The organism is Agathobacter sp. LCP21S3_B2, from assembly GCF_052118705.1.
Lineage (GTDB): Bacteria > Bacillota > Clostridia > Lachnospirales > Lachnospiraceae > Roseburia.
Map to the genome: position 1 here is coordinate 1 of NZ_JBQKGQ010000022.1, position 49,943 is coordinate 49,943.

Sequence of the window (49,943 nt, forward strand, 5' to 3'; positions counted from 1 at the left end):
CGTCGGTGATTAACCCACAGCATTTATTTTTTGACCTGTCAAGGATGGCGGCAGGATGGCGATAACCTAAAACATTTGGGGCTAAACCCATAAGAAAAATGATTGACCCATATTTTCCAGAAGAATAGCTCTTTGGTGTATAACTGCTGCTTCCTGAGCTGACGCTTGAATTATACGATGAACTGCTATGTGACGAGTATGAACTTGATGGTGAATAGTCATAATCATAATACTCTTCATCATCAGAACCAGACCACCATCCTGCGAATCCACCTATGATAGCAAATACTCCAATAGCTGCCAGAAACAAAATTATGTTTTCTCCAATAGAATTCTTGTTATTTCTCATAATCACATGCTCCCTTATTAGTTGTAAATGATATCAAATAATTATCACAATTGAGAGTTATCCCTCTGTTATAGAGTGTTCCAATAAGTTTGGAAAAATGGTACCCCTTTTATATACTTCTTCAATTTGTACATTTGAATCAGACATTTAATTTTCCCTCTACACAAAACAATACGCACAGTTCGAACTCTAACGTTCCTATTTTTTTCTTACACTTCTATTAAATTTACACGTAGGATAATTCTCGCATCCCATAAATTTACCAAAAGGACCTTGTATTAATCGCAAACGTCCACCACATTCAGGACATATATTAGGATCATATCTTTGCTTTTGTCTTGCTTTTTCCTCTGAGACATTTACTTCTGTATTTATATTCGGATTTCTTGAGCATTCATAGCACTTTCCTTTATTTAATTTTCCGAAACCACCATATGAAGCAAATGCACTTGCCGGAGCAAATTTTCCACAGAACTCGCACTGTACCCATCTGCGTCCTTCTTCATCAGTTAAAACCCTATCTTCCGGACAATCACCACTATTTATGACTTTTAGGAATTCCTGCCTCTTCTGTCTTTTTTCAACCTCAACTCTTTCTTGTTCCATTCGGGCTTGTTCTTTTTTCTCAGCAGCAATTTTTTCCTGCTCTATTCTTTCTTTTTCTCTACGCTCAAGTTCTGCCTTTCATTCTAGCCTGTTTTCTTCGTTCCTCGTCAGCTCTCCAGGCTTCTTCAGCATGTATCTTATCCAACTCACGCTGATAAATAATTGCCTGCTGATGCTTATTAAACTCAAGTTGTTTTTCCTTTAACATATCACACAGCGAATACTTATGATACATTACCTGTGATGAATCAGATATGTCAAATTCACTTAATTTATCTCTTGCTATATTGACTTTTTCCCATACTCCATCAGCATTCTTTGCATAATATACAACTATCAACTCAGCCTTTAAATAATCAGCTCCATCTACATTTAAAAGCAGGCAATAGCCCTGTCTCTTCTGAATTTTCATTAACCCTTCCGGGTACTGTCCATTTGTTTCAGATTTATCCCCTGACGCAACATAAATAATTGAATTACCATTACTATGCTGTTCAAGAATAGTAAATTTATCATCAGATAAATTACGGTATTCATTACAAAAAGATAACGCTACCTTCTTTTTCGCTGACAGAAATGTAAATTCATATTTTCTTTCAGACTCAGATACAGTTCTTATAGGTACCCTGCTTTCAATATCATCTGTATGCAGTTTATCCTCCAGCCAACATTTTAGAGCAATCTTCGAATCAATTGAATTAATTCCTTCAACAGGCATCTGACATATACCATCAAAGTCCTCTTTTATTCTAAAATGCTGTTCTCTTAAATTTCGCTCACCTGCCACCAATACAAGATTGGCTCCACAGCCACAAGGACAGAACAACTCATTATTACGGCTTTTTGCTCGAAGCTGTTCAAGTTTGTCCGGAATATTAATTTGTTTACCATCTATGACGGTATAAATTGATTCAATTCCTATAAATTTTCCATCACATAATGCCACTGTTCTTTGAGCCATATGATTTCATCCCCCTAACTGCTTCATAAGTTTACATTATAATTCTGTATAGGATATCTGATATTCAAACAAATAATTCCATGGATTACAGCACTTGTCTCAACTTCCTATCCTGAACCGAATGGTTATACTTCTCAATCTTCCTGTGACTGCCTATATCTCCTCTGATAATAGTCCATAGCCCTATAATCAATCACATCCTTCATCTGACAAACCATCACCGGATTATCAATTAGCGGTCTCAGCTCTTCTCTAAGCCCGATTGCCGCACCATCTTTCTTCACAAAAAATCCCTTTCCCGACTCCAAAAGGAAATGCACCGGCATCGATAGAATCTTCTTTAAATGTTCCTTATCCGATATGGAATTGTATTTTTGAATAGTCATATTTTTATCGAGATCTTTCCAGTTGGTTCCTGTTGAAAAGAACTCCTTCCAGCTTGAAAGCAGCTGCTCTTCCGACACCTCCATCAGGATATTTCCATGATTATAAAAAGCCATAAGCACCGGCATTTTATACACCTTCGACATGCTTGTATTTTCAAGCAGACTGATAAATTCTCTTCCTATTCCTTTGTAAAAAACCTCTTCATCCTGATTAAGCTCATCCAGTTCTTTAAGAAATTCGAGATATTTCTTAAATGGATTATCCTTTGAATTAGCAATGGCTATTTCATAAATTCCATCGTCCATATATGTGAACAAATCCATTCTGTCCGGGCGCCTTCCGAGAAGTTCCTTCACCCTGAAATATTCATTAATTATCTGGTCTTTAAACTTTAAATGTTTTCTGTCCATTTCTGCAAAAAGATCAATCAGCTTCATATCAAAATCTACCAGACAATCATCTGGAAAAGCTGTTGTATCTGACGGATTATACGCACCTGCATGCTGATAACTCCTGTCTGACAGAAGGAAACGCACTCTGCCCGCCTTCTCATAATTGCCGATAAAATCAAGCACAGTCAGAAACTCTTTTCCTCTGCATTTACGGAGCCCTCTTCCAAGCTGCTGAAGAAAAACTATCGGAGATTCCGTAGGCCTGAGGAACATTACCATATCAACTGATGTGATATCCACACCTTCATTAAACATATCCACTGAAAAAATCACTCTGATTTTTCCCTGCTTAAGCTGCCTGATAGCTACATTTCTATCCTCTGTGTATTCGCCGCTTGCATCGCTGAATACTGCTACAGATGGTATTCCTCTTTTTGAAAATTCTTTTGCCATCTCCCTTGCATGCTCCCTTGAACAGCAGAAGCCAAGTGCCTGCCTTGAGCCGTATTTACAATAATATTTGTAAATCAGCTCATATCTGCGAACGTTGCCTATATAGGTTTCATTTAATTCCTTTTCGTCATATCTGCCTCTTACTATATGCAGCTTTGAATAATCTGTTTCATCAAAGATTCCATAATAATGAAACGGCACAAGCATTCCTTTGTTGATTGCTTCCTTTAGTGAAATCTCATATGGCACATTGTAATCGCAGATTTCATAGATATTTTTTCCGTCCATTCTCTCCGGAGTCGCGGTGAGTCCCAGTAGAAATTTTGGCTTAAAATAATCAACAATTCTCTGATACTGTTCATTAACAGCATGGTGAAATTCATCAATCACAATATATGTAAAATAATCCGGTGCAAAGTAATTTTCATTCAGATATTCCACTCTGCCAAGAGTCGCAACTGACGCAAAAATCACCGACTTTTCAGTGCATTTACTATCTCCGTTAAAGAATCCGTAATCATCTGAATCACGTACATTTTTAAATGATTCTGCCGCCTGCTTTAATATTTCCTCGCGGTGTGCAACAAACAAAACTCTCTCATAATTTTTTGAATCAAACGCTGCAAGATATGTTTTTCCGACACCGGTTGCAGCCTGAACCAGGGCTCTCCTTGCGCCCTCTGCTCTCGTGTTTTCCAGCGCACACAAAGCCTCTATCTGCGCGCCTCTCGGCTCAAATAGCGGTATCTGATTTGATGTCTCTTTATCATCCTGCAAATCGTATCTGTCCAAGTCCTTTGATACTGCCGGACGGTGCCAGTTCTTTGAATATTTTTTCAGTTCTTCATCGTCTATTACTATGGAATGATTTTCGAATAAGTCTACAAAAGTATTGTAAAACTTCTCATAATTAATCGGATCTGTTTTATTGCTGAATCTGTAATTCCACTCGATACCGGATGTCAGTGCACTTCTTGAAATATTGGAGGAACCAATGTATAGCTCACTGTAATCCTTGTAATGAAACATATATGATTTCGGATGAAATGAACGGTTTTTCTCATTATAAAAACGCAAATCGACCTGTTCACCAAGCGTATGCTTTATGAGATACAGTGCTGATGGCTGCGTAATGCCAAGATAGTTTCCTGTCAGAATCCTGATTTTTGCACCACGTTTTAGTGCATTATCAAGCTCACCGAGCAGCATTTTCACGCCTGATTCCATCAGGAACGAAACAATAATATCCACACTGTCAGCCTTTTTTATACTGTTTGCAAGCTGATAGTACAGATACATTCTCTTATCCGCGCCACCGGTCATTGCATCTGTCGAATATTTTATTTCATATACATCATCTAATTCTTCTGCAGTATTACGTTCAGCCATTTTTCTTCTCCCCGCCCCGGTCTTACATCGCCTGTAATCCACTCTTCCTTCAGTTGCAGATTATCTATTTCACCAACAAACTCTTCAAATGTCTTTTCCGTGAAATCTGTGAAATAGCGGCCATTTCTCTCGCCTTCAAAATCACCATACTTAAAGGATGTGTAGATTATGCCGTCATCCTTTAATGCTTTAAACATTTTCATAAACACGGCTTTAAGTTCATTCTTAGGAAGATGAAGTATTGATGAGCAGGCCCATATGCCATCATATTTTTTGTTCTCATCAAGCTCTTCAAATAGCAGCCTTCTGACTTGTATTCCTGTGTAATTGCTTGCGATATGACACATTTCCTCTGAACCATCTGTGGCCTCTACATAAAAGCCCTGTTCCAAAAAATATTTTGTATCTCTTCCTGAACCACAACCAAAATCCAATATATATCCGTGCTCCGGCAACAGTTCTTGAAAATGCTTCTGTGTCTCGTAAAAATCCACATTTATTGTTGTTTTTGCAAAATTATCTGCATTTTTGTTGTAATATTCCAAGGTTTTGTTTTTGTTTATCATGAGTTATTTTACTTTCTGCTTCAAAATTCATATGAAGCATATAAATATCTACTGTTTAATATTCAATATGAATCTACATTTAGGGAAGTTTGAGCATCCATAAAACTGTTTTCCTGCATTTTCCCCTTTATTTGCAGTTCTAAGCACCAGTTTTGAACCACATTTAGGACAAATCAATTTATCATCACTTACACTCTGCTTACTATCAGAAATTTCATTTTTAGTATCTGCTGAATCAGAAAGCTCATTTTCCTTGACAAGTTCTTCATACTTAGCTGCATAATCTTTACGACTTTCAATATTCATGTCAAGAATTCCCTGTGCAATTGACATCATTTCTTTTTTAGTAGATGCAAAATCATTTGACGCAGCTATAATATTCTTCATATTTGAAACAAGCTGATCTGCTCTAATAACCTGACTTTTGATTTCTTTTGGAGCATATCGGTCATTTACGATTGTTTTAGGATTAGCTAATACTACTAATGATTTATAAGAGCTATCAAAATTTCGTTTAATTGCAAGACTTGTGACAAGCCCTGCATTATCCAGTTTGGCCTCTTTTAAAACAGATAGATGCCTTTCACCCTGAGTAATTGGCGAATATATTCCTTCTTTCTGTTTCTTTGTTCCGTATGTAACAGTTCTGATAAATGCTCCTTTTGAATCAATATCTATATTTCCTACCAGATTCTTACACTCAATCAAAAATATAACCTTTGATGTAACTACAATAAAATCTATCTGCGCTTTTAATCCACTTTTAGTTTCTAAATTAATATCATGTAAGACTACCATATCCATATTGCTATGTTTAAGTTCAAACATTATATTATCTTCACCAGCTATACCAGCCTTAGTGACTGCAATTTCTTTTTGTATTGCATCTTTGACATCCTTATTAGCTTTTGGAAGTAATGACTCAAGTTTATCTAAATGATCTTTTGCAGCATTTGATTCCTTTAAAATAATAACTTCCGGTTTTGAAAAAATTCCCATATCAACATTCCTCTCTTGTTATTCCTATTAGATTTTCTGTGTGTATCTGCATCTGGGAAAATTTGAGCATCCAATAAATTCTCCATATTTTCCATTACGCCTCACAAGCTCTCCGCCACATCTAGGAATATTATACCATTAAACATTGAAAAAAACTATGTTTACAATACTATCAATTCACTCAATCCGACATAACAAGTCACGATTCCGGCAGCAACACTCCCCACAATTGTGCCATTATATGTTTAAAGTTTTATATGTATGCCATCGCTTAGTAATCTAAACCATAGTAATTCCAAGGCTTTCCACCAAATTCTGCCCCGTGTTGCCCCAGTCTGTGAAGGTCTGCATTATCATAAAACTGGAGTGCCGTGGCATACAAATAATACTTTTATCATAGTAATTGTTTGCTCCTTTTTGCTCGGAAATGCCGTATTTTGCGGGGTATTCCGGGATATTGTTATAATTCTTGTTCAAATGTCAACCGGGCAAATTATAGCATAATTTAGCAAGTTGTGACTACCTGTTAGTAGTAGAAATAGTAGTAAAAGTGGAATTCCTACTACTAAGAGTTTTCATCAGCATTTTCTACAGCTATCATTTGATTGAGTAACTGGTCTACCAATTCAACTTTATTAACCTTTGAGAACGAATAATCATATATCGACGCAATAATTATCTGATTCTCCTGAAAATCCCGTTTTAAAATATTCATCATTAACTCAATATTTTCTTGGTCTACTTCCTTCCCACTCGGAGAATCAAGGATTATCGGCAGTTTAATCTTAAGGTGCTTCTCCAGTTCCAAAATGTATGCCATTTTAAATGCAAATACAGTTTTGTGAAGCACTGCTCCTGTCAATTCCTTTAGATTAGAAGTGAATAAGTACTTTTGGGTAATACTTTCCGAATCCCCAATTCCTAACTCAGTAGCATACTTAACTATCGTATTATACAAAGAAAGAACCACGTCGTTATCACTTCTGGATATCTTGGCAATTTGCTCACGCACTTGCTTTTGCTCTTTCTCCAATTTGTCTATCTCATTTTTTATAGCAACTTGATTCATGGGTATTGCTACTATTTTTTTATCAAAAGCTTCTACTATTGACTCCGACTCAAAGAAAGAAATTTGTCCATTTTCTTTCTCTTGCTCCCTCATAATTTTATCAATTTTTGAGACTATTTCAGCTAATTCACATGATAATATTTTCTTTTTGGCTACCAATAATTCAATAGAATCATTCAGACCAACAATATTATCCTTAGTCACGGTAATACATTGACCATCTTCTGTTTTAATCAATAATTTCATATCAGCAACAAACTCTTGGAATTTTTTGTTACCTGTAATACTCTGATTAATTCTACGGATTTCACGCTCTACCGAAGATTGCCTCATTCTTAATTGTTCAAGTTCAACATTCTTTTTTTCTTGATAAGTATCGGCGGTCAGACTATCTCCGCTAACACTGTCTCTATACTGTGCAATACTAAACATTTGTCTATATTTCGATAAATCTGAACTTATTCGTTTCTCCCTTGCAATCAGTTCTGAGCAATCTTTACCAGAAATACCTCTTACCAATTCATCAATATTAAAATGTATACTGCCAATAACCACTCCTCTGTTCAACAACGTCCAACCTTTTTCTTGGTCGAAATAAAATGCACCAAGCACATTGTTAAGAATATCGATATTATCTGTGTTAAATAATTTCGAATGCAACGTACATATCTGCTCTGGCAAAACATATATTTCTTCTACGCCATCGCACAATAAAGAAATAGAATAACTATTTTCTCTTGTTAGAAACACCGTGTTTCCTGTATCAAGTACAATTTCTATCTTGGTAAAACACTTTTCAAATTTAATCTTTTTGGTACTTGGTACAGAATAACCCAAGGCGTATAACATCAATCTAACCAATGTTGTCTTTCCACGGCTATTCTTTTTGCTGAATATTAAATTAACTCCGTCTTCCATTGTAATATTTCTTTCAAATAGACCATCTCTTATATATATTGATTTGATTAACACAGATTCACCTCCTTCTTAATCCTGTCTATAGTAAAACGTCTTTTTATGATATTATGAATAATAATTTTAGCAATAGCTTCTTGAATTTCCTCATCAATGCCATCAACATTAAATTCAGAAACATAATCTTTCCATCTTAATTCTATAAAATCATTAAGTTTCTCACTTGCTTTTTTAGTGGTCTTAAATCCATTATAATCGCTTAAAATCTTGATGAAAAATTCACATTGTTCACAATGCGAATTAATAATTTCTGCATACCTGTTTATAACCTCTTCATATACACCTGAATCAAACTGTTCTAAAAAAGAATCTTCACATTGTTCTATCTCTGTTATTTTCACAAGTATCGGCCATATGATGTCTTTCTTACTCAATTTTATAGCAGCATCTTTTTTGCCACCATTATCAAAAACTTGCCAATGCCATGTTTCCAGTAATTTTTGACCTATTCCAGAAATATTTGTATTCAAGTTTCCTACGAAATCATTAATACTTTCCATAATTACTTTATATCTTTCTGATTCATCATCAGTTTCAAATGGCAAAACCTGTATTTTCAATTTATCCGTGTCAAGTTCCTTATCCATTTTTGACAAATACTCATCAACAATTTTTTTCGCAGAAGGAGGCAAAGTATCATACTTCCTATGCGCATGCCCATAAAACGCACTTCTTGAATTATCGTCATTGAACGGATTAGGTGAATTAGTAATCATAATTAATTCTCTTGCATTAACCTTTTCTCCACCTTCTGCTAATGACATCAAAGCCTTTTTCATATTTTTTCGCACATTAGTAAAATCAGCACTTGCTTTCTCCACTGCTTTTGCCTGTGCCAATATCATTTCTCCAGAAGAGAGTTCTAATTCTATATCTTCATAATTTCCCTCAAGACGCAGTTTTTCCACTTCTTTTATATTTTCCAAAAAAAGTACTATTGCCGAATTAACTTGAAAGTCAAACCCAAATACTACTGCATCCGCTCTACGACTCCTCGCCATTTTATCTCTCCTTCCGTTTGCCTTTTACCCTTATATTATATCGTCACCCTCATCATTTTTCCATAGAAAAAATGCCCCAGTATATATAACCGGAGCGTCTCTGCCGTGTAGCATTGCTACACTACCTTAAACATTTTCTGCGATACCGCTTTTGCATAGTTTTTCTTCTCTATCTCAGCCTGTGCCTTCCTGAACTCCTCCATTCGTTTCAATTCCTCCCCTGCGTCATCAAAACTGATATGCGTATACACATTCATCGTAACGCTGATATCCGAGTGCCCCATGAGATATTGTAAGGTCTTTGGATTCATTCCCGCTTTTGCCATATTAGTGCAATACGTGTGACGGCATACATGAGGCGTGATATTCGGCATCTGAACTCTGTAAATGTCATTGTATCTGCCAACCATACGATTGAATCTATGCTGCCAATGCATCGCCACCAAAGGATTGCCATCATCATCGTAGAAAAGGAATCCGGTATGACCGTCAATGACTTTCTCCATCTTCGGCGGCTCCCTGTCCTCGATTATGGCTTGGAACATCTGTGCAACATCCTCTGTTATCGGAATCTTCCTCTTTCCCGCCTCGGTCTTTGTTTCTTCTATGATGTACCGCATATCGCAGGTTCTTTGTAACTGATGGTCGATATTAACTATTCTCTTTTCCAAATCAATGTCTTTCAGTGTCAGACCGCAGAATTCAGATATTCGCATTCCTGTATGAAATAGGATGTAGACCACTTCATAATATTTGCAGTATACCACATCGTCATGCACAAACTTTAAGAACTTTCTCATCTGGTCTTTGCTTATTGCCTCTCTTGTTACCGAGTCATTTACCACAACTCCGGCAAGCTGAAATCCAAATGGAGTCTTTACAATAATATCGTCATCCACCGCCATCTGAAAGGCAGGTCTAAGCACTCCCCGGATGGTGTGGATGGAACTGTAGCTTTTCTTATCTTCTTGTTGTAGCTTGATAAGAAACAGTTTTGCATCCGGTGTTTTCACACTTCGAATTGTCTTCTTGCCAAAAGGCTCCTTTGCAAGCACCCTCTGCACTGTAACATATCCCTGTTTTGTGCTTTGCCTTACTCCCATCTTGGTTTTGAGGTATCGGTCTACAAGTTCACAAACTGTCATTTGACCATCTGCCATATTCGGAAGTGCTTCAATTTCTGACTTGACCTGTTTCTCAATCTGCATCACCTTCAAAACATTTCTCTATTAAACCTCTCAACTCACCTTTTGTTGCAACATTGTCCTTTTTCCAAACGGAAAAGTTTGGGTCACCTTTTCCATGATTACTTAATAAATCTTTTATTGCCTCTGAATCATTACAGCAACCTCTAAGCGGACAGGTCGGATAATCATTAATTCCTACAACTAATGCTTTTCTTTCACCCATATCATCATCCTTTCTACTAATGAATACATATCTCATCTGATAAGACAATATCAAAATTATGTCTTACATTAGCAGATTCCCAACTGATTCTATCTTCAATGTATGTAAGCAATTCCGTTCCATCCAAATATATATACATCTGTGGTGCAACAAATCCCGGAACATCACGCCTTAAGTCATCAAGCGAAATAGCTGTAGTATCCTGAAATTCATCAATCTCCATAGCATATCGATATGATTCTTGATATTTTTCAATACGAGCAATAGCATCCTTATTCTCCTTAAATTCTTCTTTCCAATCGGATAAAAGATGTCTCTTGCCTAAGTACACAATTCCTGTAATTGCCTTAACAGGTGCACTCACATACATATAAGCCATAATAGGCTCGTCCGGAAAGTTTCTTCTATGCTCAAATTTTTTCTTCCCGGATTTAATCTTCTCATACACTTCCGGCTTAAAGCTTAAAAGCATCTTTCTCATTAATGCCACCGCCTTAATTCCATTTACATTCGATGTTAAGAACTTCCATTGGCATACTGATAAACTGAACATCAAACTTAAGACTTGGCTCAACCTTTGTACTTGCATTGTGAATTCTAAAACTAAGCTGCCATCCGTTATCAAGATACATTTCTACAGTATTATCACTATCTGGTTTGAATTCAAGAGCAACAAGTCTTGTAGGTAACTTAACAATAGGTACAGTAATTGCTGATAACTTATTCTTTGCTGGCTTATTCAAAGTATCATGCATATTAAATGTATGAATCATCGTAAGTCGCTTACTATCCTTGCTCACAACTTTATAATAATCTTCAATACCAATCAGATATTCAATCATTTTTCTTGGCATCGTGTTATCTTTCTCATTTGCTCGATTTATTTCATCAATGAATGCCTGCAATAAAGGAATATACACTTTCTGCCCCTTATCCTCTATTTCATACCATTTTGTACCATTCTCTTTTTCCTGTTTCAATATATTAAAGATTGGTTCTACAGCATCCCAATACTCATCAGAACATGGCATTTCAAACCACTCATTTCCAAAATCCAACTTATGGCTTAATCTGCTGTGCTTTACAGCATCGTGGTTATGTTTAATACTCAAGCCAACCTCCCATTCGATATCCTTTCTCTTGATAACGATGTCTCTAACATCACCTTTTACCCCCTGACCATCTTTTTGAAACTCAAGGGTAAGTTCATCATCATCAATTTCAGACATTCTTGGTTCAAGTTCTAACACTGTATCAATGGCAGCACCTGCTGATATCATAAATGTCTCCTGCATTTCTTCATCCATAAGAGACCATGCTTTTTCATTTGCCATCAAACTAGAATTCTCAACAATTCTTGTTTTTCTTAACTCTGCTAATGCTTTATATAAAGTTTGAATCCAAGCATACTCGTATGCTCTTCCCTGATCATTACTCTTTGTACTCACTTTCTTCTCATTGACCTCCTTAGCATCAATAACCTCTCTGTCGATTTCAACAGAAGAGCCTTTTCCTTCAAGATACATCTTTATTGCTACAGCTATCTCATATGCCAAATTCACAGGGACTGCATTACCAATCATCTTATATGCAGTATTTGTATCATTGTAAATGAATTTAAAATCATCCGGGAAACCCTGTACTCTAGCAACTTCACGAATAGTCATTCTTCTATAAAGGTGTTCTTTTCCTTCTACAAATCTACAATCATTAGTTCCAACCTTTACCATCTTAGGTGCCTGTGGGTGTAACTGACATTGACGTCCAGATGCTTGAACTGTAAACGCCTGCTCATCCCATCCCTTTACACGATTACGGCTCATAAAAATAGGTGAATAAGCACCTGTGAAATATTCATTATTATTTATTGCATCCGGATTATGGCGATTCTTTTCTCCAGAAGGTACGGCAGTTTCTTGCAAATCCCAAATAACATCACGCAATGTAATCTTCTTTGAATCATCTTTAGTAGAACCTTTAGGAAAACCGAAGTCTATCTTTAAATCTTTTCTAAATCCTATGTAAAATACTCTCTTTCGCTCTTCTGCAACACCATAATCCTTGGCATTAACCAATGTGAACGAAACATCATATCCTGCCTCATCAAATAATTCTAAAATATTTTGAACGGCAATAGAATGTCTATCCGCAAGCATTCCACTAACATTTTCCGCTAAAAAGAACTTTGGTTGAAATTCCTTTAATATTCTGATATAGTCAAAAAACAACTGACCTCTCGCATCCTTAATACCCTTAAGGGAGCCAGCTTCTGACCATGACTGACATGGCGGTCCGCCAATAATTCCATCTACTTCTCCATCTATGTATTGAGCAATATCATCTTTTGTGACTTGCCTAATATCACCTTCAATTAAATGTGTATTAGGATGGTTAACTTTGAAAGTTTCCCATATGGTTTTATCAAATTCATTCGCCACAGGAATATTAAATCCTGCTCTTTCAAAGCCTAAATCAAGTCCTCCACATCCACTAAACAAGCTAATTACATTCATCGGCTTTCGCTCCTTCATTCTCATTCTTTTTGATTATTTTCGCCGCCTCTATAAGTGCTGTCCTACGTACAAATTCACTATAAGAAGCATATGCCTCTAATCTTGCAGCCTGCTTGAATTTATCTAATTCTTCTTCGCTAACACGTATGCTTATTGATATTGATTTTTTCATTTTAGGACACCTCCCTCTACCTATCATTTTACTCCGGCAAGTATGTCAATGTCAATACTTTGTTGCACGTACAAGTGTTCTTTTTATAAATTCAATGCTTCTGCATTTTCAATATTATCACCAATATAGTCCTAAAAAACGGACACATAAAAAATACCCCGGCTAATCTGCAATTTTCTCACAAATCAGCCGGAGTTATGTTCAAATTTTTGTATGTGTTCCAGCGCTAAGTAGTCTTTTACTACTAAGGATTTCTCCCAATTTCTTTGACTATTCTGGCTCAACCCCTATGTGCCTTAGTAGTCTAAACCGTAGTAATCCCAAGGCTTTCCGCCATATTATGCCGTACTCTGCCCCACTTTGCAAAGCCCTGCATTATCATAAAACTGGAGTGCCGTGGCAGATGAAAAGTATTTTTATCATAGTTTTGTTTCTCCTTGTTTTGCCCTAGAATGCCCTTGTTTGCAAGAGATTTTGGGGATTATGGTGATCCGCTCTGAAATTACAGGTTGTGGCAAATCAGAGCAGAATTGAGCAAGTTGTTACTACCTGTTAGTAGTAAAATTAGTAGTAAAACGGAAAAGGTTACTACTAAGGATTTTCGCTAAGAAATTTCTTTCAAGCTAAAATATGGTGTTGAACTATTATTCTCACAAAACGCATACACATGATACTTATGTTCCTCTCCATATTTGTCATTACATTTAAAGTCAAATTGAATAGTATATTTATCTTCGTGAATTTCTTCAGTTTTCAACTCTACATTAAGTTCATCGTTTGCTTTTATCACATCATATTTTCTAGCAGTTGAACATTCCCAAATTTTATCTTTATTTTTAACAATGCAGATTCTATACACAAGAATATCATTTGCCACATTATCAGATATATTTTCAATTTTTATTTTCATATTGCTGTGCCCTCCACTGCAATATAAAAATTTTACTCGAAAGCGAGGCATATTACTATCGTGTTCTCTTTTTTCCTGCATTGCAATTCTTTTATCCGATTCTTGCTTAATAATCTCATTTTGATGCAACGACAATGCTCCTAATATCACAGTACCAGCAAAAGCAAGAACACCACCATAATATTGCAACAATTCCCCTGCACTCCACTCTGCAACAAAAAAAGAAAACTTTTCTGTTGGATGTAATTTAAATAAACAGTGAATAATAAACGGAACTCCAATAACAATAAATACAAAACATATGCACATAAACACTTTATGTTTTTTTATCCATTCTAACATAGTTCTTTCCCCTTCAATGTATATCAAAAGACGCCCTGCCGTAACAGAGCGTCAGTAGCATATATTATTTTTGCTATTGCAAAACTATTTATGCTGAGAGTTTGCTGTCCAACCAGCTAATAAAATGATTAACAAAATAATCGATTGCACGATTTGCGAAATCTTTTGCAGGTTTTCTCACGCAATTCAGTGAATCAACTGTTGCGATGCGAAACTGCTTCTTAGCCTCATCCTTTAAATCAATTTTCTGCTGTGATACAACAACTTTTGTGTTTTCATTTGTCATAATAATGACCACCTTTCTATAAACCTTGGTGCCAAACACGTCGCTTGGCTCTTATAACCAAAATCCAGTAGTCAGGATCAATTACTCACAACTCTCATTCTAAAATATAGCATATACTCTAGACTTTAACAATAAGCTATTTACTTATTCTTGCATTTTTAATAAAATCCTTTATTCCACAATTTCCATTATAGAACAACGAATATCCTTCTCTTTCAAGTAGATTTAACAGTTCCTTACATATAATAGAGTCATCTCCTAACGTCTTAATCATTCTTCTAACAAAGTCTTCCAATGCATAATTTGGTTCACGAACCGATTCTGGCAAATTCGCTTTATCCACTATAAATGCATACTGGAAGATTCCATCTATCTTTGGAATCAGTTCAAGCAACCACACTAATGAAGGTTTTATACTTTTCTCATATGCGAACATTAAAACCTCATCCTTTATTTGGCTCATTTCTTTCATGACCAACGAAGTTACATTTTTCATACTCAAAAAATGATTATCTTTTATTTCTAACGAATCTTCTTTAAATGTCTCTATCCATTCTGTAAATTCTTTTGCATTTTGTCTCTGCCAGTCCTTAGTATACTCATACTCGCTTAGTAGTCTTGCAACCTCTTCAATGTTTATGAAAACATCTCCATCAAAAGGTCTGTAATCTTTAATTATAATTGATTGATGAATGATATAGTTTCTAAAATCACATATAAATCTATACCATTTTCTCATATTATAATACTTTTCAGTAATTGACTTCAATGATGGCTCATAGCTATTTACATACTCTTTATAACCATATACCGCATTAACAAAATTTAGAAGTCGTTTGTTTATCTTCCAAAACTCATCAGAGTCTCCAATATTAATCGATAACAAATCATCGCCGCAGGAATCTATGATGGTATGCATGTCTACTAAGAACAGGAATTTATCTAAATCTTTCAGTTTCGCATCAAACTCCACGTCAAATGCATAATTATACTTTATACCAGTTGAATGAATATCTCCCAACTCTGGATTATTGCAATATTCAACCTCAAACATAAAAAATATCACCGCCTCACAATACTATACTTTAATTATATCGTCAAATTTCATCTTTTTCCATAGAAAAAACGCCCAGCCTAAGCCAGAGCATCATTCCTTTTCCATATTAAATTACCTTAAACATTTTCTGCGACATCGGTTTCTCATTCTTCTGCTCAACCTCTGCCTGTGCCTTTCGAAATTCTTCCATTCGTTTCAATTCTTCCTCGGCATCATCAAATCCAATATGCGTGTATACGTTCATTGTTACGCTTATATCCGAATGCCCCATGAGGTACTGCAGCGTCTTAGGGTTCATTCCTGATTTTACCATATTGGAGCAGTAAGTGTGTCGGCATACATGAGGTGCGATGTTTGGCATCTGAACTCGGTAAATATCATTATATCTACCGACCATATGATTGAATCTGTGTTGCCAGTGCATTGCCACAAGTGACATTCCCGTATGAAAGAATATGTACACCACTTCATAGTATTTGCTTATTACCCAAACTTCAACTGCAATCCCTCAAACAAATCCCCAATAGTACAGCTCAGATGCTCGTCCGACTCCGGAAGTGCATACTTGGCAATCTCATACTCCGGATTCAGCTCTAGCTTCTTTATCAGTGCTCCGGTATTTACTGCATCGTCCAGTCCGTCATGAAATCTGCCTTCCGGCTCTATCTCTGCACTTTCAAGTGCATCCTCCAGGCTGTAGCACCTGTCTAAATCAAATCGCTTCTTAAACACATCCTGGTAATCAATCCAGCGGTCTGCTTTCATAAAGTCATCTATCTTTGTGCTCTCTATATTCTTTGATTTTATCTCATGCAGTATCTGCGTTCTGTCAGAGTCACTCCAGGCATAGACCTTGTACTCCCTGTCTCCAAGCCAGTCTGTCAGATGCTCAAGTGCCTCTGTCAGCTTCGGAGCCTGTTTGATATCGCGGTTTTTTATGCCTGTCATGCTCTCTATGAAATTGTCCAGCACGCCGTATTCAGGATTCACATACTCGCACATTGTGGCTATTCTGTTGAATCCTTCATCTAAGAGAACTGCGCCAATCTGTATTATTTCACTGGCGTATTTATATGTTTTTCTATAGAGCTTCTTTACCCTGCACATTTCCAAATCGATTACCAGATAATTCATATGTACCTCCTCAGTGTCCTGCTTATTATTTTACCACATAGTACTTGAGTCATACAGTCTTTTTGAGATTTTCATCTTTTACTTTATCTTCCTCTATCATCACAGGCTTGTCATTACCACCACTGATTACTTTGCAAATCACTCCGCCGTCTGTCACAAACACAATCTTTCCTTTTGCCTTACCACCGATTTTGTCATACAGTCTGCCTGCACTCATTGACTCACCCTTCACGGTGTATGGGCTGTTTGCCACGTAGCCCACCTTGCCAAGTCCTTTAATCTTTACCTGTATTGCTTCGCTGTCATACTCATTGTCCGGCTCCTTGACCAGCTTGACCTTCATGCCTTTTTCCATGAAGTCACTTCCGTAATAATGGTTGCATCCTGCTATTGTAAAATACATTTCTTTCATTGTCATGTCCTCCTGATATTATACCGGTCCATCGATTTTACATTCATCATAATATTTGCACAGCATACATAAGCTGTTGCATTGTTTTGAATGATGCAGTGTCCTTTTTATCCAGTAAATAAATTTTTCCATTTTGTCCTGTCCTCCTGTTTTTCGTAAATTAAATGCTTGTTTCTTATGATGGCTATAGCTTAGCATGTTACGAGTCCCAAAGTATGCCCTCGCACATCGAATCTTTGTTCTTTATTGCAATAAAACTACAAAAAAGGACGCAGAATCTCTCCCACATCCTCAAAACTATCTGGCTTATACCACCATTTACCCCTCTTCAACAAACACAATGCCATAGATTTTCTCAGACTTAAGATATTTCCCAGACTACTGCAATTTTTCCTTTTCCCGTAACTTTAATTGTTCTCATCATCTTTGTTCTTCCTTTCATTCTAATAATACTTATCGATTGCTGCCTCTATCATCTTATTTGCCTGTGTCTCATCCACTTCATCTGAATAAGTATTCACGCTCCTGCTGCCAAGTACATGATCAAATTCATCAAGAACATCCGTCATCAGTCCCTTATCAATCCGACTTTTACACTCTGCAATCAGCACAGCAGGGATTCCATAAAATGCTTCTGCACCCTTTATACCTTCCGGATGATTATGTGTCACATTTGCTGTTGCTCTTGCTACCTCTCTTGTTCTTTCAATTGAATCATAAAGCCAGCCTGCAGCTGACACTCTCATGGCTGAACCATTTCCATAGCTTCCGTATGGCTTCGGATTATTTTCTTTAAGCCAATGTCTGAAGCTTCCACCATAACCTGCATGTGGATATCTTTTTCCCCAATCACCGGATTACTCCGGCAGCTCTCTTTCTTTGTTACAATATAAGTGTAATTGAAGGACATCTTTATATGGTCGCTGTTTGGGCGACACTTTTAAGATAAAAAACGCCGATATTTGAAAGCTGGTCTTCCAAAGAAATGTCTGCTGACAGCATACAAGGCTCTGCTAACCCTGTGTCTTCCTCAAGTGGATAGTTATCTTCTGCCTCTCTTGGAAGCATCTCCTCATAGAACGCTTCCTCTGGCAATTCTCTCATGCGGGTGTTGCTTCTGCTTCGCACCGGATATTCTTTTCTATGACTTTCCCTGACATAATTAGCATCTATGTAGGAATCAATATCACCTACAATCTGAACGGAAAGCTGAAAAGACCTTTTATCAAACACTACCAGTATAATTTCAATTTCATTTTCGGTAAGTAACTGGCTGAATACTGACACAGCAATCTGTAATGCCTTATCCGTTGCCTCCGGATACATCTCATGCATATAATCTACAATCTGCTTCCATGAATCAATCTCCGGATTATCACTCCACCAGTACTCTGGAACAGTTCTTTCTTCATATTTATTATGAAAATCCACTGTTTAATAAAACTCTTCCCATGTTTTTCCATCCAGTATTGATGCTATTTCATCTGTTTTAGGCAACGTTTTACTTTTGAACATTTCAGCCAGATTAAAATATTTACTTTTTTGAATCGGATTTTTACTTGCTTTTTTAAAATCTGTTGGATAAAAATGCTCAACTATAAAATATCTAGTCTTAACTGTTTTCAAATTGTATCCATATTCTGACTCTGCATGAACAATGGCCTCTTTAATCTTTTCTATCTCCTCTTTTGTAGCAGCTTCTCCGCTTTCATTAATATATGACACTTCTCCATTTACTAACTCTGCAACAACTGTTTTTTTCAATTTTCCAATTGCTCTAATACTCTTTCCTTTATATAAGCCAATGTATCCATGACCTGAATAGCCTCTTGAAGCTTGATCATAATAAAAATCATATTTCAAATTATCTTCAAGTGTTGTTCCCGCAACAATTGCTCTCATCCAATTTTCATCATCAGGTATCAGTTTTTCATCAAAGCAATACTTCTTATAATCATCCAGCACCGCCATTATCTCTGAATCCCGCTCATCTACAATATCTTCCATTGCAGCAACTAATTGTTCAAATGTAATATTTACATGCCTTATTGGTGTTTTTATTTCATTAATCCTATCTGCATTATACTTTTTCAATACAGTGCCAAAACTATCCATCAATGATTCTTTCATAGGTTTTGGATCTAACGTTAAAAGCACCTTTATCTCCTCTGTTCCAAACTGAGTCAGATGTTTTTCAAGCTGATTCTGCTGAAATTGATTATGTAGTTTTGTCTCAACTACTATTTTAAAACTTTTCTGGCTTATAATCGCATCTGGAACGCTTTCATCTCCCACTACCTGAAGATCAAATGTTATTTCAGGTGTCTCATCTTGTCCCAGTATTAAAGCATTCAACATTGCAAAGAATTTATCTGCATTATAATTATATAAGCGAGATAACATCAGCATAGTATTAGATGTATCTACATTCTCCTTTGAATGATATCTTTGAAAATAGTGTATCTGCACTTTTATCCCTCCAATTAATCTAAATTTTGACTTTTATATGTACTCCAGATAAAATCAACAAAAGTAATACTACTCCCAACAGCAAGATTATAAGCAGTGAGCCCTTTCATTGGTGTCTGCTTGCCATCATTTGCTATATATGCCGGAGCTTCTCTCTTTGCAATAAAATCCTTTGCATGTTGTCTGATTGTGTCCAACCCTTTTTCATTTATGTAATCAATATCTTTCTGCTTCAGATGGAAATTGCTTCGGAAGCTGGAATTACCCAGCCGCTCAAATAACTGCCTGTACCATTCATCCTTAGTCATTAAAACTTCACCACTCGTTTCATGAAAATCACCTATTATTACTATCTATCAATAATAGGATTATACCACCATTTACCCCTATTCAACAAACACAATACCATAGATTTTCTCAGAATTAAGATATTTCCCAGACTACAGTAACTGTATCAGTAACATCTATATCGCCTGCTTCAATATCTATATCATATGCCGATATTCTTCATCAATAAACGTGAAATCTTTTCCTAATTCCAAAATAAAATCCTTCATGTTTCTAATTAAAGCTTTTCGCAAATCATTCTCATGAAACTCATTTGGCAAATCCAAAAATTCCATAACATATGAATCTAAAAATGGGTTTTCTCCCAACTTTTTAACTGATTCTGGTAACAAAGTTTCCTTTGATAACATATATCTTTCATAATATCCACTGTCTAACTGTCTCTCCAACTGTCTTTTAGAATAATTTTCCTTGATGCATAGACGGATATAGAACTCTCTTTCCTCATCTGTCTTGCATCCCGACATTATCAGCAAGTGATTCGTCCAGCTAATTTGTGTCACCAGTGGTGTCACAATTTCATTATCCTTGTAAGTCTCATAAAATTTTTTCATTCTATAAAGACCTCTTCGGTTAAATCCCTTAATACCAGGAAATGTCTCCTGTATTTCTCTTGAAATCTCATCTATATATGCATCGCCATACGAAGCGTGTTCCGTTTCCTTACTTAAGAACTCACCTACTTTCCAATACATTTTGATAAGTTCCTCATTTACTTTTTTTAATGCATTTTGTCTAGATTCCTCAATTATATGGATTAATCCAGCTGCCGACTATCAATGTTGATTTTCTACATATTTTTTCAATATTATCCCATACATTTTCTCTATACTTATCAAACCCATTTTGATTGTAATTTTTCATCTCATTCATGAATTCATTTTTTTCTTCAAAAGACAAGAAATGCAATCCACGAAATCAATTTCAAATGTAATTTCCGTATACATTTTTGTTTCTATTTCCTGAGACATGATTAAATTAAACACTTGATAAATCTGTAATATATCATTAGAATTTGTCATACTTGTAATTATATTTTTCACCTCTTGTTCTATTTCATGACATCCATTTATATAGATTGGATAAATACATAATTCTAATAATGCATCCATGTCTGAAATATTTTCATAATAAGAATCTTTAGTATATATTCTATATCTTTTGTCTATTCCAATGTAACATAATATTTCTTTATAGAACTGACACACTACAGAACACGTGGAGGTGAGTGGCGGGGCTGTATAGCGGCGACCTCGTATAAGTATATGTTGTCGGTCATCCGTTAAGGCATCAATGAGTGGCGCATAACAGTAGCCCGTAAACTTATCTCTTCCGAAGTCGACTCGATCTCGCCGGATGACCAGTCACTGTCAGTTTTATAACTATAAAAAGTCAGGAGGTCGTTATTTGTCATTTAAAATTTTGAAATTTAATTGTTGCGGACTTGATGTCCACAAAACATGGATCTATGCCTGTATCGGTATTACTGATTCCAACAATCGTACAGAATATAAGCAAGCTCGCTTTTCTTCCTTTACCAAAGGGTTGAATGAGCTGTATGATTGGCTTGCGAAATACAACTGCAAAGATGTTTGTATGGAGTCTACCGGTAAGTATTGGATCCCTGTATTCAATATCTTGGAGAAACGCCAAATCTGGGTCACTCTTTCACATCCCAAATACACGAAACCGATGAAGGGAAACAAGACTGACCGCAAAGATGCCAAATGGATTTGTGATCTATACATGTGCGGTATGGTCAATCCTTCCTTTATTCCACCTGCCGACATCAGAGAACTTAGAGATCTTATAAGATACCGATACAAACTCACCTGTATGATTACCGGTGAGAAGAATCGTGCTCAAAATTGTCTTACCGTATCTAATTTAAAGCTTGATGATGTCTTTTCTGATGTATTTGGTAAATCCGCTCGTTCCATTACAGAACAGATTTTACAACACCCCGGGGAAACATTTGATGTAGCACCTTTTATTCACGGTCGCTGTAAAACTCCCATTGAAGAAATACAGGCGGCTATTGATGGTGCCGTCTCGAAAGAGCAGGCTGTAAAACTCAGACAGTGCCTTGATCACATCGATGAACTGAATAAGCACATTTCAGAAGTAGAACAGGAAATCCTTCGTCTCAGTGACAAATATGAGGCTGCTTTAAATCTAATAAGGACTGTTCCCGGATTCGACAAGAATCCCATGACTGCTATTCAAGTGCTTTCAGAGATTGGTGGTGATATGTCTGTCTTCCCCACAGCGAAACACCTCGTCTCTTGGGCAGGATGTTGTCCCCGAAATGATAAGAGCGACCGCAAAATCAAATCCACTCGGATTTCCCGTGCTGGTTTCTATTTTAAACCAGTTTTGGTGCAAGTTGCAAATGCTTTAATCAAATCTAAGAAACATCCTGAATTGACAACTCGCTATAAGCGCATAAAAGCACGCCGTGGTCACAAGAAAGCCATCATTGCAATCTGTCGTATGATCCTGACCGCTATCTGGCACATACTTTCAGACTTGAAGCCATATACTCCCGAAGGTTTTCTTGAATCCCGTCCTGTAAGTAATGAAAAAACACTTACTACTTCACAGGCACTTAATCTACTTAGACAACGAGGGTATCTCATCAAAGATGATCCTTTATCTGCTTCTTGATTAGGTGTTGCGTTTATATTCAATTTCCAGCCATCTTAAGATGGTTTATTTGTGATGCTCAAATTTATACGCTATCCGCTCCCTCTTAGTTTCAAACTTGCATCAATTCGTGAATTCTCATTACCACTTATGGTTGGTATGATTTGTGGTTCATACTCATCAATCTTTATCGCAACAGAGCTTTGGTATGTTATGAAGTTACATCTTGGAAAGAATAAGGTGGTAAAATAAAGATAAAATTAATCCGTTCTTTATATCTAAAAAGGATATAGAGAGCGGATTTTTCATTTATTTTTCGAAGAGTTTACAATTTTTTACAGATGCGTGATATTGGATTTTACATTGCATAAATATAATAATCTTTGTTACTAAATATAATTTGAAGGAGAAAAGTATGAAAAAGAGATTATTACCTTTATTTTTAGCAGGAGTATTATCGGTATCGGGCTTTGCAGGCTGTGGCACAGCTTCAAAAGAGGATGAATCTAACAAGACAACAGAGAGTACTAAGCAGGAAAACAAAGAGGAGCAGGATGCTTCAAACACACCTAAGTATGTGTTTCTGTTTATTGGAGATGGAATGAGTTATCCACAGGTTCAGCTTACTAATTATTTTGTAAGTGCATCAAAGGGGCAGAGCGGAAAGACAGTTGATGTAGAAGGCGAGACAAATAGTATTCTTGAAAATAAAAATAATTTGACAATGATGGATTTTGATGTTGCGGGCTCTGCACAAACATATGATAGTACCTCATTTGCACCAGATTCTGCATCTACAGCTACATCAATTGCTACAGGACACAAGACCTGGAGTGGAAGTATTAATGTAAGTGAAGATTTTTCAACAAAGTACGAGACGATTGCAGAGCAGCTTAAAGCACAGAAAGATTACAAAATTGGAGTGATTTCAAGTGTTAACTTAAACCATGCAACACCAGCTGCATTTTATGCACATCAGGAATCTAGAAACAATTACTATGATATCGGATTAGAACTTATCGATAGCGAATTTGACTACTTTGCTGGTGGGGGATTAAAGAAGACAACTGGAGATAATAAAGATCAGACTGATTTATATCAGCTTGCAGAAGAGGCAGGATATTTGGTTGTAAAGACGCAGGAAGAAGCTGACACTCTTACCGCTGATGATGGAAAGATGATTATTATTGATGAGCATCTTGCAGACTCGGATGCAATGTCTTACGAAATTGACAGACAGGAAGATGAATGGGCATTAGCTGATTATGTGGAAAAAGGAATTGAAGTATTAGATAATGATAATGGTTTCTTTATGATGGTAGAAGGTGGAAAGATTGACTGGGCTTGTCATGCAAACGATGCTGCGTCAACAATTTCTGATACTATTGCATTAGACAATGCTGTTGCAAAAGCTGTTGATTTTTATAACGAGCATCCAGATGAGACATTAATCATTGTAACTGGAGACCATGAGACAGGTGGACTTACAATTGGATTTGCAGGAACAGACTATGATACATTTTTGACAAATTTTGAAAATCAAAAGATATCTTATGCAAAATTTGATTCTGATTATGTAACTGCATACAAAGAAAATAAAACAGATTTCGACACAGTAATGGCGGATGTTACAACTTTATTTGGGTTAACTGCACCAACAGCAGGCGCTGATGAGCAGACACAGCAGAAAGACAATGCTGATTCCCATCCGGAATCTGAAAACAAGGGAGCACTTGAGATGACAGACTATGAATATGGTTTGTTAAAAGAAGCATATGAGACAACAATGGCGCGTACAGGGGAAGAAAGTGAATATGGTCAGGAAGAATATATTCAGTACGGAAGTTATGAGCCACTTACAGTAACCATCACACATATCTTAAATAATAAGAGTGGTGTTAATTTCGGATCATATGCTCATACAGGACTTCCTGTTGAAGTGCTTGTTAAGGGTGCAGGTCAGGACCAATTTGATGGTTATTATGATAATACAGATATTTACAACAAGTTAGCAGAGTTATTAGAAATCAAATAAGTGGAGTACAAAAATGGTTAAAAACTTTTTCTTAAAGCAGAAAAATGTATTTATAACCACTTTGATAGGCTTGATTTTGATAGGTATCCTCATAGCGATCCCGACTGGCTATGAGGATGCTTTGATATATAAAGGCACAGAAAGAGCGGTAGGAAAAGTGGTTGAAGTTGATAATTCTGCTATTGTTACTTCAGGTCTTATTCAATCTGGCGAACAAACATGCAAATTATCAATCGAGAATGGTATTTTCAAAGGAAAAACATTAGAGGGTGTTAATTTTCTGAGCGGCTCATTAGAGAAAGATAAAATATACAAAGAAGGCGACAAAGCACTTTTGACGATTAGCTATAAAGACAAAGAGATAAAATCGGTAGTAATGTCAGATCATTATCGATTGGATAAAGAAGTGATTCTCTTGGGGATTTTTGCAATATTATTGATTGTTTTCGCGGGTAAAAATGGTTTTCAGGCTATTCTGTCATTTGCAATTACTGTTTTGACAATTTGGAAGGTTCTGATTCCGTGTTATTTAAAAGGCTTTTCACCAGTGTGGACAGGAGTGATAATCACATTTGTGTTAACAGTGGTTATTATTTTCTTTGTATATGGTTTTGATAAAAGGACTTTATCGGCTTCACTTGGTTCATTACTTGGGGTTGTGACAACATGTATTCTTGGAATCTGGTTTACAGATTTGTTTAAGATTCATGGAGCGGTAATGCAAAATGCTGAGTCTTTATTATATAGTGGATATCAAAGTCTTGATTTGACTGCTATTTTTATGAGTGGAATATTTATTGGAGCATCTGGGGCTATGATGGATTTGTCGGTAGATATTACATCTGCTGTATGGGAAGTTGTTCAGAAGAAACCAGCTATCAGAGCATATGAAGCAATACTATCAGGTTTGAGAGTTGGTCGTGCGGCGATGGGGACCATGACAACAACTTTGCTACTGGCATATTCAGGTGGATATATTGCACTTTTAATGGTTTTTATGGCGCAAGGGACACCTATAGATCATATATTAAATTACAAATATGTAGCTGCCGAAATTCTTGATACAGTGGTGGGAAGCTTTGGACTGGTAACTGTTGCTCCTTTTACTGCTCTTGTGGCAGGTGCATTACTAACTAAAAGAAAAAGTAAGTAATACACCTTTTTAAGAAAAAACATGAAACGGATTACCGCTTTTTCGACTAATTTTTATGTCTGAAATACTACTTTTTAAGACTGATTTTTATAGAAAACTCTTACAGTTTATAATAAGACTCTCACAGAATAACGCACCCTTTCGCAACATTCTGTTACTAAGAGTGCGTTACATTAGCATATTTGATTTTTCATTGCTCGTCCGTATACCCTAATATATTATGCAAATTCCAAATCAACTCTTAATACACTAATTGAGACAAATCTACCATCAAGATAACCATAATCCATCAATATTTGTTCATCAATATCAAAATCAATCACTGATTTCAGTCGATGATTATCAACATCTAGGATTCCTTTTAATTCATAACCATATGAATTACCTTTTCTAATTACAGAGTATTCCTCATTAGCTAGCACATCAATTTCTAAATCATCATATAATGAAATGTCAATGCTACATACATCCCCTATTTTGTTATTACAGCCGCAATTAACAAATCCTATAATTTGAATGTCGCCTATCTGAACAGTTACTTCTTCATCATCTACAATATTTCTTATTATGCATTCATACTGCATCTTGCCACCTCCTACTTTGGATTTATTATAGGTATATTTTCCCCATTTAACATTTTCCAAAAAGTCTTTCCACTTTCAGTATGGAATGTAGTGATATAACCATCGTTATTAGTACCAACAAAAGCAAACTTTGCATTACCTTTGCTATTATTTCCCATAAACTGAACATATCCTATTCTTGTCTCACCTTTGTAAATATACTCAACTTTATATCCATTTTTCATTACGTCTTGTGCACCTTGTAAATATTCATCTGCTGAATTAAATATTCCCTTAAATTCACCACCATGTTTTTCAAAATGAGATATCATTTTATCCTCTGTTGCAAATGTTGGATTAGAATTACTACCACTCTCAACAACTTTCCCAGCATCTTCCGCTGCACTCTCGGCTCCATTGGCTGCTCCCTCAAGCCCTTTTCCGGCTTTCCCCACATCTTCCGCTAAATTTCCTGCTTCCTCGGTTACTCCATCAATCCCTTTTGGGGCTTTCGCCAGCTTGTTCGCCTCTGCTTCAATTCCATTCAGCCCCTTTGCAGTTACTCCACTTGCAACCATACCGGCAACCATTCCTGCTGTATCATTTCCTGTCACATCTGTGGTTATCTTCTGCGCACCGGCTCCGGCTCCCATTGAGATGCCTTCTTTGGCGACTATTGTTGCTGTGCTTTTGAATGTCAGATTTCCCGATGTAGATGCCTGACCGATTGGAATCATTGCGGATGCCGCAAATGCAAAGGCATTTTCTGTCAGATAATACGCATCTTTTTTATGCCACCGCTTACTACTACAATGCTCCCAAGTGGCAGAAAATCAAATTTTTCATTCATATCTTTTCACTTCATACTTCAATAAACTTTTCATACATACAAAAAGGCTGCAGCAACCGGTATTCACCGGTTGTTGCAGCCGAACTGTCATTACTACATGTAACTGTTTTAGACTCTGGCTTTGCGACCCTATGTTTCCATAAGTGTGCCCTTATGGTTAATAATTTTATTGAATTTGCATATTTTTGTCAATATTTTTTTCTGGATCTTCTGTTCAGCGTCAACCTCTAAAACGCTTCGCACTTCTTCAATCGCAAAGCACTGACAGAATATGGCGGTGCCTCGTATACGAACTCTGAGGAAGCGCCATGCATATTCACGGTAATATTCTTCACCTTCTCCGGCTTTTCAAAGCTGTTTTCATCCCCCTTTTCACCGCTAAGAAGTGTTACGGTATAGTCGCTCTGTACCTGACAGTCCAGTGTAATGGAAACCGGATCCACATCTCCTGCAAAATTAACCGCCTTAATAATGATTTCGTCCTTGGTGTCAGTTACTACCGAAACAAAAGCAGGTCCGTAGGGAATCGAAATTTCCTTCTGAAGCTCACCATCAACATACAGGCGAATCTGTTTTCCGTCCGTTTCATATCCAAAGCGGTGATATTCTCCCGGTTTTACTGAAATAGCAAAGTCCTCAGTCAGCTTGTTGTCATGCATAAAGCCAAACTCTTCCAGTGAACATTGTCCTCCATTAACCTTCCAAAGGAACGGACGCACCAGAGCTGCATCCCATTCTTTTTCCACTCCGGCCGTAATCACGAGCTGATCCTCATAATAGGAACGAACCACCCTGGCACTGAATATACCCAACTCGAAGTAAGCATTTTCCTCAACAAAAATATCGGTCTCAAATCTTCCATAAGTCTGGTCTTCTTCTCCAAATACCACAAAGCTCTTGGTCTCATCAGCCCATTCCAGAATACTGTGAAATTCCTTTTTCTGCTCCTCATCCGGAAGCTGAATCAGGAGGCCATCCTCTGTATCCTGCACATGTCCCATTAATTCATGAGTAATCTTTGCTTCTTCTCCATTCCAAATGGGATTTCTGAAGCGAAGTTCCTTATTGGATTTTAAAGATGCCATTCCGGTTCTCGGACGATAAACACGTCCTCCCTCGTCTTCGGATTGCACCACATATTCTCCGCGATTTTGACCGAACATTTTCCAGACATAATAAGTAGGAATTCCAAAGCTCTGATGATTATTGAAACGAATCAGATTAGGATACCACGCTCTGTAATTTACATTTTCAAATAATGGAGCATAAGAGGCCAATGTTACGATATCCTGATTTTTCTCAATACCCATAAGGAAAGCCGCTTCTCCCAAAGCCGCATACAACTGTCCCATATAGTTGCCTTCGTTTACAGCCACCTCTCCTACAAAGATTTTTGGTCCCTTACGATCGTAGTCATCATAATAATTTACACGTTCTGCAAAGAACTCTGTTGTATTGTAAAAATGTTCATCCACGCACTCGGCAGGACAACCATTTTTCTCTACATGCTCATTGGCTATGGTTTTAATCTGGGGATACAGTTCCTTTACCCTCTTATAAATCATGTTGTATCGCTTTTCATAATCCGGACCCCAGTTTTCATTACCAATTTCCAGATAGGTCATTTTAAAGGGTTCCGGATGCCCCATAGAAGCACGAAGCCTTCCCCATTTGCTTTCCTTAGAGCCGATAGCATATTCAATGGCATCCAGTGTATCCTGTACCATTTCATCAAGAGTCTCTCCTTCCAGAAGGACACTCTTTCTTCCCTGACAGGTCATTCCGCAGTTACATACATACAGAGGCTCCATCCCCAGATCCTCGCAAAGCTGCAGATATTCATGAAAGCCAAGTCCTAATGTACTTCTGTAATGCCATACAAACAGCTTACTGGGTCTTTCCCATACCGGACCTACCGTATCCCGAAATCTCATCGCTGTGGACGGTGTCGTTCCTTCCACAATACAGCCTCCGGGAAAACGCATAAACTTTGGACTCATTCCCTTAAGCTTTTCTACAAGATCTGTTCTGAGTCCATGCCCCATGTAGGTATTGTCAGGCATTAGTGAAATAAATCCCAGCAGAATCTCTCCGCCTTCCTTGCAGGAAATAGTAAGCTGTGCCTCGTGACAATCCTCAGCTGCTGTCAGCTTCATGTCATATCTTGTATACTCCTGACCGGAAACCACCAGACTGTTTCCAGTCAGTACTTTTCCCTGGTATTCAATCGCTACGTCCAGTCCTATTTCTTCCTTTGCTTTTGCAAATAAATACAAAGAGTAACTTTCTCCAGCCTTTACGGATATACCGCAGTAACCGGTATTAGTCAGAGATCCGTCCTTTTCAAACTGCACACGCAGAGCTGCGTCCCGATGTTCATTCAGGGTATCCGTCCGTTCCAGTTCCATCTTTGCATTGTGTGTATACCATGCCGGTATTTCTGTCTCCGGAATATTGTTGCCCTTTACCCAGCGGCATAATCCTTCTCCGTTGCAAAACTCATCCAGCCATCCGGATACGGTTTTTACATGGATGCCATCCTCCTGCTGTATATAACCCTCCGGTAAAACGGAATCTTCGAAGCTTCTGTTTCGAAGCATTTCCGGATAAAGTCCTCCGTCTCCGGCACGGTTAATGTCTTCAAAAAAGATTCCGTATAAATCCCTGGCTGTCTCAAATCGTCTTTCCTTTGTTTTAATCTTTAACTTGCTCATTGTAGGCTCCTTTTTTACATTCCAAGAGTTTTGATCACTACCTGTGCCCAGGCAGGCTGTCCCGGCTTCTGTCAAATCTTTCCTATCGAAAGGGTTTTCCTGATCTGTTCTTGTAAAAATTCCTTAAAGGGTGTCACCCCTCCGCAGTTCACTACCGGTCTATCTGACATGAAGATCATCTCACAGGGCTTTTCTTTTTCATATGGATACCAGTATGGCATTGGCTTTCCGTCCGCATCATTGCCGTTTGGATCACCTGTTTTTATGAAATTCACCCAGTAATTGCACATCATTCTGGAAAGATCGTAATGCTTCCCCACAAAGGGTCTCCAGCATTTCGCCAGTGTTTCAAAGAAAAACCATAAATCTACAGAATGGAAAGTTCCGGCATTATCCCATCCTGGAATATCTGCATCAAACCTGTAATAATAGTAGGGCTTTTTTTCACCTGCACTTTTTTTATCTGAAAAAAGACACTTGATCGTACATTCAATTCCGTTTACCTTTGCATACTTTCCATCAGAATCCTCCCGCATTGCCTCGGGAAAGCGCAAAAAGGTCTCAGCATTCTTTCCGAAAATCTCTTCTGCTTTCTTTTTCAAATCTTCTTTTGAGGAAGCTTCTATATAACTTGGAAATTCATCTGAAGTATTTCCAGACATAACGGGAACATTTACATGCTTGCCTTCCATGAAAAGAACCATTGGGTCACCTACACAGAACTTGTGATCCAATACGGTAAACATAGCCGGAAATATTTTGGTATATTCATCATACTTGTCACGAATCGTAGCCGCATCCAGCTTACGAGCCTGCTCAATAGTTGAGCAACCCAGGAAAGAAAGAAAATGCTGTCCATTTTCCTCAGCATGCCACAATTCCTCCGGCACTCCGATTCCTCCAACCTGATAAGGAGAGCGAATCATTGCACTCATCACCACTGCACGATGAAATAAGCCTTCATTATCCATACATGCCATCTGGCTCATAACACTTCCGCCTCCGGCTGACTGTCCTGCAATGGTCACATTACCCGGATCTCCACCAAAGAAAGCAATATTTCTCTGTACCCATCGAAGTGCTGCCTGCTGATCCAGACTTCCAAAATTAGTCGGTGCGTCAGGCTGCTCCTCTGTCAGCTGAGGATGTGCCAAAAATCCAAAAACATTAACCCGGTAGTTTACCGTTACAACAACCACACCGCGACGTGCAATTCTCTCTCCGTCAAATTCCATTTCGGCAGGATATCCACACTGGAGTCCTCCTCCGAAAAACCATACCAAAACCGGCTGTTTTTCTGTTACTTCTTTAGCACCTGTCCATACGTTCAAATACAGACAGTCCTCATCCATGGCAATTTCCGGATCCACATGCCACTCACGGATATACACGTTATCACCGATTCCCGGAACGCTCTGCATGGAAATCGGAGCAAAGCGATAGCATTCACGAACTCCATCCCAGTCTTCACAGGGCTGGGGTGCTCTCCATCTGTTCTCTCCTACCGGAGGAGCCGCAAAAGGGATTCCCTTAAATGCAGTTATCCTAGGGTCTGCGGCTTCAATACCTTTCACCCATCCATTTTCTGTCCGTACTGTTCTCAGCATAATTCCTACCTCCGCTAATTTTACTATTAGCCATAATCCTAAATCTTTTCTATCCACCAAAAATCCAACTTTTAAATCAATTCGTTTTGCTCATCTCTCAATGACTTATAAGTTACTACAGCACATGCAATAACATAGATTATGATAACTCAAATGATCTTAATGCAGCATTTCCGTTACCACGATAGGTCAGGTAAAGCGCCTGTATTCCATCCGGAATCGTAACCGGTGCGGTATACTTTTCCCAGACATTGGTATATTGAACCTCTAATGTCGCCAGTACCTCTCCATCCCATGCTGTCTTTACTTCAAAAGTGCCATCTGCATAGCCCCGGGTCCAAATACTGATTTCACGAATATCATGGCAGTCAAAATATTTGAAGCCGATGGTAGTTGAATCTGTAATATTGGCAATATATCCAACTTCTTCGTCTCCATCCCTGCCGTCCTGCATTACTCGTGGAAAATTCCCTTCGCCCACATAAACTGATGGGGTATCGGTAAACAGATTACATGCAAGATAAGCGGGGTATTCGCCTTTACCCTCAAGCGGACCTCCATTTAAACCGCAGGAGGTAATTTCTACCTGTGGAATACTGCCGTCCGGCATAATCTGCAGCTTTTCAGCACATCCCTGTCTGCTGTAGTAGGTATTATTGGTATGCCTGTGATAAAAAATGTACCAGTCCTCTCCGATCTGCACAATACTTCCGTGATTATTGGCACCGTAAGCTGTTGGCATATCTGCCGGCTTGTAGGTATCGATGTGCAGATCACAATTGCTGACAATAACTCCGCCATAGACAAAGTCCCTGGTAGGATTCTTGCTGGTGGCATAACATAATTCGTGCATTAATATGGATGAATAGACAAAATAATAGGTGTCACCTACTTTACGGATGGAAGGTGCCTCAAAAAACTCATGTCCCTCAAATCCGGTACCGGCACCATATTCACAGCCGGGGGCCACAAACACCGGAGCTTCCCTGATTGTCAGCATATCTGCTCCCAACACCGTAGCCATAGCTCCGGTACGGGATTTATCACCTTTTCCGCAAAATCCGGTATAAAGATATGTCACATCTCCTTCCGTCAGAACCCCCGGGTCAAACTGGGGCTCATCACCTTCCTTTTCGCCCAGACGTGTGCCATCTTCATAATGAACATAGCCATAAAATTCATACTTTCCTGCCGGAGTATCACATACAGCAACTGAAACTACTGAAACCTTGTCCAACACGTAATAAAGATAGTACCTTCCGTCCGGTCCCACCGTAACATCCGGGGCATACAGACACATTTTGCCTTCCGGGTTCAGCGGATCGGCTGTCTTCGGATAAATCACACCCTCATATCTCCAGTTGCCCAGGTCATCGACCGGAGCTGACCAGCACACATAGTCTCCCATGCAGAAAACATATCCGTTAAAGTAATCATGGGATCCGTAAACATATACGCGATCGCCAAAAACATAAGGTTCTCCGTCCGGAATATACTCCCAGGACGGTAAATATGGGTTAAACGCTTGTTTTTTCACTTTGATATCCTCCTTTGCAAGTCTAATCCATGTACATTGTTTCATAAATCAAATTACCGGGGTTAAGCCTTCAAGCTGACCACACGATCATAGTCATATCCTCGATCCGGATTCACCTTTCCGGCATTCAGTTCGAAATAAACCACACCGTTTTCGTTTACAGGAAGCTCTACGCAGATATTTCCGTCCTCCTGCTTTTTACGCTCTGTTTTTACAAAAGGTCTGGATGATTCCCGAATCAGCTTCGTCTGTTCCTCACTCAGATTGGCAGGTTCTCCCATATCATGCCATACCTTCAAGGGATTACATGTTTCCTCATCTACCGTCTTAGTCAGGAAGCAGTACTCCTCCTGTTCAGCCGGAAATGTAAACTCCAACAGCATTTTTTCTTTACCCTGTTCTGTACTATTACGGGCAATATTCCAGGCTACACCTAGATAATCACCGTTTGCACGTTTCAAAACGACAATATTGTCATCCTTATATACACAATTGGCTTCACTTTCCTCAAGCTTTTTGTAAAAAGCAAATGTCCAGAAGGTCGGCTTGGTAATACAGCCATTGGCAACCAGTCCAAAGCCGCCGTGGAATGGTGTAAAAGGAACTCCCAGCTCTTCAAACACATCACCAAATGTCCAGTAGGAATAGGATTCATTCACATCTCCCAATCTGGAAAGCTGCTGTGCTATAAGAGCCGCATTCAGGTTTGTATCATGAATGACGCCCTGAGGAGTATAGGAGCTGTTGAACTCCGTGATATGAATCTGCAGACCTTTATATTCCGGGAAACTGTCAATAATATCTCTGGTTGTTTTTAAATTGGCAAAGCCGTCCTCTGCCTTCATAAGTTCAGAATATGCATAATGTCCAATACATTCCGGCGGATCAATGGTGTAATGATGTCTGGTTACGAAATCCACAGGTATGTGATTCTCATGGCAATATTCCATAAATGCCTGAATCCATTTCTCATCCGTTCCTCCACAAACAGCAGGGCCTCCTACACGGAATCCCGGATTCACTTCCTTTATGGCATCAAAGGTTCTATGGAACAGCTTAAAATATTCCTGCATATCCGCATTTTCCCAGAAACCGCAAAGATTGGGCTCGTTCCATACTTCAATGGGCCATTGAATAACTTCCTCTTCTCCATAGCGTTCCATCAGATGCCGCAGCAATGAATGCACCATATTACACCACATATCATAATCTTTTGGAGGAGTAGTATTTCCCTGCCAGTAAAAGATAGTCTGGCTTCCACTTGCCAACTTTTTAGGCATAAAACCCAGTTCAAGAAAAGGTCTCAGCCCCACCTTCATATAGGCATCCATTACTCTATCCAGATAAGTATAGTTGTACTCGACCCTTACCTTACCATCCTCCTCATAGGTCTGAAAGATCGCCATATCATCACAGAATAATCCATGCCCCCGGATATGCTTAAATCCGATTTCCTTTTGAACCAGGCGCAGCTCCTCCTGATATTCTTCTGTCAATGCAAGCCCCATTCTTCCGGTTCCCACACAATAATCTACATTATTGTGAAAAAAGGCCTTTGAATCCTTTGTAATCACGATCTTTTTTCTGTCATTCTCTGTTGCTCCACCAAAATTTACCATGCATGTATCTCCTTCTTCTAAATCATGTTCCTATGCAGTCACGCATAAGATGTCTGACCGCTGCACGATCCGCAGCTCTCTGATGACGATTGCCATATTAATATGATACTATCGCATTGATTTAAAGTTTCCAATGATTTATACTATAAGAAAATTGATATATCCTCTGATGTATCAGAACGGAGATTCCAGATGACTGAAATTGAATTTGTCGGCTACAGTGCCGTTCACCCCTCAGATTTTATATATGATGTTCCAAATGGCTTTACAGGCTATCTTCTGCTTCTTTTCGAGTCTCCCTCGGAGCTGCTCATAGACGGAAGACTAATGCGGACAGCCGCCAATTCTGCTATTCTGTATACACCAGGAAGCAGGATTTATTACCGTGCTGCCGGTGAAGAATACCGGAATGACTGGATTCGTTTTCGTTCCGATCACTCCTTCGTGAAGCTGTTTCCGTTAACAAACACCCCATTTCCCGTAACAGATCCGGAATACTGTCATCAGCTTTTTAAATTACTAACCTGGGAGTCCGCCTTTTTCTCCTCTGAAAGCGAAGCAAACATTACTCACCTGCTGCGGGTTCTGTTCTCCAAATTAAGAGAAGGAATCCAGAATGAGTCCCCGGGTATTCACGATCATGAGCTGGTTGCATTGCATAAGATGATCTACAATAATCCTCAGCTTCCATGGAATATAAACATGATGGCTGCGAAGCTTCACTTAAGTCCCAGTCATCTTCAGACTCTCTATCACCGCAAATTTGGCTCCTCCTGCATGGACAATGTCATCGAAGGACGTCTGCGCCGTGCACAGGATTTATTAGAGTACAGCGAATACTCCATCCGCGACATTTCCGAGCAATGTGGTTATAATAATGTAGAGCATTTCTGCAGACAGTTCCGTCAGCGTAACGGCTGTACCCCTGGACAATACCGGAAAAATGCATCAGCGGGAAGCAACAAAAGACTTCTCACCCACAATACCCTGGGAGGAAGGGAGTTTGAGAAGATTAATCGGAATCATCCGGTTGCGGAATCTTTTCCGGTTCTGTGACGTCTTGATACCAGACATATCGGGATGAATAAATTCTTCTTTTTCTTCTTTTTCCCTTTGCACATCCCCCCATTTTCCTGTATGATAGAGATATATTAACAGTAAGGAGGCATACAGTTATGTTGCAGATTAAAAATCCGGTTTTGCCGGGATTTAATGCAGATCCATCCATTATCCGTGTGGATGATACATATTACATTGCGAACTCTACGTTTGAGTGGTTTCCGGGAGTTCGTCTGCACGAGTCAAAAGATTTAGTACATTGGAATCTTCTTCCATCCGCATTGTCCACTACGACATTGCTTGATATGAAAGGAAATCCGTCATCGGGAGGTATCTGGGCGCCGGATCTTTCCTATGCAGATGGAAAATTCTGGCTGATTTATACGGATGTAAAAGTAACCGAAGGACCGTTCAAAGATATGATCAATTATCTGACTACGGCAGAAGATATCCGCGGACCATGGTCGGATCCGATCCGTGTCAATGGTGTGGGATTTGACGCATCGTTGTTCCATGATGATGACGGACGCAAATACCTTGTTCAGCAGACATGGGATCATCGCGAATACCACCATGCTTTTGACGGTATTACAGTGACAGAATTTGACACAGAGACAATGAAATTAAAACCGGAGACAGCACGTACGATCTACGCCGGAACGGACGTTAAACTGGTTGAGGGACCACATTTGTATAAGATCAACGGATATTATTATCTGTTTGCTGCACAGGGCGGAACCGTTTGGACACATCAGGAAGTAGTAGCTCGTTCAAAGACGTTAGATGCGTTGAGTTTTGAGACAGAGCCTGGCGATCCGTTTATTACAAACTTTGATACGCCGGAACTTGAGATCCAGAAGCAGGGACATGGTGCTCTCGTAGAGACTCCCGGCGGTGAGTGGTATTATGCAAGTTTGTGTGGAAGACCGTGGCACCACGAAAATGAAAGTTCGATCGACCCACGCGGCTGGTGTCCGCTTGGCCGTGAGACGGCAATTCAGAAAGTATACTGGGATGAAGAAGGCTGGCCTCGTATCGAGGGCGGACATGGCGGAAAAGTGCTTGTGGATGCGCCGAAAGATGCAATCTTGACAGAAGCACCGGCAGATCATTCGATGCATGATGAATTTGACACACCAAAACTTCATGATGAGTGGAATACCCTCCGCGTACCATTTACCGAGGAAATGGGTACGACAGGGGATGGCAGGCTGACATTGGTCGGAAAAGGATCCCTCAGCAATAAGCATGAGCTTTCGTTGGTGGCAAAACGCTGGCAGGCATTTAACTTTGATGCCGAAGTGAAAGTGAAATTTGATCCGTTCAACTATCAGCAGATGGCTGGATTGACAAATTTTTACAATGATAAGCACTGGTCATTCGCTTTCGTTACGTGGAATGAGAAAAATGGCCGCGTGATCGAAGTGGCAGAGTGCAATCGTGGCGGATATCGTTCGTTCCTTCGCGACGATGCGATTCCGGTACCGGATGATGTTGAATTTGTATGGCTTCGCACAAAAGTAAGAAAGCAGTCTTACAGCTACGAGTATTCCTTTGACGGAAAGAACTATACAGAGATTCCGGGCACACTGGATGCCGCTGTATTGTCCGATGATTACGTACTCCAGTCATACGGTGGATTCTTCACCGGAGCATTTGTCGGCATGGCATGCGTGGACTACTCCGGATACGATCAGACAGCAGAATTCCGCAGTTTTGACTATAAAGAACTGGATTAATCAATAGCAAGAGCCTTTTTTAAACCAGGCTCAATCAGATGGCTGGCGATGCCGCAGAGGATTTCGGGAAAAAGGACGAAAAGTCCGGGAACCAGGAAGACTATGAGGCAGGCGCCGGCCATTGTAAATAATAAGATGAACGTTTCTTTGATGTAACCTGCCATCAGGCGCACGGAGAGCAGAAGAACTGCCGGAAATGAAGCGCGCAGATGTGAGCGGAAGTTTGTGTGTGACCGCGCGAGATACAATGATAAAGCGCCGTCAAAGAAGCCCCCTGAAGTGATAAGAGGGATACTCGTAAATAAAAATAAAAAGCCAAGCACGATTAGCTGACATTCATAGTCAGCCAGTCATACAATTTGTTTTTAAGTAATGATTTCATAGAAACTGAATGGGCGACACTTTCAGACAAAGAAAAAATGCCAGCACGAAAATGTACCGACATCCTTTAATCAATATTTGCTTGTAAACCAATCATAAAACTCAATTTCTTCTTCATCAGAAGTATCTTTATCAATGAATTCCTGTAAATCCTTTTTCATATTATTATAAGTTTCCTGATATTGTGTGCTGTTGCAGAAGGCAGTGTGCATCATTCCTCCATAAACTCCACATGTAATAGCATAATATCTTTCACATTTTTCCAAGGTTATCCGACAGGAATCCCTGTATTCTTCATCCGCTATTATCAATCCGCCTTCACTTCCAGTCTGATCCGGCTGATAAATATTATCCCACATATATTATACACTCCCAGTATTTCATTCGTATATTTGAACAATGTCACATTCAGCTGCATGATATCATACTGCTTATCAATAATTGCTTTCTGCACGATCAGGTCAAACTTACTGCTCGGACTGAACGCCCAGTCTGCCCTTGCCATCAGATCCTTTGACTGCTCCAGATCAAGATGAAGTGCAATACACAAAGCCATTGCCGTCTTTTTCTTTGGATGATAATGCTCATCACACTGAATCTTTGAAAAGTGTTTCCTATCCATGTTTGCATTTTTCCAGAGATTCTGATGATTTCCTTACGACCAGGTTTGCTTTGGAGCCTATTGATTTTGCCATTCCTTTTACAGACTCACCCATATTCTTTTTCTCTTTTGTTTCAGCTTCTTTTACATCATTGTTTTCCATTGAATCTGTCATATCAAATTCCTCCTCAAATAGTATTCATTACACAAAATGTAATTTTCGCGAATCCCCCAAACACATATCATCAACAGATTCTTGTCATTTCGTATAGTCTATTTATGGTACTCAAATTAACATTTTATACATGATTCATATATTTATACCAGTCTTCCACACAAATTCCTTCTATCTCTGTTATTACCACGTTGTCCCATCTTTCTTTCAGACTCATTCCGTTATATATTGGAGCAGTAACTAATTCCTCTGCTGTACTAAATTCACAACCATTAGGTATATCACAGTACCCAGCCCAATATGGACACTCGTATTTGGCAATAAATCCAATATAATGTACTTCCTCTTCTGCATCATCTGAAAAGTAAAAGCACGTTTCATCAATATGATACCCTGCTTCGAGTTGCCTGGAAAAGAAATCCCAATCTATATATACCACTTCTTTCCCTCTTTCCTAATCCCAGTATAGCTTCAGCTATAAGAACGCTGAGCATATGACTTTTCTTTGCAACGGTGCAGAGTCAATGGAGACAAAACCTGTTAATCAGTTTGGATAATCATCTTCCATATAATCAAAATAATCATCGCCTACATGAACAAGCATATTATTCTTTATTGCAAATCCAATTAAATTGCCCCAATCCCCCTCACCTTCAACAATATATGCAATATCATTGTCATTAGTTGTTGCACATATATATAATGTTGTGAACCAACAGTGATTTAATATATCAAGCGGGTTATCAAGAGAAGATAATTCAATCCCTTCATAAGTCTCTTCCTCTTTTACATGATGTATTATTTCTTTACATATCTCATATATTATCGTTTCAGTAAGGTTATTAAATGCCTCTACACACTTCTCTGCATATTCGTTTGAATCAGGATTACTCGACATTACTGTAAAGATATCCTTTTTTCATCATCACGAAAAAATGTACTTTTAAAATGTCCTTCACAATAACCTTCTTCTTGATGTACCCAATCTATCATAACATAGACCTCCACTTCAATTACATATTCAAATAATCACATGCTTTCAACTCTTAGAAAAGCTGAAAGTTGTCGGGTTCTTTACATAGATAAAATATCCATTTTCAAAAAATGATTCATAAATACTCCTCAAAATTATATATATGTAAAATCATTTTTCTTTCATTTTAGTTTATCCTTCACTGATTTAACTGTAGTAATCCTGTTTCCGGAACTTCTATCATTTTTTCGATTTTTGTATTTATCAAACCCCCTATCATGACTAACAAACGTTACCTCCTGATTCCCCTTTTTTAGCAATTGACCAGCCTCAGCTTTAATTTGATTGTCAACCGCTTGGTCTCCTGGAGAAACTAGTTTTGATGATACATTAGGTCTATTTTGATATTTCCTGTCAAATTTGCATTTTGCTCCCACTTGCGAAAAAATAGCTCTGACCGTTGTATTTTTTGTTGTATGTTCGATGCCTTTTTGCGCTTCTTTAATATGATTATCACCATCAATAAATATTGTTTGTTTTCTTTGCGGTTGAAATTTCTTTCTGTTTTTTTTCGTCTTATTAACTTTGTTTGAACCTTTTCTTTTTTCTTCTTTGAGTATGTTTGGTAATTTTACAGATACACTAGAAGAATTGTATGTATGTCCATATAGACGTCCATAATCTATATTTGACGATGAATTCAGCTGAAAAGTTATTTCCTGTGTACTTCTATTAACAGAAGGTGAATAAGGATTTATAGATGATTTAGTCACTGTTTTTTTTACCGTAATATCATGTACATACGCTGAATCCTTTAACATATCATCATATTTCCCATTTATTATTTCTTCTAAGTCCTTTACTACATCTTCTTCAACAATTCCCCAGCTTTTTCCTAAATTATATTCTTCAATAAATTCTTCAATCTGCTTCCGCGAAGGCATTTCATCGAGACTACCAAATGATTCTTTTAATTTTACTAGATATTGTTTATATGAAGAGATAGATTTACTTTTACCTGTTATATTTTTAAGCATCAAAGAACTAATATCTTTCTTAACATCATGAATAATTATCTGCCAGTCAATAAACAAATTATAATTATCAATAAAAGACTGAACTTCTTCGCTAGAAGGCATTTCCTTAATACCACTAAAAAATTCTTTCAGCCTTTTTTGGTATTCTATATAATTATTTATTTTTTTCCCCAATATACTCTCCTGCCTTTCCCCTCAAAATCGGAATTTCATACTATAACTTATAATGCATAAAGTTGCCATTATGCTTAAACCCAAAATCAGTATATAATTTAACACCCATATCTGATGCTGTAATCTGAACAGTACCACAGCCATATTCCTTAGCTTCACTTACTACTCTTGAAAGTAACTCCTTCGCTATACCTTTTCTCCTGTAATTTGGATTAGTGAACATACTGGAAAGCAAACCTATTCTTCCAGAAGGGCATCCAAAATATGGTGGTTTCTCAACAAATGACATTCCACTTGTTCCTATAATCTTATCCCCATCCATTGCAATCCATGAGACAAATGTTCCATCTGCCATATGCCTATTATAGTAATCCTCCAAATTAGGAACCAAGTCAATTTCTTCTGTAGCAACTTCTTCATGAAGCTGATTAATTCTCATTTGGATAAATGTATATAATTCATTTTCTGTAAGTCGCTTATATATAATATCCACGCTTTCAAAACCTCCTTAGCTCTAAAAATAAGAATTTATAACTCTGTTCTATTCTGGTTCAATCTTGATATCGATATAGTCACCTTCATCAACATTATAAACATGTTTCCCTAATATCGAGAGAACAGCTCTTATGTCTTCAATATCTTCGCTGGCAAACTCTACATATGAATTTATTGTATCAGATGTGTTTTCGTCTACATAATCATCGTGCAGATATACATAAAACTTATCTAAAATATCTTCAAGCGGGTACTGGGATATCACTGGCTCCGAAGGAGAATTTTCACCCAAATCCGGCTCTGCTTCAAAAACTATTGAGGTTACAAAGATTTCCTTTGGAGAATTTGAGGGATCATCCATATTAACCATGACGATATCGTTATCCGTGCCTACATCCTCAATATCTCTATAATACTTTTTTCCCTCATAGTTCAGTATTAAATAATCTTCGAGCATTTCTCCTGCTCCATATTCCCAGCCCTCGACCTGTTTTAGCTTTTCAGCTAAAGCATTATCATCCAACTGCTCTAATCCGAAATAATCATCACTCTCTGACCCATTTTCATATGTTTTATATATTTTCTCATCTACTATTTCGTAATCTGCCGTTTTATATTTCTCCGCCTCATAAAACCTTATATTTTTCATCTTAATCCCTCACACAACTTCCGATTGAACTTTCCATCAATTTAATTGATTCATCAACAGATACACATGTAGCAAATCTCTTTGGCCACATCATATCATTGTAATATTTATATGTTTCTTCTCCAGTCATATAGTCGTTATCAAATGTTGAATTTGCCCCTTGTGGAACAATTACTTTATATCCTCTCTCAAAAACAGATTTCACAGTTGCATCTATACAGAAGTTTGTCTGTAGTCCCAGCAATCTGACTTCGGCAGGAATTATGGACACAAATAAATGCCACTTTTACATTACTCATGAAATGGACACCTCTCCTTTATACACTGCTCATTAAAATCTGTGAATCCACATTGCATTTGTTCGTATTGCAATGTTACTCCATAATGAGCATTCACATAATCAATACCATTCTTAAATGCTATCATTGCATCTCTCTTGCAGCACCTTGGTCCGTTTATGGCTCCTAATTCTCCGATTGCTTTCGAGGTAAACTGCATATGATTTCCCCATATTCCATCTGTTGAAAGCGGACCTGTTCCGTCGATGATTGCAAGTGCAGCGCCAATGGATGTGATTGCTCCGCATATTCCCCATAAACCGCACATTGCTCCCGGCATCCGAAGTCCTTCTGACATCAGCCTGTCCAATGCCTGTTCTAAGTCTATCTCTCCACCTGCGTTTTTGTAGGCTACAAGCAAACTTGCACCATCTAATATATGGTGTTCCGGTCCATGAATGCTGATATATTCCTTCTCTGCAATCTGCTTAAAAATAACAACCGGATTTGTTCCCTGTTCTTTCTTTATATCTTTTACAATCAGTTCTGCTTTTTCTCTTACTGTCATAGAAACCTTCCTTTCGGATTTTTGCTGATATACTTGACACTTTTGAAGTCCACCTTAATCATCATTGGATAAATCATAATCCAGATTAATACAGCCATAGGAATAGATATCCCTGCATATTCAAACTTATTTAATATATTGGGTATCATCGGGAAAAAATGTCCTATGGATACACCGATGATCATGCATAGAATGACCCACACATATAAATACTTTTGAAAAAACTTCATCTTAGCATTTCCCCTCTAACAACAGCTATCTTTTTTGTCACAGCATGACTCACATGTCAAACTTCCAATAAAATTCTTGAATTCTAATAAAGTATCACAATTCAAAGAGTAATGATGCCATTTACCTTCTTTGCGATCATTCACCAATCCACATTCCACCAGTATCTTCATATGATGAGACAGGGTTGGCTGTGTAATTTCAAATTTTTCCAAGAGCCTGCATCCACATTTTTCGCCATCTGACAACATTTGCACTATTTCTAATCTGTTTAAATCTCCAAGTGCCTTGCAGATTAATGCTACATTTGTTAGTTCCATTTCATTTGCCTCGCATTGATATTTATCTATGTGTGTAGATTAGCATATACATAGATAATTGTCAATGTGTTTTTATAAAATAAAGCCATTTATCTGATTTGCATTGTCCCCTTCATGTACATATATTTCTGCAAGTGGCATTATCTCTTTTACTTTATCAAAGTTGCTAATCATTTCCTCCTTTTCCCTGAACACAAAAAATCGCCCAGACTAGTTATTACGAAAAAGGAAAAAAGCTCACCCACGAGGTGTGTGTCAATCAGACAAAGACACTCCTTTACATAGTTTCCACTTTCAAAAAATAAAAAAATTTGTGTTTTTGAAAGTGACATCTTGCATATACTATTAGCAAACAGTATACTAAGTACAACGAAGCAGTTTCGAGAAATGAAAAAAATCCAATTTTTGAAAGTGGGTGACTATATGAAAACAATCACGAGAACTAAATATCTCGATAGAATCATTGAACTGAATGGCACTCCTGACATCAAGATCATCACAGGTATTCGTCGTTCTGGTAAGTCCAAGCTGATGCAGGCGTATATTGAGTATCTGAAAAGCAACTTTGAAAACATCAATATTATCTTCATTGACTTCATGGATTTAGCATATGAAGAAATCATGGAATACCATGCCTTACACGCATATGTGGAAGAACATTATCAGGAAGGTAAAACGAACTACCTGTTTGTAGATGAGGTTCAAATGTGTCCTAATTTTGAGCTGGCAATTAATAGCCTGTACTCTAAGGGAATTTACGACATCTATGTAACAGGCTCCAATGCTTTCCTGTTGAGTGCAGATCTGGCAACCCTGTTTACCGGACGCTATATTGAAATTCATGTGTTTCCTTTCAGTTTCCAGGAATATTGCCAATATTATGATGATGTTAGTGATAAAGATAAACTCTTTGATGATTACGCTATCAAAGGCGGTTTAGCAGGTTCTTACGCTTACAGAACTGAAAAAGACAGAACAAACTATATCAAAGAGGTCTACGAAACTATTGTTACAAGGGATTTGGTGCAGAAATATGCTCTCCCGGACACTTTGGTTTTACAACGTCTGAGCGAATTCCTTATGGATAATATCAGCAACCTGACTTCTCCGAATAAGGTCAGTCAGCTACTGACAGCAAATGAGACTCCAACCAATCATGTAACCGTTGGCAAGTACATTAAGTATTTGTGCAATGCTTTTGTATTTTATGATATTAAGAGATACGACATCCGAGGTAAGAAATACCTTGAAAGCTCTGAAAAGTTCTATTTATGTGACAGCGGTATTCGATATGCAATACTTGGAAGCAGAAATATGGATTATGGCAGAGTATATGAAAACATCGTTAGCATCGAGCTTCTTCGCCGTGGATACGATGTCTATGTCGGCAAGCTCTATCAAAAGGAAATCGACTTTGTTGCTCAGCGAGGCAGCGAGAAGTTTTATATTCAGGTCAGCGACAACATTTCCGGGCAGGAAACATTTGAGAGAGAATGCTCTCCTCTCCTTCAGATTCGAGATGCTTATCCGAAAATGATTATTGCCAGAACCAAACATCCACAATATAGCTATGAAGGAATTGAAATTCACGATATAGCCGATTGGTTACTACAAGAATAAGCAGGACGAAATATCTCCGTCATTCTCTTTTTCTTTTTGCCAAATACTGTAAGTATAACTCCTGCAAACATAACCACTACAAATGGCCATGCTGTGTTGTCGTCCCCGGTGGAAGTACTTTTATATGATGTAATAAAATGGATAGCTTGCAAAGTCAAGTAAACTATCCATTTTCTTTATCTTAACGCAATAATCTCGGCTTGTCTTTGGGTGAATTATCCCTTGCGGTTGGGGTTATTTTAATATCCATTTCTGCTCTATGCTTTCTGACATCTGCAAAGAGTCTTCTGAAATCATAGCTTCGTTCTGAATTACTCCTTCTAACCAGCCTTTTTCTTTCAAAGCCTTATATTGTTTGCTATTAGTATTGACACCACTATAGGCATTACCTAATCCACTAATATTCATCGACATACAAAAACCTCCTTGTAAATAAACTAAAACTCCGTTTAAAACCAAATCATTACTATATATAGTATATCGTCATATCTCCTACAAAAACAAATAAGGCAGTTTCACAAATTCCGATTGGGATTTTACCTGTTTTAAGGGATTTAATAATTGTTATATTTTATTATCAAATTCCTCATAAGCCCTTGAAAACACTAAGTTTGTCACAGATGAACTTTCCCTTATTGTTTCCCTTGCGTTATATTGTTCCATAAAGGTTCACAAATCTAGATAAGGGCAAAAACAAGGGAAAGAAAATCTTATTACACAGTATAACACAAAATAATTACGACATGGTGCACTGATTGAAATGCTTCAAAATATTGTAACTAAACCTTAATTATTTACCGATATATGGTGAATAACTAAGGTTTATCTATTATATCTTTACTTATATTCTTTTTGCCAATTTTTATAATAAGCAAACGCTATTGCTAACTGTAATACTCCGCATTGCGCTTTACCAATCTTCTCCTCTTTAGCGCATATATGTTGAAAAATAGCATTTTCTGAAATTTCTTTTTCAATACCATCTCTCAAATTATCATTCCGAGAAACCCAATCTTCAAATTCAAGGCGCTCATGACTATTATCAAAAATCAGGACTGGCATTTGCTGCCCCGAACGATTATTACACTGATGCTTTCCATATGCAAAAAATGGAAGTAATTTACCACTCAATGAGTCTCGTTCTATATAATAATAAAATAGCCCATCCTCTATTTTATATCTTCTCTCTGGTTTCGGAATCAGACATCTTCCCATATCCATATACCATAATTCAGTTTCATACAAAGTTGTAGTTAAGTATTTTAATTGTAGTTGGGCATATAACATTTTTTCATCATCGTAAAAATAACCTAAAGTTTCATATCCTTCATCTGAACCAAGAACTATTATTTGATATTCTGGTGATTTTAGGTTATAGCTATGTCTATCGTAATCCCATGTAGTTTTTGACCAATCCTCTGTATGCTCTAATAAATGAAGTAATTTTTGAGAAGGTGACAAATCAATACCAAATCTCTTTCTCCATAAAAATTCTGTGTGTTCAAAACTTGCAGTCTGTTTTCTAGGAGTATTAACATCATTTACCCTAGTATAAATTGCACCTGCATACAGTTTTTTCTTCACATCATGGCTTTGCGAATACTCCTCAGTCAAATAATACGGCGTATTATTTGTGCTCTCAATTATTACTATGTCCAGTTCATGATCTTCAATCTTAATTGACTGAACTGCTACTTTTGGAACATATCCTCCAGCAAATGGTTTTGACCTTAAAAATTCTGTTACTGACTTAGTTGTATATCTACGGTATGTTGTATTTTCAATTCCCTTTACATTTCCATTGTCATCAGCACCATAAATCAAATATGCTTGATGCCCGTCAATATTATTTGCCATGCAAATGATGTCAATCAATTTATCTTCTCTACAATCCGTGTAATCTTCTTTGAAATCCCAGTAAGTTCCCTCATATCCAAGTCTTAATAAGCCTAAGATTATCTCTTTCAAATTCTCATCTGACATATTATGCTCCATTCATTTTTAACCCTTAACGATCCGCAATATTCCTACTCATAACTCTTTTCATATTTTACGACAGAGGGTTTCTTCTATTTGCTAAAAATCTCTGTAATCGAATTGCTTCTTCTAGTTTATTTGATGCATTTGCTCCAAACAAAATTTCTGCCCATATCTCATCCATATGTGTAATTGTTGGATTGTTAAGATCCTTAAATGTTATATTAGGAATCTCGGATAATATTTGCCTTATTTCATTCTGAGAAATCTTGTTATAATCAGGAACATGTGTCATTTTTGCATCCCTTAATTCACTTTTTCTCATCCCCGAATGATCCTTAGATACAACTTCACATTCTAACTGATAAAAAACCGTTGTCATATATGAACCAATCACCTGTGCTTCCGTCAATGTTTGATATGAATATACTGTAAAATTTGTTGAAACATACATAGGCACTGCAGATACATATACCCTTCCATTTCTACGAAGTTTTGTTGGTAATAATATTGAGTTGGCAGGAAATCTTATTGTACCATCCTTTTTTGTGATTTTCTCCCATTCTGTAACAGTTTTTGCCTTCCTTTGCTGTTGTTTAGCTGGTCTAGTCATAGACATATAATCACAAATTATTGCTGTACTTAATGAAGATGGAATAGAATTAAAATTTAAAAATTTTGAATCTCCAGTATTCAGAATAAAATTATCTCCATCTGCATTTCTCATCCCCTCATCAAGTGTGACTTGTGATATATATTTAGAATATAATTCATCGAACGAATCAAAGAATAATAAATCACTTCCTCCATTAACCCCTACCTGACCTTTACGAAATTTTTGAGTGGTATTTGGCAAATGTGTCATTATAGCATTTCTTACAATATTATTATCAATAAAAATAATAGCTTCAGACATTTCACTACATACAACTCTCCAACCATCATTTAGGTTTGCCTGTAATTGTGCATATGAAATTTCTCTTGCTTCTATATCCGGTGTAATATAATCGAAAGCTAATGAATTATATCCCCCAGAATATGTTTCTAAAGCATGCAGATCTATATCAGCCACTGCAACATCACTAGAAAATATTTTTACTGTACTTGCAGGTTGACCTTTCTTTCCAACCAAAATACATGTTTCTTCTGAAACAGATTCAAAAAGACCTTTTCCCGGATAATTGAAAATACATTGTAATCCAAAAATATTGAGCAACATTTCCCGAAAAGCAATCGCTTCATTTCCCCTCTCTACCAACTGTGCTTTTGGAAATATACATACAATAGTCGTTCCTGTTGCCAATAAACAACAAACTGTTTCTAAGAAAACTGCTCCTAAATTCTGCTGTCCAACTCCAGTAGCAGACGGACTTCCTTTTGTCCTTTGTATGAAACTTATAAAAGGAGCCTTTCTATTTACACAATTTATTCCTGCCACAAATGGCGGATTTAACAAAACCACCTCAACATCATTAAAATCAGAGGGAGCAAAGGATAAAATGTCTTTTGTTGTTACTACTGGAGCATTTGATTTATTGATTGTTATAGGATTATTTAATCCTAGGCGTAATGATAAAAGTTCTACTAGTTTTGGATTTATATCATTTGCTACAACCTGATTACCGTTTATATTAAATACCTTCATTGCTGAACTAATTAAACTTCCACTTCCAGCTGCAGGATCACATATTTTCTTATTAGCAGATAAATTGCCATTAATCATTTTTGCAATAGTAGCAGCTAGATTAGCCAATTCAGGATCAGTTGCAACTTCTCCATCATGCCTACTGCTTTCAGATAGCATTTCATGCAATGAATCTGCTATTGCGTCACCTGAGATATTTGCTTCCCCATACTTATATAAATCAGACAAAATTTTATTTTTCAATGATACCCTTGGAAGATAATCCGTCGCATTGTATGCAAAAATACCATCAAAATCTACTCTATTTGCCTCTATGCAAATTTGTTGAACATCTCCGGCAAATGTTGATACACTATATGTTATAGTTGGTGCAGGTTTATGTACTGCATGAAAAGCACCTCTTATATATTCATATAGAAGCATTGCCATTTTGCTTTTCCATTCACGACTGTTTGGTAAAGTAGATTTCATACATGTCAGAAAATCATCTAGTGTTGTAAGTTCTGTATATCTGTTATTAATAAAATCATCTAATAATCTTTGAAAAACTAAAGCTAATTTGCTCACAATACTATTTTCATCATCAACGGAAAAATCACATACATTTTCTAATCCTGGCTCTAAAACTTGCTGATGCACACTGGGTTTATGGACATCATATCTAAAACTAATTAATTTTTCCAAATTAGTTATAATATAAAACGGTTTCTCTGTTACTGCCATATTTGATTGAACATATGATTGCGCTTGAAATTGATATCTGGTACTTTGTACATCTGAAGGAGTTCTCTTTACTTCAACTACACATAAATATTTTCCAGTTGTTTTATTTATAACAACATAATCCATTTCAAGACTTCCTGTATATACATGATGTTTTGCTTCATAAATTGAACTCAAACCCAACGCAGCTATTGCTTGCGTTAAAGCTTTTTCACACAAAGGATGAAATATTCTGACCTCTGAATCCGTATAACTAATCATTATTCTCTTCCTTCCTATTCTGTCAAGCCTAAAATGTAGATTTTTCAAGGCTTTGACGTATTTTTATTACCTCTAAAACAGAGCCGAGGGTGATGAATATCGTAGTATCGAGTACC

General features: G+C 37.6%; 50 protein-coding genes, 4 pseudogenes and 1 riboswitch. Of the genes and pseudogenes, 7 read left to right on the top strand and 47 right to left on the bottom strand.

All coding sequences use genetic code 11. From position 1 onward, the window contains the following. From ACTQ1L_RS13345 to ifs, 26 genes and pseudogenes are all read right to left on the bottom strand, one after another. A partial coding sequence (locus ACTQ1L_RS13345) for a hypothetical protein (protein ID WP_441367650.1) occupies window positions 1-349 on the bottom strand: 349 nt, incomplete at its 3' end. 198 nt (window positions 350-547) lie between these two features. After that, window positions 548-955 (bottom strand): topoisomerase DNA-binding C4 zinc finger domain-containing protein, encoded by a 408-nt coding sequence (locus tag ACTQ1L_RS13350; RefSeq protein WP_441367652.1) that lies wholly within the window; start codon window positions 953-955, stop codon window positions 548-550. Between the two features lie 64 nt (window positions 956-1,019). Beyond that, the gene (locus ACTQ1L_RS13355; RefSeq protein ID WP_441367653.1) at window positions 1,020-1,916 is read right to left on the bottom strand and encodes a hypothetical protein; all 897 of its coding nucleotides are present in this window, start codon (window positions 1,914-1,916) and stop codon (window positions 1,020-1,022) included. 134 nt (window positions 1,917-2,050) lie between these two features. Beyond that, complete coding sequence (locus tag ACTQ1L_RS13360; RefSeq protein ID WP_441367655.1) at window positions 2,051-4,537, bottom strand: DEAD/DEAH box helicase family protein; 2,487 nt, start codon at window positions 4,535-4,537, stop codon at window positions 2,051-2,053. Next, window positions 4,507-5,103 (bottom strand): class I SAM-dependent methyltransferase, encoded by a 597-nt coding sequence (locus tag ACTQ1L_RS13365; protein WP_441367656.1) that lies wholly within the window; start codon window positions 5,101-5,103, stop codon window positions 4,507-4,509. Before ACTQ1L_RS13365 ends, ACTQ1L_RS13360 begins: the two co-directional genes overlap by 31 nt. A gap of 48 nt (window positions 5,104-5,151) precedes the next feature. Beyond that, window positions 5,152-6,102 (bottom strand): NERD domain-containing protein, encoded by a 951-nt coding sequence (locus ACTQ1L_RS13370; RefSeq protein ID WP_117920019.1) that lies wholly within the window; start codon window positions 6,100-6,102, stop codon window positions 5,152-5,154. Between the two features lie 27 nt (window positions 6,103-6,129). After that, window positions 6,130-6,231: a topoisomerase DNA-binding C4 zinc finger domain-containing protein gene (locus ACTQ1L_RS13375; protein ID WP_118084333.1), complete on the bottom strand. Its 102-nt coding sequence runs from the start codon at window positions 6,229-6,231 to the stop codon at window positions 6,130-6,132. A 436-nt stretch (window positions 6,232-6,667) separates the two neighbouring features. Further along, a complete protein-coding gene (locus ACTQ1L_RS13380) occupies window positions 6,668-8,143 on the bottom strand; it encodes a coiled-coil domain-containing protein (RefSeq protein ID WP_441367657.1) in 1,476 nt (491 codons plus the stop codon). Next, a complete protein-coding gene (locus ACTQ1L_RS13385) occupies window positions 8,137-9,147 on the bottom strand; it encodes a hypothetical protein (protein ID WP_441367659.1) in 1,011 nt (336 codons plus the stop codon). The genes ACTQ1L_RS13380 and ACTQ1L_RS13385 overlap by 7 nt, the downstream gene beginning before the upstream one ends. Window positions 9,148-9,263: 116 nt before the next feature. Then, window positions 9,264-10,310 (bottom strand): annotated as a pseudogene (locus ACTQ1L_RS13390) (tyrosine-type recombinase/integrase); the annotation flags it as partial. Window positions 10,311-10,344: 34 nt separating this feature from the next. Continuing rightward, complete coding sequence (locus ACTQ1L_RS13395) at window positions 10,345-10,557, bottom strand: caspase family protein (protein ID WP_441367660.1); 213 nt, start codon at window positions 10,555-10,557, stop codon at window positions 10,345-10,347. A 16-nt stretch (window positions 10,558-10,573) separates the two neighbouring features. After that, window positions 10,574-11,038, bottom strand: a complete 465-nt coding sequence (locus ACTQ1L_RS13400; protein WP_441367661.1) for a hypothetical protein — start codon at window positions 11,036-11,038, stop codon at window positions 10,574-10,576. A 13-nt stretch (window positions 11,039-11,051) separates the two neighbouring features. After that, complete coding sequence (locus tag ACTQ1L_RS13405; protein ID WP_441367662.1) at window positions 11,052-13,070, bottom strand: HaeIII family restriction endonuclease; 2,019 nt, start codon at window positions 13,068-13,070, stop codon at window positions 11,052-11,054. Next, window positions 13,057-13,242, bottom strand: coding sequence for a type II toxin -antitoxin system TacA 1-like antitoxin (locus ACTQ1L_RS13410; RefSeq protein WP_117785505.1), 186 nt, complete (start codon window positions 13,240-13,242; stop codon window positions 13,057-13,059). The genes ACTQ1L_RS13405 and ACTQ1L_RS13410 overlap by 14 nt, the downstream gene beginning before the upstream one ends. 604 nt (window positions 13,243-13,846) lie before the next feature. Continuing rightward, window positions 13,847-14,494, bottom strand: coding sequence for a hypothetical protein (locus ACTQ1L_RS13415; protein ID WP_441367664.1), 648 nt, complete (start codon window positions 14,492-14,494; stop codon window positions 13,847-13,849). A gap of 88 nt (window positions 14,495-14,582) precedes the next feature. Further along, window positions 14,583-14,780, bottom strand: a complete 198-nt coding sequence (locus ACTQ1L_RS13420; protein WP_441367665.1) for a hypothetical protein — start codon at window positions 14,778-14,780, stop codon at window positions 14,583-14,585. Window positions 14,781-14,916: 136 nt separating this feature from the next. Next, the gene (locus ACTQ1L_RS13425; protein WP_441367667.1) at window positions 14,917-15,834 is read right to left on the bottom strand and encodes a hypothetical protein; all 918 of its coding nucleotides are present in this window, start codon (window positions 15,832-15,834) and stop codon (window positions 14,917-14,919) included. A gap of 109 nt (window positions 15,835-15,943) precedes the next feature. Continuing rightward, window positions 15,944-16,342 (bottom strand): tyrosine-type recombinase/integrase, encoded by a 399-nt coding sequence (locus ACTQ1L_RS13430; RefSeq protein WP_441367722.1) that lies wholly within the window; start codon window positions 16,340-16,342, stop codon window positions 15,944-15,946. Further along, window positions 16,321-16,971: an exonuclease domain-containing protein gene (locus tag ACTQ1L_RS13435; RefSeq protein WP_441367669.1), complete on the bottom strand. Its 651-nt coding sequence runs from the start codon at window positions 16,969-16,971 to the stop codon at window positions 16,321-16,323. The genes ACTQ1L_RS13430 and ACTQ1L_RS13435 overlap by 22 nt, the downstream gene beginning before the upstream one ends. A 49-nt stretch (window positions 16,972-17,020) precedes the next feature. Continuing rightward, window positions 17,021-17,383, bottom strand: a complete 363-nt coding sequence (locus ACTQ1L_RS13440) for an HIRAN domain-containing protein (RefSeq protein WP_441367671.1) — start codon at window positions 17,381-17,383, stop codon at window positions 17,021-17,023. Window positions 17,384-17,826: 443 nt separating this feature from the next. Further along, window positions 17,827-18,213, bottom strand: a pseudogene (locus tag ACTQ1L_RS13445) (ADP-ribosylglycohydrolase family protein); the annotation flags it as partial. Between the two features lie 82 nt (window positions 18,214-18,295). After that, window positions 18,296-18,814 carry a hypothetical protein gene (locus ACTQ1L_RS13450; protein ID WP_441367673.1) on the bottom strand — a complete coding sequence of 173 codons (519 nt, stop codon included), beginning with the start codon at window positions 18,812-18,814 and terminating at the stop codon, window positions 18,296-18,298. A 3-nt stretch (window positions 18,815-18,817) separates the two neighbouring features. Continuing rightward, window positions 18,818-19,852, bottom strand: a complete 1,035-nt coding sequence (locus ACTQ1L_RS13455) for a hypothetical protein (RefSeq protein ID WP_441367675.1) — start codon at window positions 19,850-19,852, stop codon at window positions 18,818-18,820. 101 nt (window positions 19,853-19,953) lie between these two features. After that, window positions 19,954-20,160, bottom strand: a pseudogene (locus tag ACTQ1L_RS13460) (DUF4186 family protein); the annotation flags it as partial. Window positions 20,161-20,337: 177 nt separating this feature from the next. Continuing rightward, window positions 20,338-20,958: a PDDEXK nuclease domain-containing protein gene (locus ACTQ1L_RS13465; protein ID WP_441367724.1), complete on the bottom strand. Its 621-nt coding sequence runs from the start codon at window positions 20,956-20,958 to the stop codon at window positions 20,338-20,340. Window positions 20,959-21,069: 111 nt separating this feature from the next. Beyond that, window positions 21,070-21,408, bottom strand: coding sequence for an NAD glycohydrolase toxin immunity factor (gene ifs, locus ACTQ1L_RS13470; protein ID WP_441367677.1), 339 nt, complete (start codon window positions 21,406-21,408; stop codon window positions 21,070-21,072). A gap of 199 nt (window positions 21,409-21,607) precedes the next feature. On the opposite strand from ifs, the gene ACTQ1L_RS13475 reads away from it, so the two are divergent. The 4 genes and pseudogenes from ACTQ1L_RS13475 (at window position 21,608) to ACTQ1L_RS13490 (ending at window position 26,034) form a co-directional block, all read left to right on the top strand. After that, on the top strand, window positions 21,608-22,867 hold the full coding sequence (locus ACTQ1L_RS13475; protein ID WP_441367679.1) for an IS110 family transposase: 1,260 nt from the start codon (window positions 21,608-21,610) through the stop codon (window positions 22,865-22,867). 96 nt (window positions 22,868-22,963) lie between these two features. Beyond that, window positions 22,964-23,098, top strand: a pseudogene (locus ACTQ1L_RS13480) (hypothetical protein); the annotation flags it as partial. Between the two features lie 163 nt (window positions 23,099-23,261). Beyond that, entirely contained in the window at window positions 23,262-24,881 is a 1,620-nt protein-coding gene (locus ACTQ1L_RS13485) for an alkaline phosphatase (protein WP_441367680.1), read from the top strand. A gap of 13 nt (window positions 24,882-24,894) precedes the next feature. Continuing rightward, window positions 24,895-26,034, top strand: a complete 1,140-nt coding sequence (locus ACTQ1L_RS13490; RefSeq protein ID WP_441367682.1) for a YibE/F family protein — start codon at window positions 24,895-24,897, stop codon at window positions 26,032-26,034. Between the two features lie 218 nt (window positions 26,035-26,252). Here ACTQ1L_RS13490 and ACTQ1L_RS13495 read toward each other — a convergent pair whose 3' ends face one another. From ACTQ1L_RS13495 to ACTQ1L_RS13520, 6 genes are all read right to left on the bottom strand, one after another. Beyond that, window positions 26,253-26,618: a hypothetical protein gene (locus ACTQ1L_RS13495; protein WP_441367683.1), complete on the bottom strand. Its 366-nt coding sequence runs from the start codon at window positions 26,616-26,618 to the stop codon at window positions 26,253-26,255. A gap of 11 nt (window positions 26,619-26,629) precedes the next feature. Beyond that, window positions 26,630-27,334 carry a hypothetical protein gene (locus tag ACTQ1L_RS13500; protein WP_441367685.1) on the bottom strand — a complete coding sequence of 235 codons (705 nt, stop codon included), beginning with the start codon at window positions 27,332-27,334 and terminating at the stop codon, window positions 26,630-26,632. 184 nt (window positions 27,335-27,518) lie between these two features. Continuing rightward, a riboswitch (cyclic di-GMP riboswitch) is annotated at window positions 27,519-27,607 on the bottom strand. Between the two features lie 67 nt (window positions 27,608-27,674). Continuing rightward, a complete protein-coding gene (locus ACTQ1L_RS13505; protein ID WP_441367686.1) occupies window positions 27,675-30,161 on the bottom strand; it encodes an alpha-L-arabinofuranosidase C-terminal domain-containing protein in 2,487 nt (828 codons plus the stop codon). A gap of 71 nt (window positions 30,162-30,232) precedes the next feature. Continuing rightward, window positions 30,233-31,768 carry a carboxylesterase/lipase family protein gene (locus ACTQ1L_RS13510; RefSeq protein ID WP_441367688.1) on the bottom strand — a complete coding sequence of 512 codons (1,536 nt, stop codon included), beginning with the start codon at window positions 31,766-31,768 and terminating at the stop codon, window positions 30,233-30,235. Window positions 31,769-31,907: 139 nt separating this feature from the next. Beyond that, entirely contained in the window at window positions 31,908-33,305 is a 1,398-nt protein-coding gene (locus ACTQ1L_RS13515) for a family 43 glycosylhydrolase (RefSeq protein ID WP_441367690.1), read from the bottom strand. A gap of 62 nt (window positions 33,306-33,367) precedes the next feature. After that, the gene (locus ACTQ1L_RS13520) at window positions 33,368-34,924 is read right to left on the bottom strand and encodes a GH39 family glycosyl hydrolase (protein WP_441367692.1); all 1,557 of its coding nucleotides are present in this window, start codon (window positions 34,922-34,924) and stop codon (window positions 33,368-33,370) included. Window positions 34,925-35,116: 192 nt separating this feature from the next. Between ACTQ1L_RS13520 and ACTQ1L_RS13525 the strand changes: the two genes are divergently transcribed. Together ACTQ1L_RS13525 and ACTQ1L_RS13530 are read left to right on the top strand one after the other, a co-directional pair. After that, window positions 35,117-35,980 carry a helix-turn-helix transcriptional regulator gene (locus tag ACTQ1L_RS13525; protein WP_441367694.1) on the top strand — a complete coding sequence of 288 codons (864 nt, stop codon included), beginning with the start codon at window positions 35,117-35,119 and terminating at the stop codon, window positions 35,978-35,980. A 119-nt stretch (window positions 35,981-36,099) separates the two neighbouring features. Beyond that, window positions 36,100-37,722, top strand: coding sequence for a glycoside hydrolase family 43 protein (locus ACTQ1L_RS13530; protein WP_158436156.1), 1,623 nt, complete (start codon window positions 36,100-36,102; stop codon window positions 37,720-37,722). On the opposite strand, the gene ACTQ1L_RS13535 is transcribed toward ACTQ1L_RS13530, so the two are convergent. The 12 genes from ACTQ1L_RS13535 to ACTQ1L_RS13590 form a co-directional block, all read right to left on the bottom strand. Next, window positions 37,719-38,045 (bottom strand): hypothetical protein, encoded by a 327-nt coding sequence (locus ACTQ1L_RS13535; RefSeq protein WP_441367695.1) that lies wholly within the window; start codon window positions 38,043-38,045, stop codon window positions 37,719-37,721. The genes ACTQ1L_RS13530 and ACTQ1L_RS13535 overlap by 4 nt on opposite strands. Before the next feature lie 129 nt (window positions 38,046-38,174). After that, the gene (locus ACTQ1L_RS13540) at window positions 38,175-38,462 is read right to left on the bottom strand and encodes a hypothetical protein (protein WP_441367696.1); all 288 of its coding nucleotides are present in this window, start codon (window positions 38,460-38,462) and stop codon (window positions 38,175-38,177) included. Continuing rightward, window positions 38,411-38,725, bottom strand: a complete 315-nt coding sequence (locus ACTQ1L_RS13545; protein ID WP_441367698.1) for a hypothetical protein — start codon at window positions 38,723-38,725, stop codon at window positions 38,411-38,413. Before ACTQ1L_RS13545 ends, ACTQ1L_RS13540 begins: the two co-directional genes overlap by 52 nt. Next, window positions 38,718-38,879 (bottom strand): hypothetical protein, encoded by a 162-nt coding sequence (locus ACTQ1L_RS13550; RefSeq protein ID WP_441367699.1) that lies wholly within the window; start codon window positions 38,877-38,879, stop codon window positions 38,718-38,720. The genes ACTQ1L_RS13545 and ACTQ1L_RS13550 overlap by 8 nt, the downstream gene beginning before the upstream one ends. A gap of 124 nt (window positions 38,880-39,003) precedes the next feature. Continuing rightward, a complete protein-coding gene (locus ACTQ1L_RS13555) occupies window positions 39,004-39,318 on the bottom strand; it encodes a hypothetical protein (RefSeq protein ID WP_441367701.1) in 315 nt (104 codons plus the stop codon). 105 nt (window positions 39,319-39,423) lie between these two features. Continuing rightward, window positions 39,424-39,777: a DUF6985 domain-containing protein gene (locus ACTQ1L_RS13560; RefSeq protein ID WP_441367703.1), complete on the bottom strand. Its 354-nt coding sequence runs from the start codon at window positions 39,775-39,777 to the stop codon at window positions 39,424-39,426. A 257-nt stretch (window positions 39,778-40,034) separates the two neighbouring features. Next, window positions 40,035-41,063, bottom strand: a complete 1,029-nt coding sequence (locus tag ACTQ1L_RS13565; RefSeq protein WP_441367705.1) for a hypothetical protein — start codon at window positions 41,061-41,063, stop codon at window positions 40,035-40,037. A 40-nt stretch (window positions 41,064-41,103) separates the two neighbouring features. After that, window positions 41,104-41,556, bottom strand: a complete 453-nt coding sequence (locus tag ACTQ1L_RS13570; protein WP_441367706.1) for a GNAT family N-acetyltransferase — start codon at window positions 41,554-41,556, stop codon at window positions 41,104-41,106. Between the two features lie 48 nt (window positions 41,557-41,604). Further along, the gene (locus ACTQ1L_RS13575) at window positions 41,605-42,207 is read right to left on the bottom strand and encodes a hypothetical protein (RefSeq protein WP_441367708.1); all 603 of its coding nucleotides are present in this window, start codon (window positions 42,205-42,207) and stop codon (window positions 41,605-41,607) included. A gap of 1 nt (window position 42,208) precedes the next feature. Then, window positions 42,209-42,478: an isochorismatase family protein gene (locus tag ACTQ1L_RS13580; protein WP_441367709.1), complete on the bottom strand. Its 270-nt coding sequence runs from the start codon at window positions 42,476-42,478 to the stop codon at window positions 42,209-42,211. Between the two features lie 20 nt (window positions 42,479-42,498). Next, a complete protein-coding gene (locus ACTQ1L_RS13585; RefSeq protein ID WP_441367711.1) occupies window positions 42,499-43,053 on the bottom strand; it encodes a DUF5714 domain-containing protein in 555 nt (184 codons plus the stop codon). A gap of 245 nt (window positions 43,054-43,298) precedes the next feature. Then, window positions 43,299-43,601, bottom strand: a complete 303-nt coding sequence (locus ACTQ1L_RS13590; RefSeq protein ID WP_441367713.1) for an ArsR/SmtB family transcription factor — start codon at window positions 43,599-43,601, stop codon at window positions 43,299-43,301. Between the two features lie 387 nt (window positions 43,602-43,988). Between ACTQ1L_RS13590 and ACTQ1L_RS13595 the strand changes: the two genes are divergently transcribed. Further along, window positions 43,989-45,221 (top strand): ATP-binding protein, encoded by a 1,233-nt coding sequence (locus tag ACTQ1L_RS13595; RefSeq protein ID WP_441367715.1) that lies wholly within the window; start codon window positions 43,989-43,991, stop codon window positions 45,219-45,221. A 234-nt stretch (window positions 45,222-45,455) separates the two neighbouring features. On the opposite strand, the gene ACTQ1L_RS13600 is transcribed toward ACTQ1L_RS13595, so the two are convergent. From ACTQ1L_RS13600 to ACTQ1L_RS13610, 3 genes are all read right to left on the bottom strand, one after another. Continuing rightward, the gene (locus ACTQ1L_RS13600; protein WP_441367717.1) at window positions 45,456-45,635 is read right to left on the bottom strand and encodes a hypothetical protein; all 180 of its coding nucleotides are present in this window, start codon (window positions 45,633-45,635) and stop codon (window positions 45,456-45,458) included. Between the two features lie 423 nt (window positions 45,636-46,058). Further along, the gene (locus ACTQ1L_RS13605) at window positions 46,059-47,204 is read right to left on the bottom strand and encodes an ATP-binding protein (RefSeq protein ID WP_441367719.1); all 1,146 of its coding nucleotides are present in this window, start codon (window positions 47,202-47,204) and stop codon (window positions 46,059-46,061) included. Window positions 47,205-47,271: 67 nt separating this feature from the next. Then, complete coding sequence (locus ACTQ1L_RS13610; RefSeq protein ID WP_441367721.1) at window positions 47,272-49,827, bottom strand: BpuSI family type II restriction endonuclease; 2,556 nt, start codon at window positions 49,825-49,827, stop codon at window positions 47,272-47,274. Between the last annotated feature and the right edge of the window lie 116 nt (window positions 49,828-49,943).

Bases quoted from the DNA above. Each gene is read 5' to 3' on its own strand.
- ACTQ1L_RS13395 (WP_441367660.1), bottom strand. From the start codon at position 10,557: ATGGGTGAAAGAAAAGCATTAGTTGTAGGAATTAATGATTATCCGACC.
- ACTQ1L_RS13595 (WP_441367715.1), top strand. From the start codon at position 43,989: ATGAAAAAAATCCAATTTTTGAAAGTGGGTGACTATATGAAAACAATC.
- ACTQ1L_RS13525 (WP_441367694.1), top strand. From the start codon at position 35,117: ATGACTGAAATTGAATTTGTCGGCTACAGTGCCGTTCACCCCTCAGAT.
- ACTQ1L_RS13510 (WP_441367688.1), bottom strand. From the start codon at position 31,768: ATGCTGAGAACAGTACGGACAGAAAATGGATGGGTGAAAGGTATTGAA.
- ACTQ1L_RS13405 (WP_441367662.1), bottom strand. From the start codon at position 13,070: ATGAATGTAATTAGCTTGTTTAGTGGATGTGGAGGACTTGATTTAGGC.
- ACTQ1L_RS13485 (WP_441367680.1), top strand. From the start codon at position 23,262: ATGAAAAAGAGATTATTACCTTTATTTTTAGCAGGAGTATTATCGGTA.
- ACTQ1L_RS13545 (WP_441367698.1), bottom strand. From the start codon at position 38,725: ATGGATAGGAAACACTTTTCAAAGATTCAGTGTGATGAGCATTATCAT.
- ACTQ1L_RS13495 (WP_441367683.1), bottom strand. From the start codon at position 26,618: ATGCAGTATGAATGCATAATAAGAAATATTGTAGATGATGAAGAAGTA.
- ACTQ1L_RS13415 (WP_441367664.1), bottom strand. From the start codon at position 14,494: ATGTTAGAATGGATAAAAAAACATAAAGTGTTTATGTGCATATGTTTT.
- ACTQ1L_RS13520 (WP_441367692.1), bottom strand. From the start codon at position 34,924: ATGGTAAATTTTGGTGGAGCAACAGAGAATGACAGAAAAAAGATCGTG.
- ACTQ1L_RS13590 (WP_441367713.1), bottom strand. From the start codon at position 43,601: ATGGAACTAACAAATGTAGCATTAATCTGCAAGGCACTTGGAGATTTA.
- ACTQ1L_RS13500 (WP_441367685.1), bottom strand. From the start codon at position 27,334: ATGATTCCAATCGGTCAGGCATCTACATCGGGAAATCTGACATTCAAA.
- ACTQ1L_RS13355 (WP_441367653.1), bottom strand. From the start codon at position 1,916: ATGGCTCAAAGAACAGTGGCATTATGTGATGGAAAATTTATAGGAATT.
- ACTQ1L_RS13490 (WP_441367682.1), top strand. From the start codon at position 24,895: ATGGTTAAAAACTTTTTCTTAAAGCAGAAAAATGTATTTATAACCACT.
- ACTQ1L_RS13550 (WP_441367699.1), bottom strand. From the start codon at position 38,879: ATGACAGATTCAATGGAAAACAATGATGTAAAAGAAGCTGAAACAAAA.
- ACTQ1L_RS13385 (WP_441367659.1), bottom strand. From the start codon at position 9,147: ATGGCGAGGAGTCGTAGAGCGGATGCAGTAGTATTTGGGTTTGACTTT.
- ACTQ1L_RS13600 (WP_441367717.1), bottom strand. From the start codon at position 45,635: ATGTCGATGAATATTAGTGGATTAGGTAATGCCTATAGTGGTGTCAAT.
- ACTQ1L_RS13585 (WP_441367711.1), bottom strand. From the start codon at position 43,053: ATGACAGTAAGAGAAAAAGCAGAACTGATTGTAAAAGATATAAAGAAA.
- ACTQ1L_RS13540 (WP_441367696.1), bottom strand. From the start codon at position 38,462: ATGTGGGATAATATTTATCAGCCGGATCAGACTGGAAGTGAAGGCGGA.
- ACTQ1L_RS13365 (WP_441367656.1), bottom strand. From the start codon at position 5,103: ATGATAAACAAAAACAAAACCTTGGAATATTACAACAAAAATGCAGAT.
- ACTQ1L_RS13505 (WP_441367686.1), bottom strand. From the start codon at position 30,161: ATGAGCAAGTTAAAGATTAAAACAAAGGAAAGACGATTTGAGACAGCC.
- ACTQ1L_RS13605 (WP_441367719.1), bottom strand. From the start codon at position 47,204: ATGTCAGATGAGAATTTGAAAGAGATAATCTTAGGCTTATTAAGACTT.
- ACTQ1L_RS13420 (WP_441367665.1), bottom strand. From the start codon at position 14,780: ATGACAAATGAAAACACAAAAGTTGTTGTATCACAGCAGAAAATTGAT.
- ACTQ1L_RS13425 (WP_441367667.1), bottom strand. From the start codon at position 15,834: ATGTTTGAGGTTGAATATTGCAATAATCCAGAGTTGGGAGATATTCAT.
- ACTQ1L_RS13400 (WP_441367661.1), bottom strand. From the start codon at position 11,038: ATGAGAAAGATGCTTTTAAGCTTTAAGCCGGAAGTGTATGAGAAGATT.
- ACTQ1L_RS13435 (WP_441367669.1), bottom strand. From the start codon at position 16,971: ATGAATTATCTGGTAATCGATTTGGAAATGTGCAGGGTAAAGAAGCTC.
- ACTQ1L_RS13410 (WP_117785505.1), bottom strand. From the start codon at position 13,242: ATGAAAAAATCAATATCAATAAGCATACGTGTTAGCGAAGAAGAATTA.
- ACTQ1L_RS13575 (WP_441367708.1), bottom strand. From the start codon at position 42,207: ATGAAAAATATAAGGTTTTATGAGGCGGAGAAATATAAAACGGCAGAT.
- ACTQ1L_RS13440 (WP_441367671.1), bottom strand. From the start codon at position 17,383: ATGAAAGAAATGTATTTTACAATAGCAGGATGCAACCATTATTACGGA.
- ACTQ1L_RS13610 (WP_441367721.1), bottom strand. From the start codon at position 49,827: ATGATTAGTTATACGGATTCAGAGGTCAGAATATTTCATCCTTTGTGT.
- ACTQ1L_RS13560 (WP_441367703.1), bottom strand. From the start codon at position 39,777: ATGTCGAGTAATCCTGATTCAAACGAATATGCAGAGAAGTGTGTAGAG.
- ACTQ1L_RS13350 (WP_441367652.1), bottom strand. From the start codon at position 955: ATGGAACAAGAAAGAGTTGAGGTTGAAAAAAGACAGAAGAGGCAGGAA.
- ACTQ1L_RS13360 (WP_441367655.1), bottom strand. From the start codon at position 4,537: ATGGCTGAACGTAATACTGCAGAAGAATTAGATGATGTATATGAAATA.
- ACTQ1L_RS13530 (WP_158436156.1), top strand. From the start codon at position 36,100: ATGTTGCAGATTAAAAATCCGGTTTTGCCGGGATTTAATGCAGATCCA.
- ACTQ1L_RS13370 (WP_117920019.1), bottom strand. From the start codon at position 6,102: ATGGGAATTTTTTCAAAACCGGAAGTTATTATTTTAAAGGAATCAAAT.